The following is a 57,671-nucleotide window of genomic DNA, read 5'->3' as shown; positions in this document are numbered from 1 at the left end:
CTGGGATACCTCAAGCCTGATCTCGCGACTCAAGCCAATTAAGAACTCCTGAACGGTTTTGTTGCCTTAATATCGGGCGCCATGATCATGTTTACGGCGCCCGGTTATTCAACCCCTGACATTGATCAATAAGTGTTTCAGGCACTGCTAATTCTGCCCGTCAGTGGGTAAAATCGGCGATATGCTTTGATTATGCATTTTTTAGGGTTTACTGATCATGAAATGCCGTGCTGGCTGTGGCGCTTGCTGCATCTCACCTTCCATTAGTTCATCAATTCCAGGGATGCCCAATGGCAAGCCTGCAGGCGTGCGTTGCATTCAGTTGGATGCAGCCAATTTTTGCATGATCTTCGGCCAGCCTGATCGTCCGGCAGTGTGCTCTGCATTCAGCGCGGATATTGATGTTTGCGGTGATACTCAGGAAGACGCAATACGTATGCTTGCCTGGCTTGAGGGCTCTACAGCTGCGGCGTGCTAATTAATTACCAGCAGGCAAAAGCCTGGGAGAGATAATGGCTCGGTTTACACGGTTATTGGTGGCTGGCGTTGCCGTCCTGGCTGCAAGTTCCGCCTTTGGACAAGACTGGAGCCTGGTGAAGGATGAGGCCGGGATCAAGATTTACCTGAGCGATGTGAAGGGTTCGGAATACAAGGCCTATCGCGGTGTGACGACGGTCAAGTCCGACGTTCCGACGCTGCTCAAGTTGCAGGAAGATGCTGCTGGTTCGTGCGCATGGATCCATGAGTGCAAAATGCAAAAAATGCTCAAGCAGGACGGTGATAAAGCCTGGACCTACGCTCAATTCAACACGCCATGGCCGGTAACCCCGCGTGACTCGGTCATGGAAATCACCACCAAGCAGGATGCCAAGGGTAGTGCGACCCGTGTGATGCACGGCGTGCCAGATTACTTGCCGCAAGAGAAGGGCTTTGTCAGGGTCAGTCAGCTTGAAGGTCGCTGGGAGTTTATTCCGAAGGCCGCAGGTGAAGTCGAAGTGGTGTATGAAGTGCATACCGAGCCGGGCGGCAGCGTACCATCGTGGCTGGCCAACAAGTTTGTGGTAGATGCACCGTTCAATACCCTGAAAAACTACCGCGCGCTGGCCGAGAAAAAATAATTCAGCGGCAAGATACTGTGTCGATGTGGTCAGTGATGGATGAATAAGCAGCGCTTATCCAGTTGCTCACAAAAAAGGCTGCCAAATGGCAGCCTTTTTTGCGCGATAAAATTAGCCTTGATGGCTTATTTGTTGATGTCGCGCTGCTCTTTGCCGGTGTACAGCTGGCGTGGACGGCCGATTTTGTACGGGCTTTCGAGCATTTCTTTCCAGTGCGAGATCCAGCCAACAGTGCGTGCCAGTGCGAAAATCACAGTGAACATGCTGGTTGGGATGCCGATCGCTTTAAGAATGATGCCTGAGTAGAAGTCAACGTTCGGGTACAGCGAGCGCTCGATAAAGTATGGATCGGTCAGTGCGATCTCTTCGAGACGCATTGCCAGTTCCAGTTGTGGGTCATTGGTGATGCCCAGCTCTTTTAGAACTTCGTCGCACGTCTGCTTCATCACGGTGGCGCGCGGGTCGCGGTTTTTATAAACGCGGTGCCCGAAGCCCATCAGTTTGAATGGATCGTCTTTGTCTTTGGCTTTGGCAATGAAGGTGTCGATGTTTGAAACATCGCCAATTTCATCAAGCATGCTCAGTACGGCTTCGTTGGCGCCGCCGTGAGCAGGTCCCCATAGAGCAGCGATACCGGCAGCGATACAGGCAAACGGGTTGGCGCCAGAGGAGCCAGCCAGGCGAACAGTTGAGGTCGATGCGTTCTGTTCATGGTCGGCGTGCAGGATAAATATTTTATCCATCGCTTTGGCCAGAACCGGGCTGATCGGCTTAATTTCGCAAGGCGTGTTGAACATCATGTGCAGGAAGTTTTCAGCGTAATTAAGATCATTACGCGGGTACATCATGGGTTGGCCCATGGAGTACTTGTAAGTCATCGCTGCAAGGGTTGGCATCTTGGAAATCAGGCGCATGGCCGAAACTTCGCGGTGATGCGGGTTCTTGATGTCCAGTGAGTCGTGATAGAAGGCGGAGAGGGCGCCGACAACACCACACATAATTGCCATTGGGTGAGCGTCACGACGGAAGCCGTTGAAGAAGGTTTTCAACTGCTCGTGAACCATGGTGTGGTTCTTGATGGTGCTTACAAATTGAGCTTTTTGCGCTTCATCAGGCAATTCGCCGTTCAGCAGCAAGTAGCAGGTTTCCAGGTAGTCAGCTTGCTCGGCGAGCTGCTCAATTGGATAACCGCGATGCAGCAGAATGCCCTGTTCACCATCGATGAAGGTGATTTGCGACTCGCAAGACGCGGTGGACATAAAGCCTGGATCAAAAGTGAAGCGGCCCGTGGCTGTTAAGCCTCTTACATCAATTACATCGGGACCAACGGTGCCGGTTAAAATAGGCAGTTCGACGGGGGCAGCGCCCTCGATGATCAACTGCGCTTTTTTGTCAGCCATGTGTGGCCTCCTAGTTATGCTTGGTATCATCAGACAGCCCCCCACGCAGGGCCCGCACCACTATAGAGGGATAAATTCTAAAGTCAATTTGCGAAAACTCTATGCGCTAGAGCGTGTGGGTTGCTGTTTATTAAGGATAAGTTGCGCTTTTACGTGATTTAAATAATCAACGCAATCCGCACTAAGGTGTAAGGGGGTCCGTTGTCATTAGTAACCTAACTGTCTATACTCTGCGGCCAACCACTAAGGGCTTTTGACCCTGTATCTGGTGGTTTTCACTCCTTGGGTGATGGGTACCTGACCAGTGCACCTCCCGACAACTTTGCCCTGCAACTTCGGGGCTCTCAGTGTGATAAAAAAAGCCGTGAATAGCCAACGACCTGTAAACCTAGACCTTAGGACTATCAAGCTCCCAATCACCGCTTACACGTCCATTCTTCACCGTATTTCCGGTGTCATCCTCTTTGTCGGCATTGCCGTGCTGCTTTATGCGCTCGACAAGTCGCTTGCTTCAGAGGAAGGCTTCGCAGAGGTAAAAGAATGTTTGACTAGCCCTTTGGCTAAGTTCGTGATTTGGGCATTGTTGTCCGCCTTGCTGTACCACCTGGTGGCTGGCGTACGCCACATCATCATGGATATGGGTATCGGTGAATCGCTTGAGGGCGGTGCATTGGGCTCGAAAATCGTACTCGCTGTTGCAGCGGTCATGATCCTGTTGCTGGGGGTATGGATATGGTAACCAACGTCACTAACTTGTCGCGTTCTGGTCTGTATGACTGGATGGCGCAGCGTGTTTCAGCTGTCGTTCTCGCGGCTTATGTATTGTTTTTGCTGGGCTTCGTGATTGCCCATCCTGGTATGGGTTATGCCGATTGGCATGGTCTGTTCTCCAATCAAGCAATGCGCATCTTCAGCTTGCTGACTTTAGTTTCGCTTAGCGTTCATGCCTGGGTTGGTATGTGGACAATCTCCACTGACTACCTGACCAACATGGCTATCGGTAAGTGGGCTACGGCCGTGCGTTTTCTGTTCCAGGCTGCGTGTGGCATCGCCATGTTCGCGTTTTTCGTCTGGGGCGTGCAGATTCTTTGGGGTATCTGATCCATGACTAGCATTCGTACACTTTCCTATGACGCCATCATTATTGGTGGCGGCGGTGCAGGCATGCGTGCCGCGCTGCAACTGGCTCAAGGCGGTCATAAAACCGCAGTAGTCACCAAAGTTTTCCCTACGCGCTCGCATACTGTATCGGCTCAGGGCGGTATCACCTGTGCAATCGCTTCGGCTGATCCGAACGATGACTGGCGCTGGCACATGTACGATACCGTTAAAGGCTCCGACTATATCGGTGACCAGGACGCTATCGAATACATGTGTTCTGTAGGCCCTGAAGCTGTGTTCGAGCTTGAGCACATGGGCTTGCCTTTCTCGCGTACTGAAACTGGCCGCATCTATCAGCGTCCATTCGGTGGCCAATCGAAAGATTTCGGTAAAGGCGGCCAGGCTGCTCGTACTTGCGCAGCCGCTGACCGTACCGGTCACGCACTGTTGCACACTCTTTATCAGGGCAACCTCAAAGCGGGCACCTCGTTCCTTAACGAGTGGTACGCAGTTGATCTGGTTAAGAACCAGGACGGCGTTATCGTCGGCGTTATTGCTATCTGCCTGGAAGACGGTGAAACCGTTTATATCCGCGCCAAGGCTGTGGTTCTGGCAACTGGTGGGGCTGGTCGTATCTACTCGTCCACTACTAACGCCCTGATCAACACCGGTGACGGTATCGGCATGGCGCTGCGTGCAGGTGTTCCGGTTCAGGACATCGAAATGTGGCAGTTCCACCCGACCGGTATTGCCGGCGCTGGCGTACTGGTAACTGAAGGTTGCCGTGGTGAAGGTGGTTACCTGATCAACAAGCACGGCGAGCGTTTCATGGAGCGTTATGCTCCGAACGCCAAAGACCTTGCCGGTCGCGACGTTGTTGCACGCTCGATGGTTAAAGAGATTATTGCCGGTAACGGTTGTGGTCCTGATGGCGATCACGTAATGCTGAAGATGGATCACCTGGGCGAAGAAGTCCTGCTGAGCCGTCTGCCAGGCATCGTTGAGCTGTCGAAAACCTTCGCTCACGTTGACCCAGCGGTTACGCCGATTCCTGTTGTTCCGACTTGCCACTATATGATGGGCGGCGTTGCCACCAACATTCATGGTCAAGCGATTACTCAAGATGCCAACGGCAACGACAAGATCATTGAAGGTCTGTTTGCTGTTGGTGAAGTGGCATGCGTATCGGTTCACGGTGCTAACCGCCTGGGCGGCAACTCGCTGCTCGACTTGGTGGTATTCGGCCGTGCAGCTGGCCTGCATCTGGAAAAATCGCTTAAAGAAGGCGTTGAGCATCGCAACGCAAGCGCAACTGACATCGAGCAGTCGCTTGGTCGTCTGGCAGGTGTTAACGAGCGCACCACCGGCGAAGATGTAGCGCCGCTGCGTAAAGAACTGCAAAGCTGCATGCAGAACTACTTCGGTGTATTCCGTACTGGCGAATACATGCAGAAGGGTATTACCCAATTGGCTGACCTGCGTGAGCGGATCGCCAATGTTAAGATCGCGGACAAGAGTCAGGCTTTCAACACTGCGCGTATTGAAGCTTTGGAACTGCAAAACCTTCTTGAAGTTGCTGAAGCGACTGCGATTGCTGCCGAGACTCGTAAAGAATCTCGCGGTGCTCACGCTCGTGAAGACTTCGAAGATCGTGACGACGAAAACTGGCTGTGCCATTCCCTGTACTTCCCAGGTGATAAGCGCGTGACCAAGCGTGCCGTCAACTTCTCGCCGAAGACAGTTCCGACCTTTGAACCTAAGATCCGGACTTACTAAGGGTGGCTGATATGTTGCAAGTAAGTGTTTATCGCTATAACCCTGAGAGCGACTCTGCGCCGTTCATGCAGGACTTCCAGATCGATACAGGCGGCAAGGACATCATGGTTCTTGACGTTCTGGCTCTGGTCAAAGAACAGGACGAAGGCTTCTCTTATCGTCGTTCTTGCCGTGAGGGCGTGTGTGGCTCTGACGGTATGAACATCAATGGCAAGAATGGCCTGGCTTGCATCACGCCTTTGTCGGCTGTGGTGAAAAACAACAAGCTGGTGATTCGTCCGTTGCCTGGTTTGCCAGTCATTCGTGACCTCGTTGTCGATATGAGCATCTTCTATAAGCAGTACGAGAAGGTTCAGCCGTTTTTGCAGAACGACACGCCAACGCCAGCTATCGAACGCCTGCAGACGCCGGAAGAACGTGAGAAGCTGGATGGTTTGTATGAGTGCATTCTGTGCGCTTGCTGCTCGACCAGCTGCCCATCGTTCTGGTGGAACCCTGATAAGTTCCTCGGTCCTGCTGCGTTGCTGCAAGCCTATCGTTTCCTGGCTGATAGCCGTGACACGAAAACAGTTGAACGTTTGTCGGCTTTGGATGATCCATTCAGTGTGTTCCGCTGCCGTAGCATCATGAACTGCGTAAGCGTTTGCCCCAAGGGTCTGAACCCTACCAAGGCGATCGGCCACATTCGCGGTATGTTGTTGCAGAGCGGTACTTGATTCACCGAGTTTAGTTAGACCTGTAACGCCTGCGGTCTCTTGTGCTCAATACGAGACCGCAGTTATAGCCAGAATCGCAGCTCAAAAAGCCGCGGTTCTAATTTGAAATATTATGACGACCAGCAGGGGCATCTGGGCCGGAGCCCGGACTATCTGCGGGATCCGTGGTGGCTTTACCGAGGTCGCTGCATCAAGACTTCGAAAGCCCACACGGTTTCTACGCCGGTGGTGTCCCCTAACCGAGGGTGACCAAGCATGCAAGAAAGCGTGATGCAGCGCATGTGGGACAGTGCCCACCTATCCGGTGGAAACGCTGCCTATGTGGAAGAGCTCTATGAGCTTTACCTGCACGATCCCAACGCTGTGCCAGAAGAGTGGCGCACTTACTTTCAGAAGTTACCGGCCGATGGTGGCGCCACAACAGACGTATCGCATTCCACGATTCGCGACCATTTCGTGCTGCTCGCTAAAAACAAAGCACGTGCGCAACCGGTTTCCGCCGGTAGCGTCAGCAGCGAGCACGAAAAGAAGCAAGTCGAGGTTCTGCGTCTGATTCAGGCCTACCGCATGCGTGGTCATCAGGCTGCGCAGCTTGATCCGCTGGGTCTCTGGCAGCGCCCGCTGCCGGCTGACCTGTCGATCAATCACTACAGCCTGACTGACGCTGACATGGACACCACGTTCCGCACGGGTGGTCTTGTCATCGGCAAGGAAGAGGCGAGTTTGCGTGAAATTCTCGAAGCGTTGCAGCAGACATATTGCCGCACCATTGGCGCAGAATTCACCCATATCGTCGATTCTGAACAACGTAGCTGGTTCCAGCAGCGTCTGGAAAGCGTTCGTGGTCGTCCCCAATATTCAGCAGAAGTGCAGGGCCATGTGCTTGAGCGCCTGACTGCGGCTGAAGGTCTTGAAAAGTACCTCGGTACCAAATATCCGGGTACCAAGCGCTTTGGTCTGGAAGGTGGCGAGAGCCTGATCCCGCTGCTTGATGAAATCATCCAGCGCAGCGGCTCTTACGGTACCAAAGAAATTGTCATCGGCATGGCCCACCGTGGTCGCCTCAACGTATTGGTCAACACGTTCGGCAAGAACCCACGTGACCTGTTCGACGAGTTCGAAGGCAAGAAAACCGAAGGTCTGAGCTCGGGTGACGTTAAATATCACCAGGGTTTCTCCTCGAACGTGATGACTGCCGGTGGCGAAGTTCACCTGGCGCTGGCGTTCAACCCTTCACACCTTGAGATTGTCTCCCCGGTAGTTGAGGGTTCAGTACGCGCCCGTCAAGATCGCCGCAGCGACAATGTAGGTGACAAGGTTCTGCCAATTTCCATCCACGGCGACGCTGCATTTGCAGGTCAGGGCGTGGTCATGGAAACCTTCCAGATGTCGCAGACCCGCGGCTTCAAAACTGGCGGCACGATCCATATCGTCATCAACAACCAGGTTGGTTTTACCATCAGCCGTGTAGACGATGCTCGTTCCACCGAGTACTGCACTGATGTTGCGAAAATGATCCAGGCGCCGATCTTCCATGTAAATGGTGATGATCCGGAAGCTGTATTGTTTGTCACGCAAATGGCTGTTGATTACCGCATGCAGTACAAGCGCGACGTAGTTATTGATCTCGTTTGCTACCGTCGTCGCGGCCACAACGAAGCCGATGAGCCTAACGGCACTCAGCCACTGATGTATCAGCAAATCGCCAAGCAGCGGACTACACGTGAGCTGTACGCTGAAATGCTGGTCAATGCATCGCGTCAGACGGCTGAAGATGTTCAGGCCAAGAGCGATGAATATCGCGCGGCACTGGATAACGGTCAGCACGTTGTTAAGAGCTTGGTTAAAGAGCCTAACAAAGAGCTGTTCGTCGACTGGCGTCCGTATCTGGGCCACGCCTGGACTGCGCGTCACGACACCCGTTTTGATCTGAAAACCCTGCAAGAGCTTTCAGCCAAGCTGCTGGAAACTCCAGACGGCTTTGTAGTTCAGCGTCAGGTGTCGAAGATCTACGAAGACCGCCAGAAGATGACTGCTGGTGCGCTGCCGATCAACTGGGGTTACGCCGAGACCATGGCTTACGCAACCCTGTTGTTTGAAGGCCATCCAATTCGCATCACAGGTCAAGACGTCGGTCGCGGTACGTTCTCGCACCGCCATGCTGTTTTGCATAACCAAAAAGACGGCACTGCCTACATTCCACTGCAGAAGCTTTATGACGATCAGCCAGAATTTGATCTGTATGATTCGTTCCTGTCTGAAGAAGCAGTGCTGGCCTTCGAATACGGTTATTCCACCACCACGCCAAATGGCCTGGTTATCTGGGAAGCGCAATTCGGTGACTTCGCTAACGGTGCTCAGGTTGTATTCGACCAGTTCATCTCCAGCGGCGAAACCAAGTGGGGCCGTCTCTGTGGTCTGACCATACTTCTGCCGCATGGCTACGAAGGGCAGGGGCCTGAGCATTCCTCGGCGCGCTTGGAGCGTTATCTGCAACTTTGTGCCGAGCACAACATGCAGGTTTGCGTACCGACCACGCCAGCTCAGATCTACCATTTGCTGCGCCGTCAGGTGATTCGTCCGCTACGCAAGCCATTGGTCGTATTGACGCCTAAGTCGCTGTTGCGCCACAAATTGGCAATCTCGACATTGGAAGATCTGGCTGAAGGCTCGTTCCAGACGGTTATTCCAGAGATCGACGCGATCGATCCGAAGAAAGTTGACCGTGTGGTGATGTGCAGCGGCAAGGTCTATTACGACTTGCTCGAAAAGCGTCGCAATGAAGGCTTGAACAACATCGCAATCGTACGCCTCGAACAGCTCTATCCGTTCCCGGAAGATGACCTGACTGAGACTCTTGCTGCCTATAAGAATCTCAAGCACATCGTCTGGTGTCAGGAAGAGCCGATGAACCAAGGTGCTTGGTATTGCAGCCAGCATCACATGCGCCGTGTTGTTACTGCGCATAAGAAAACCCTGGTTCTTGAGTATGCCGGCCGTGAAGGTTCTGCATCTCCAGCATGCGGTTATGCATCGTTGCACGCCGAGCAGCAGGAAAAACTGCTGCAGGACGCTTTTACTGTTTAACGCCTGAGCGCAAGAGGCGGCCTGAGTAGGCCGCCTCGTTGAAAACCGAATTTAAGGACACACACAATGGCTATCGATATTAATGCCCCAACTTTCCCGGAATCGGTTGCTGACGGTACCGTTGCGACTTGGCATAAAAAGCCGGGCGACGCAGTCAAGCGTGACGAACTGATCGTTGACATCGAGACTGACAAAGTCGTTATCGAAGTATTGGCTGAAGCCGACGGCGTTATCGCTGAAATCGTTAAAAACGAAGGCGACACCGTACTTAGCAACGAACTGCTGGGTCGCCTGAATGAAGGCGCCGCCGCGGCTGCTCCTGCAGCTGCCTCGGCACCTGCTGCCAAGAAAGATGAAGCGCCTGCCGCAGCACCAGCTGCCGCGAGCGACGATGACCAGATTCTATCGCCTGCTGCACGCAAGTTGGCTGAAGAGAATGGCATCAACCCGAGCAGCATTTCTGGTACTGGCAAAGGCGGACGCGTCACTAAAGAAGACGTAGTTGCTGCTGTTGAAGCCAAGAAAAACGCGCCTGCCGCCAAGCCGGCAGCGGCCGCAGCTGCTAGCGCTCCAGTGACGACAGCTGCTGGTGATCGTGTTGAAAAACGCGTACCAATGACTCGCCTGCGTGCGAAGGTTGCTGAGCGTCTGGTTGAGGCACAGTCGAACATGGCTATGCTGACCACTTTCAACGAAGTCGACATGACTGAAGTCATGGCTCTGCGTTCGAAGTACAAAGATCTGTTCGAAAAATCGCACAACGGCGTACGCTTGGGCTTCATGTCGTTCTTCGTTAAAGCGGCCACCGAAGCACTCAAGCGCTTCCCGGCTGTAAACGCTTCGATCGACGGTTCTGACATCGTTTACCACGGCTACGCTGACGTTGGTGTTGCAGTTTCTAGCGATCGCGGCCTGGTTGTGCCGGTACTGCGTAACGCCGAATCGATGAGCCTGGCTGAAATCGAAAATGGCATCGCGACCTACGGTAAAAAAGCCCGCGACGGCAAGCTGTCGATTGACGAGATGACCGGCGGTACCTTCACCATCACTAACGGTGGTACTTTTGGTTCGATGATGTCGACGCCGATCGTTAACCCGCCGCAAGCTGCTATCTTGGGTATGCACAACATTCTGCAACGCCCGATGGCGATCAATGGTCAGGTTGTGATTCGTCCCATGATGTACCTGGCGCTGTCTTACGATCACCGCCTGATCGATGGTAAGGAAGCCGTGACCTTCCTGGTGACCATCAAGAACCTGCTGGAAGATCCTGCACGCCTGCTGCTGGATATCTAAACCCAGTTTCTCCCTCGGCGGTTCCCACAAGGAGCCGCCCGGTTTATTTGAGAAGGAATCAGTAATGTCTCAGAAATTCGACGTGGTAGTCATCGGTGCCGGCCCTGGCGGTTATGTAGCTGCAATCAAGGCGGCGCAATTGGGCTTGAAGACTGCCTGTATCGAGAAGTATCAGGATAAAGCTGGCAAGATCGCCCTGGGCGGTACCTGCCTGAACGTAGGTTGCATTCCTTCCAAAGCACTTCTCGACAGCTCGTGGAAATACCACGAAGCTCAGGAAGGCTTCGCCATCCACGGTATCACTGCCAAAGGCGTGACCATGGACGTGCCTGCAATGGTTGGCCGCAAGGACACCATCGTTAAGAACCTGACTGGCGGTGTTGCCACCCTGTTCAAGGCTAACGGCGTAACCCTGCTGGAAGGCCACGGCAAGCTGCTTTCGGGCAAGCAAGTTGAAGTCACCGCGCAAGATGGCACCACTCAGATTGTTGAAGCCGGTAATGTGATCATCGCTTCGGGCTCCAAGCCGATCGATATTCCACCAGCACCGGTTGACCAAGACGTTATCGTTGACTCGACTGGCGCTCTGGACTTCCAAGCTGTGCCTAAGACCCTTGGTGTTATCGGCGCTGGCGTTATCGGCCTGGAACTGGGTTCGGTATGGTCGCGTCTGGGTTCGCAAGTGACTGTTATCGAAGCTCAGGACAAGTTCCTGCCAGCGGCTGATGACCAGATCTCCAAAGAAGCGATGAAAACCCTGACCAAGCAAGGTCTGAAAATCCTGCTGGGTGCACGCCTGACTGCTTCTGAAGTCAAGAAGAAGCAAGTGACCGTGAGCTTCACCGACGCCGACGGCGAGCAGAAGATGACCTTCGACAAGCTGATCGTAGCGGTCGGTCGTCGTCCTGTGACTACTGATCTGCTGGCAGCTGACAGCGGCGTTGATATGGATGAGCGTGGCTTTATCTTCGTCAACGACCAGTGCGAAACCAGCGTTCCAGGCGTATACGCCATTGGTGACGTGGTTCGTGGCGCAATGCTCGCGCACAAAGCCTCGGAAGAGGGCGTGATGGTTGCCGAGCGTATCGCTGGCCATAAGGCGCAAATGAACTATGACTTGATCCCATCGGTTATCTACACTCACCCGGAAATCGCGTGGGTTGGTAAAACCGAACAGCAGCTCAAGGCTGACGGTATTGCTGTAAACGTTGGTACTTTCCCATTCGCGGCCAGTGGTCGTGCAATGGCTGCAAACGATACCGGCGGCATGGTTAAAGTTATTGCCGATGCCAAGACTGATCGCGTGTTGGGCGTTCATGTCATTGGCCCAAGCGCTGCTGAGTTGGTTCAGCAGGGCGCAATCGGCATGGAATTCGGCACCAGTGCCGAAGATTTAGGGATGATGGTGTTCTCGCACCCAACCCTTTCCGAAGCGTTGCACGAAGCAGCATTGGCGGTGAATGGCGGTGCTATTCACATTGCTAATCGCAAAAAACGCTAAGTGAACTGACTATTAACCCTTGGGTCTGCCTAACCGGCAGGCTCATCGGTTACTGGACAAAAAGAACCACGACTACTGCCCGTGTTTGACCTCGGTCAAGCGCGGAATGTACGTCGGACTGCTCAAGATGGCGGTCACAGGTGGTGCGGCACTAATATGCAGCACCGAATGCGCAATACCCAAACGAAGACGGTAGACAAGCATGAATCTCCACGAGTATCAGGGTAAGCAGCTTTTCGCTGAATACGGCCTGCCCGTATCCCAAGGCTTCGCAGTAGACACCCCAGAAGAAGCCGCAGAAGCTTGCGACAAAATCGGTGGCAGTGAGTGGGTTGTTAAAGCCCAAGTTCACGCTGGCGGCCGCGGTAAAGCGGGCGGCGTGAAGCTGGTCAAGAGCAAAGAAGATGCCAAGGCATTTGCAGCCAACTGGTTGGGCAAGCGTCTGGTAACTTACCAGACTGATGCCAACGGCCAGCCTGTCAGCAAGATTCTGGTTGAATCCTGCACTGACATCGCCAAGGAACTGTACCTGGGCGCTGTAGTTGATCGTTCCAGCCGTCGTATCGTGTTCATGGCGTCCACTGAAGGTGGCGTAGACATCGAGAAAGTGGCACACGACACCCCTGAGAAAATCCTCAAGGCAACTATCGATCCACTGGTCGGCGCTCAGCCATTCCAGGGTCGCGAGCTGGCTTTCCAGCTGGGTCTGGAAGGTAACCAAATCAAGCAATTCACCCAGATCTTCGTGGGTCTGGCCAAGCTGTTCCAGGACTACGACCTGGCACTGCTTGAAGTGAACCCGCTGGTCATCAAGGCTGACGGCAACCTGCACTGCCTGGACGCCAAGATCAACATCGACAGCAACGCCATGTACCGCCAGCCTAAGCTGCGCGCTATGCATGACCCGTCGCAGGACGATCCACGCGAAGCCCACGCTGCCAAGTTCGAACTGAACTATGTTGCCCTTGAAGGTAACATCGGCTGCATGGTCAACGGTGCTGGCCTGGCCATGGGTACCATGGACATCGTCAACCTGCACGGCGGTCAGCCAGCTAACTTCCTGGACGTTGGTGGCGGCGCGACCAAAGAGCGCGTGACCGAAGCGTTCAAGATCATCCTCTCGGATGACAATGTTAAAGCCGTTCTGGTTAACATTTTCGGCGGTATCGTTCGTTGCGACATGATTGCCGAAGGCATCATCGGCGCAGTGAAAGAAGTCGGCGTTAAAATTCCGGTTGTTGTTCGCCTTGAAGGTAACAACGCTGAGCTGGGCGCTAAAGTCCTGGCTGAAAGTGGCCTGAACATCATCGCGGCAACCAGCTTGACCGACGCTGCTCAGCAAGTCGTCAAAGCTGCGGAGGGCAAGTAATGAGCGTCCTGATCAATAAAGATACCAAAGTAATCTGCCAGGGCTTCACCGGCTCGCAGGGTACCTTCCACTCCGAACAAGCCATTGCCTACGGCACTAAAATGGTCGGCGGCGTGACTCCAGGCAAAGGTGGTTCAACTCACCTCGGTCTGCCAGTGTTCAACACTGTTAAAGAAGCTGTAGAAACCACTGGCGCTACTGCCAGCGTTATCTACGTACCAGCTCCATTCTGCAAGGACTCGATCCTGGAGGCAGCAATGGGCGGTATCAAGCTGATCGTTTGCATTACCGAAGGTATTGCAACCATCGACATGCTTGAAGCCAAAGTTAAGTGTGACGAGCTGGGCGTTGTCCTGATCGGCCCTAACTGCCCAGGTGTTATCACCCCGGGCGAGTGCAAGATCGGCATCATGCCAGGCCACATCCACTTGCCAGGCAAAGTAGGCATCGTGTCGCGTTCCGGCACCCTGACTTACGAAGCTGTTAAGCAGACCACTGACGCCGGTTTCGGTCAGTCGACTTGCGTTGGTATCGGTGGTGACCCGATCCCAGGTTCTAACTTCATCGACATCCTGAAGCTGTTCCAGGAAGATCCAAAGACCGAAGCGATCGTTATGATCGGTGAGATCGGCGGTTCGGCTGAAGAAGAAGCTGCTGCTTACATCAAAGCCAATGTGACCAAGCCTGTTGTTTCCTACATCGCTGGTGTTACCGCTCCTGCGGGCAAGCGTATGGGTCACGCTGGTGCAATCATCTCTGGCGGCAAGGGCACTGCAGACGAGAAGTTTGCTGCTCTGCAAGACGCAGGCGTTAAAACCGTGCGTTCCCTGGCTGACATCGGCAAAGCCCTGGCTGAGCTGACTGGTTGGGAAGTCAAAAAAGCCTAATTGCTTTTTTGCTTAGAAAGAGGCCACCTTCGGGTGGCCTTTTTTATTGGGACATAATTGTCGGCGATGCACCGCGATCACCGCCTGTCCACGGTGGACAAGCTTCGCGTTGTCACACCCTACGCGGGCGAAGTAGGGCGGACAGCGCTTTTCTGTCCGCCGTGTGCGGTGATGTATTGGATTTGCGTGTGGATTCTTTGGTGGACAAGCTTCGCGTTGTCACACCCTACGCGGACGAAGTAGGGCGGACAGCGCTTTTCTGTCCGCCATATACGGTCAATGGTGTGGCGTTTAAACAATAACGCCCTGGCTGCGCAGGTAATCATCGTAGGTGCCGCTGAAGTCGGTCACGCCACTGTCGCTCAGCTCGATGATACGGGTAGCCAGCGAGCCTACGAACTCACGGTCGTGGCTGACGAAAATCAGCGTGCCCGGGTAGTTTTCCAGCGCCAGGTTGAGGGCTTCGATGGATTCCATGTCCAAGTGGTTGGTCGGTTCATCCATGATCAGTACGTTAGGCTTGTTGAGGATCAGCTTGCCGAACAGCATGCGACCTTGTTCACCACCGGAGATCACCTTGACTGACTTGAGGATGTCATCGTTGGAGAACAGCATGCGGCCCAGCGTGCCGCGTACCAGTTGCTCGCCGCCTTGCGTCCACTGACCCATCCACTCAAACAGGGTGAGGTCATTTTCAAAGTCATGGGCATGATCCTGGGCGTAGTAGCCCAGCTCAGCGCTTTCAGTCCACTTGACCGTTCCTGCATCCGGAGTCAGTTCACCCATCAACGTACGCAGCAGAGTGGTCTTGCCGATACCGTTAGGGCCGATGATTGCTACGCGCTCGCCGGCTTCAACGGTAAAGCTGAAGTTCTTGAACAGCGGTTTGCCATCAAAGCCCTTGGCCATGTGTTCAACAGTCACTGCTTGGCGATGCAGCTTTTTGGTCTGCTCGAAGCGGATAAACGGACTGATACGGCTTGATGGTTTGACTTCAGCCAGCTGGATCTTGTCGATCTGCTTGGCGCGGGAAGTGGCTTGCTTGGCTTTCGAGGCGTTGGCCGAGAAGCGGCTGACAAAGCTTTGCAGCTCGCTGATCTGAGCTTTCTTCTTGGCGTTGTCCGAGAGCAGTTGCTCGCGCGACTGAGTGGCTGCCGTCATGTACTCATCATAGTTACCCGGGAACAGGCGCAACTCGCCGTAATCCAAGTCAGCCATGTGCGTGCACACGCTGTTGAGGAAGTGACGGTCGTGAGAAATGATGATCATGGTGCTGTTACGCGCCGTGAGAATATTTTCCAGCCAGCGGATGGTATTGATATCCAGGTGGTTGGTTGGCTCGTCGAGCAGCAGTACGTCCGGGTCGGAGAACAGCGCCTGGGCCAGCAATACGCGCAGCTTCCAGCCTGGAGCGACTTCGCTCATCGGGCCAAAGTGCTGGGCGAGGGGGATGCCGAGGCCAAGAAGTAATTCACCGGCACGGGATTCGGCAGTGTAGCCATCCATTTCAGCGAACTCGGTTTCCAGCTCGGCAACAGCCATGCCGTCTTCTTCGGTCATCTCTGCCAGCGAGTAAATGCGGTCGCGCTCAGCCTTGACCTGCCATAACTCAGCGTGGCCCATGATCACGGTATCGATCACGTTGAATTCTTCGTAGGCAAATTGATCCTGACGCAACTTACCCAGACGCACATTGGGCTCAAGCATCACCTGGCCACCTGACGGCTCAAGATCGTCACCGAGGATCTTCATAAAGGTCGACTTACCACAGCCGTTGGCACCGATCAGGCCATAACGGTTGCCGTTACCGAATTTTACGGAAACGTTCTCGAACAGTGGCTTGGCGCCGAACTGCATGGTGATGTTAGCGGTGGAGATCAAAGGGCTTACCTATCAATAACTTAGAAGTGTCTGGATTGGCCTGATACCCATTTGATACCAAAACCTGGCTTTTCCAGTTAGCTCCAATCGGAGCTTGAGTCGATCCAGCGTGCATACTAAAAGAGCAGCGTCTGCACAGGATGGCTGAGCTGCTGGGAAGTGAATGCGGGGGTTATGCCAGACATTGTGCCTATTGTCGCATAGGTAAGACTACAGTTGTACGGTGGCCGACAAGGGATTCTGGGCGTTTGGGGTTTTAGAAAAGACGATGTTTATAAACCTAGGTCTGTTTTAGGCCTGATCGCGCCTGATGAGCGAGAAACCCAAGGCTCGGTCGGTAAATTCTATTACTCAACAGCCATTAGGTGCGAGCTGAAATATAGCCGTTGGGTGAAGCAAGTAACGTATCTCCGCGAGCGACGTATTAGTTGCAAGTGAGAACCGTTCCGCAGAACTGGTTGTAATGTCTGCATCCGTACGGTTGATTGGTTGCCGTGCGTTTTGCAATTGGCTAGCTTGATGGTTCTGACAACCGTTTATCAAACGGTGTCTTTGCCAAGGATTGCTAATGACAGACGACCACCCGGGAATGGGTGCTGCTCCCCAAATCGACACTGGCCTTGCCTGCCTTGTGATGCTTGCGCGCTTTCATAATGTCGCTGCATCTCCTGAGCAACTCACTCACGAATACGCCGAAGATGGTCGGATGTTTGGTCGTGCCGAAATGTTGTTGGCAGCCAAGAAGCTTGGGCTCAAAGCCAAGTCCGCCCGCAGTTCTCTTTCTCGACTGAGTCATACACCGCTCCCAGCGATTGCCACCGACAATGATGGGTGCTTCTTTATCATTGCCCGGCTGGATGATGGCAAAGCACTGATCCACGATCCTCAATCGCAACGACCAGAAGTGCTTACTTTTGATGAGCTTGAGGCTCGATGGACCGGGGAATTGGTCTTGATCCGCTCTGAAGCTTCGCTTGCTGGTGATCTGGCGCGCTTTGACTTCAGCTGGTTTATCCCGGCTATCGTCAAGTACCGCAAGCTGTTGAGTGAAGTGTTGCTGGTGTCATTTGTTCTGCAGATTTTTGCGCTGCTGACGCCACTGTTCTTTCAGGTGGTGATGGACAAGGTTTTAGTGCATCGCGGTCTGTCTACACTAGATGTGATCGCGATTGGTCTACTCGGCATCATGATCTTCGAAACACTGCTGTCGGGTCTGCGCAGTTATGTGTTTGCCCATACAGCCAGTCGAATCGATGTTGAGCTTGGTTCGCGTTTATTCCGGCATTTAGTGACTTTGCCGTTGGCTTACTTTCAGGCCCGCCGCGTGGGGGACTCAGTGGCTCGCGTTCGTGAGCTGGAGAATATCCGTAACTTTCTAACCGGTAACGCTATTACCCTGCTGTTGGATGTTCTCTTTTCGGTGGTGTTTATCGCCGTGATGTTTATGTACAGCGGCTGGTTAACGCTTATCGTGATTTTGTCGCTACCGCTGTATTTCATTGTGTCTCTGTTGATCACTCCGGTATTGCGCGCTCGTCTGAATGAAAGCTTCACCCGTGGTGCCGAGAACCAGGCATTTTTGGTTGAAACGGTTAACGGCATCGACACCCTTAAATCGATGGCGGTTGAGCCGCAAATCAATCGCAAGTGGGACAACCAGCTAGCGGGATACGTCGCGGCCAGCTTCAAGACCCAAACCCTTTCCACTATCGCCAATGAAAGTGTCGGCTTTATCGGCAAACTGGTAACCGTTGCCACGCTGTGGATGGGCGCGCGTTTGGTTATTGAGGGCGATCTCAGTGTGGGTCAGTTAATCGCATTCAACATGCTTGCCGGTCGGGTTTCACAGCCAATCATGCGCTTGGCTCAGCTGTGGACCAACTTCCAGCAGACAGGTGTTTCCGTACAGCGCTTGGGCGATATCCTCAATACGCGCACTGAGCTTTCGCAGGATTCGCGCAGCGCTCTGCCGCCACTGCGGGGGCATGTTGAATTCGATCAAGTGCAATTTCGTTATCGCCCTGATGGCTCTGAAGTGCTTCGCGGCATCAGCCTAACCATCAATGCCGGTGAAGTTATCGGCGTAGTGGGGCGTTCGGGCTCGGGTAAAAGTACCCTGACCAGGCTGTTGCAGCGCCTTTACACGCCTGAACGCGGTCGCGTGCTGGTGGATGGTATGGATCTAGCGCTGGCTGATGTGTCCTCGCTGCGCCGACAGATTGGTGTGGTGCTGCAGGACAATATGCTGTTCGCCCGCAGCATTCGCGAGAACATTGCCCTTGTTGACCCGGGCACACCTATTGAAGCGGTGATGCAAGCCGCCAAAATGGCAGGTGCTCATGAATTCATTCTTGAGTTGCCGGAAGGCTACGACACAGTTGTTGGTGAGCACGGTGCGTCGTTGTCCGGTGGTCAGCGTCAGCGTATTGCCATCGCCCGTGCGTTGATTGGTAATCCGCGCATTCTGATATTCGATGAGGCCACCAGTGCCTTGGATTACGAGTCCGAACGCGTCATCCAACAGAATATGCAAACCATTTGCAAAGGCCGTACGGTAATCATCATTGCCCACCGCTTGTCTGCGGTGCGCGATGCCAACCGTATCCTAGTTATGGATCGTGGGCAGATCGTTGAGCAGGGCAGCCACAGCGAACTATTGACTCATCAAGCGGGGCATTACTCGCGCCTGCACCGCATGCAACAAGGTGGTGCGGCATGAGCGCCAAACGCGACTTAATTAACCGCTACCGACAAGCATGGCGGCACTCGTGGACAAATCGCAAAGCCATGGACGCGCCGGCACGGCTTAACCATGAAGTGCAGTTTATGCCCGCTGCATTGGCTTTGCAGGAACAGCCGGTTCATCCCGCGCCCCGGTATATCCAATGGACCATCATGGCTTTTGCCGTACTGACGCTTGTGTGGACCTGCGTTGGAGAAATCGATGTGGTCGCGACCGCCAGCGGCAAGATCGTTCCCAGCGGCAAAAGCAAAGTCATCCAACCCAGCGAAGTAGCCGTTGTTAAAGCTATTTACGTGTATGACGGGCAGCACGTTAAAGCCGGGGACCTATTGATTGAACTGGACACCAGCATGACCGGCGCTGATATCGAACGCTTGAACAGTGATCTACTCGCTGCTCAAGTGGACACTGCTCGTGCCCAGTCCTTGCTTGAAGCCATTGAGCACAACCGGGCCCCCTCTGGACTTGCAAAGCTTATTCCCCATGCCAGTTTGGAGCAACAGCAAGCCGCGCAACGTTGGGTGCAGGGTCAATACCTGGAACTACAAAGCACGTTGGCGCAAAGTGCTGCAGCCATTGAACAACGTAGTGCAGAGATTGAATCCGCTAAAAGCACAGTCGCTTCACTGCAACAAAGTTTGCCGATCACACGAGAACTCGCTGCGGACTACAAGCGGCTACTCAAAAAGAACTTTATTGCCAAACACGCTTACTTGGAAAAAGAACAGATACGCCTTGATCAAGAGCGTGAGTTAAGTATTCAGAAATCACGGGTACTTGAACTCAGCGCAGCTAAAAAGGCTGCGCAAAGCCAACTGAACAGTGTGATCGCTCAAACCCGCCGCGCCATGCTCGACCTAGAACATGAGTCTGAGCAGCGTAGCGCCGCGCTGAGCCAGGAGCTGAAAAAAGCCCAACAACGCGACAGCTTGATGCGCCTCACCGCACCGGTGGCTGGCACCGTGCAGCAACTGGCGATCCACACCAACGGTGGGGTGGTTACCGAAGCCCAGCCGCTTATGGTCATCGTACCCAGTGACCAGCCAGTGGAGGTCGAGGCCATGCTGGAAAATAAAGACATTGGCTTTGTCCGCCCTGGTCAAACCGTAGAAATCAAAGTTGAGACCTTCTCCTTTACCAAGTACGGCGTAGTCGACGGCACCGTGGTCAGCATTTCCAACGATGCGATCGAGGATGAACGTTTGGGCTTGGTGTACAGCGCGCGGATACAACTTAAGCAGAACAGTATTCAGGTAGGGGCAAACAACATTGCGTTATCGCCGGGTATGGCAGTAAGAGCAGAAGTTAAGACGGATAAGAGGAAGGTGATTGATTACTTCTTAAGTCCGCTTAAGCAGTATGCGAGTGAGAGTTTGGGGGAGAGGTGAATGGTTATATGATTTGTGGTGTATCTTTTGTACGCGGCGTATGAGTGAAAGGTTGCTTGTTGTTATTTACCTAATGCAGGTGGTGGTTGGGTTTTTATTGTGGTTCTTTTGCATTCTTTTTTGTGTGAGGTGTTTTTTGTTAAATATAAAAAAATACATTTTAAATAAATGGTTTTGTGGTTTTGTGGTTTTTGTGTTGGGTGTTGGCTATTACTCTTGTTTTATATATGAGTCTGACCCGTTATTGAGTGATGTGAAAAATTCAGCTTGGCGAAATGAAAAGGATTTTTCTCATGTTTTACTAGATCATATTTCTGTAGGTGCTTCGATTTCAGAGGTTGTGAGACATCTTGAGTTGAAAGGTTTTGTTGTTCACAAAACAGATTCAAGTCAATGGAATAAAACTGTTTTTCCGACGGGTGAGAGGTATGTAGCTCGATTGGAGTGGAGACCCAATCCAATTGTTCTGGTTAAGGCAATAGTTGTACTAGTTGTTGTAAATGAAAAGATCGTAAGTGTTTCAGGGAAAAATTATTTTACTAGCATTTAATAAATGGAGTTATTTATGGCTGAAAGTATTAAGGTGTATTATGGACCTCATGCGCTAAGTGGTACTGGTGCGCCTGGATACCACAAGTACATAATCTATACGAATAGTAATGGGGATAGATTTTATGCTCGTGGCGGTCCAGGTAATATTGGTCCAGGTGCGGAGGATGGCGCAGATCCGAGTACCTCTCCTTTCGGTCCATTACAAGGAGATTATGGCACAGACGGTCCTGACTCTCCTGATTATGATCCTGATGGTGATAATCCTAGTGAAACAATAGTTGACGGAGATGACTTATCCACTGAGTGGAATGATATAAAGGATGCTATTGATAAGTTGAATGAGCTTAAGCTCCCTTATCAACCTCTTGACAGAAATTCTAATTCATTAGTTGATTATGCCTTACGTCAAGCCGCTCTACCTGAGCCGCAAATGGATGGTGAACTTGATTACTGGTCGCCGGGGTCTGGTGAAATGTTGCCGCCTACTTTTCATGAGATTATAGGTAGGCTACTACTTATGATTTCCCCTTCGACTAGTGACTTATGGATTGATGCTCTAAATTTCATTCAGCGACGCGACCCTCTTTCACTTGATCTAGACGGGGATGGTATCGAGACTATCTCTGCCAACTCCGGAATCACCTTCGACTTCAATGGCGATGGCCTGAAAACCGGTACCGGTTGGGTCAAAAGAGATGACGGGTTCCTAGTACTGGATCGTAATGCAAATGGCATTGTTGAAAGTGGTAATGAGCTTTTCGGTGTTGATACAGTTAAGTCCAATGGACAGAAAGCCACCGATGGTTTCGATGCCCTGCGTGATTTAGATAGCAATGCCGACGGTGTATTCGATTCGCAGGATGCTGAATTTAATAATGTACGCGTCTGGCAAGACCTTAATCAGGATGGTGTATCGCAAGCCAGCGAACTAAAAAGTCTAGCCGAACATAGCATTGTCGCCATCAATCTTGAGTCGACCAGCACTAATGAGAATTCAAATGGCAACCTGATCAGCGCTGTAGGCACCTATGTGCGTGATGATGGTCGCGAGAGTTCAGTTAATGGCAACTTAAGCCAAGCCGCTAACCTTGATTTGGCATCGAACCCTTTCTATCGCGAGTTTACCGATGACATAACGCTGGATTCGGTCGCAGAAGCTCTGCCAGACATGCAAGGTTCTGGTGCAGTGCGCGACCTTCGCGAAGCCAGCATGCTTAACCCTGAGCTTAAAGGTGTTCTTGCAGATTACGCCTCAGCGCAGACTCGTGAGGAGCAGTTGGGATTATTGGATCGTGTACTTGCCGAGTGGGCTGAAAGCTCCGGCTACCAAACCTTTGATCAGCGTGTTTCGGCGTTGGATGGTGACGCGGGGAGCTTTGCTTTTTCCTATTCTTGGGAAAAAAACCAAGAAAATGATGTTGCCGCTGTACCGACGACTGCTCAGCTTGAGCAGAAATCGTTACTTGAGAAAATTAAAATTCTTGAAGTGTTCAACAGCCAGAACTTTTTCAGCTTCAGTGCGACTCAGCGAACTGACTCTAGCGGCAAAACAATTATAGATGCACTAATTGGCGCTGGCTCGATGCGTGGCGGCAGCGCTAGCTTCAACGGAGGTAGCGCTCAAGGATCGACCAATCACTACATCACTGAGGCTCATCTGGGGGTAAATGCGACTCAAGCCCAGTTTCTGAACAGCGCCTATGAGGTGTTGCGTGAGTCGGTGTACCAAGGGCTTCTGCTGCAAACGCGTTTACAGCCTTATATTGCTGAAATTGGCTTGAACCTATCAACTGACGGAATAGCGCTGGATTACAGTGGAGCCACGTTGTTGCTTGAGCAGACTCATCAGAATAACCCGGTCAAAGCAAGTGTGGATCTGTTTGAGCTTAGCAAGGCAGTCAAAGGTCCTTTAGACCAGTGGACAACTACTTTAGGTTCTTGGGTATCACAACTAGATGCGTCTGAGCAGCAAACATTCAAGCAGCAGTTAGGAGGCGGAAGTAGCATTGTCTCAGGTGGTATAACTGCAGACACGCTCTCTACAGGTAGTAGTTCGGATTTTGTTTTTGGCAAAGAAGGCAACGATAACCTCCAAAGTAACAAAGGAAGTGACTACCTAGATGGCGGTGCAGGGGATGACAACCTGCACGGTGGTGACGGTGCGGATATTTTACTTGGAGGGGCGGAGAAGGATAGCCTATACGGGGGAAACGGCTTTGACATCCTCGATGGCGGTGCAGGAAACGACTATTTAAACGGCGGTGACGGCTCAGATACTTATTTATTTGGTATCGGCTCTGGCAATGACACTATCAGCAATTATGACCGTTCTACAGATCGCTTCGATATCGTTCTCCTTGGAGAAGGGCTAGGTAAGCAAGACGTAAAGCTCGCGCGCGATGGTAGCGATCTGCTGATCAAACTGAAGGACCATAGCGATACGTTACGAGTAAGTAATTTCTTCAATCAGGATGCGGTTGGTGGATATCAGATAGATCAGATTCAGTTTGCTGGAGGACAGACTTGGTCGCTTGATGAGATCAAGCAAATTGTTCAACAGCCAAGCGAAGGGTTGACCCAGCTCCATGGTTATGAAGCCGCCGATGCTATTCAGGGCGTAGAGCACGGTGAGTCTATTTACGGGAATGGTGGAAACGACACGCTGGGTGGCGGTGGAGGCGATGATCGTCTGAATGGCGGTGATGGTGACGATATTCTCGATGGTGGTGCGGGTAATGACTATCTTGTCGGCGGTGCAGGTTCTGATACATATCTGTTTGGTCTAGGTGCAGGGCATGATGTAGTCAGTAATGATGATACTTCTACAGGAAGGCTCGACCGCATTCTGTTTACTACAGGTGTGGCGCCTCAAGATGTGATGTTACAGCGCTCAGGTAATGACCTCTTGATTCGTCTGAATAATGACGCAGATTCAATACGCATGCAGTCATTCTTTTATCAGGATGGTGCGAGCAGCTATGTGATCAATCGCATCGATTTTGCCGACGGTACCCAATGGGATGTGGGAACTATCAAACAGAAGATATTACAAGCTACTGACGGCGCCGATCAATTTATTGGATACGCCACGGGTGATGTGATTGACGGTGGAATCGGGGATGACAATATCGACGGCCAGGATGGCGACGATACCCTTATTGGAGGAATTGGTGACGATAGGCTTAGCGGTGGTACTGGTAACGACGTACTACAAGGTGGTAATGGCAATGATTACCTGAACGGTAATGCAGGCTCTGACACCTATCGCTTTGGCCGTGGTGACGGCCATGATCGTATTTCCAATTACGATCTTACCGAAGGTCGAATGGACGTTCTTCAATTAGGCGAAGGTATCGCTCAAACAGATATCCGTTTGAGTCGAAGCAGCAACCACGATCTGGTGTTAACCATAGTTGATACAGGTGATACGGTTTCTGTAGACAGTTTCTTTGTCAAGGACGCGACGATTGGCTACACAATTGATCGTATTGTATTTGCCGATGGCAGCTTCTGGGATATTGAGCAAATCAAGTTGCAAGTTTTGCAGCCATCTGAGGCAGCGGACACCTTATATGGCTATGCGACGGATGACTTGATTGATGGTGGTGCTGGTAATGATTCTCTGACGGGCAACCAAGGGAATGATCAATTAATTGGTGGTGAGGGTAATGACCGTCTGGAAGGTGGCGAAGGCAATGACACCTTAGATAGTGGTACTGGCAATGACTACCTGACAGGTGGAGAGGGTTCGGATACTTATTTGTTTGGTCGTGGGGACGGCCAAGATGTGATCAATAACTTTGATCGTTCTGCTGGTTCAGAGGACGTTATTCAACTCGCTGCCGATATCTTCCCATCTGATATTCGTCTGACTCGTTTGCAGAACAAACTTATTATTAGTATCCAAGGCAGTGACGACACACTGACTGTTGAGCATTACTTTGAAAGTGACGCAACAGATGGCTATCAGGTTGATCGGATCGTTTTTGCCGACGGTACAGCTTGGAATGTTGAGGCAGTCAAGCAGTTTGTACAGGTTGGCACAGAGGGAACGGATAGCCTGTACGGCTATGCTACAGACGATGCTCTAGAAGGTTTTGCCGGCGATGATTCGCTCTACGGCAATGCAGGAAATGATCATTTGTCTGGGGGTGACGGCAACGATTACCTTTCAGGAGGCGCTGGAAACGATACCTTGCTGGGTGGTAATGGTGATGATTGGTTGTCCGGTGGTGCCGGTGAAAACCTGCTAGATGGTGGAGCCGGGAATGATCGTTACTCTAGCGGTGAATATAATACCTACATCTTCCGGCAAGGCAGTGATCAAGACCGAGTAAGCGTGTTACCAGAACAAGCCACTATTCAGATTGAAGGTTACAACCTCGATCAGCTTATATTACGGCGAAGTGGCACCGATCTAGTCGCATCTTTTTTGTCAAATAGTGAAGACGTTTTAACGTTTGAGCGTTACTTCGAAGGTAATACACCGCGCCGTGGTCTGACCTTAAAGGATGCGTTAGGTAATGTAGAAGTGCTGGATCCGCACGGCGTCAATGCAAGAACGTTGGTTGGTTCCTCAGGGGATGATCATATCCAAGCTAATGATTTGGATAACACAATCTCTGCTGGTGACGGCGCTGATTATCTTAACGGTTTAGCTGGAAATGACCTGTTTGATGGTGGCGCTGGTGAAGATTTACTTCTGGGCGGTGAGGGTAATGACACCCTGATTGGAGGTGCTGGTGATGATCAGTTACAGGGAGGTAAGGGTGACGACTTGTATCAGTTCGCAGCTGGTAGCGGCATTGATCTTATTCAGGATGAAAGTGGAAATGACAGCCTTCAATTTATAGATTCAGTTCCTGCCGATATTGTCTTGCGTCGTGATGAGTACGACTTGGTAATTAGCCGAGTTGCAACTGGAGAGCAGATTCGTATCGAAGGGCAGTTCACCTATCAAGCAGGTGTACATGGCAAAACACCAATTGAGTCAATGCTCTTCGTTGATGGCACCGTTTGGGATATTGCTCAGATAAAACAGATGGCGTTGGCCGGCACCGATGCTGCCGATGAGATTTTCGGACACTCCGATGATGATCTAATCCATGCCGGTGCAGGTGACGATATTGTTTACGGCCAAGAGGGTGATGACACTATTCATGGCGGTGACGGCAATGACACGCTAGATGGTGGACGTGGACGAAGCGTTCTATATGGTGAAGGTGGCGATGATCAGTTAAATGCAACTTGGGGTGGCCAATCATATGGTGGGGATGGTAACGATACTCTGAACGGAGCAGGAGAGCTCTACGGTGAGTCGGGTGAGGATCATCTCTACGGTGGAGGCTTGCTTGACGGTGGCGCGGGTAACGATTACTTGGAAGGCGGCGGCCTGTTAATCGGTGGCGATGGCAACGACATTCTCAAAGGAGAGGGCTTCGACACTCTGCAAGGCGGCGCCGGTGATGATTTGATCGAGGCTTACAGTAACGCTTGGGATCAGGGTGAAAATGTCATCGAGGGCGGTACTGGGAACGATACTGTCTACGGCTCGTTCGGTGAAGATACCTACCTTTTCAACCTCGGTGATGGCCATGACCTTTTGATCGAACGCCGCGCTAATGAGGCCTATAGCAATATTGAGCCGACTGCTGACACGCTTAGCTTTGGACAAGGCATTGCTGCCAGCGACTTGAGTTATAACCGTCGTGGCTTGGACATGATTATTGAGCATGCCAATGGGACTGACTCAATCACTGTTCAGAATTGGTTCAAGGAACCTAGCGATCACTTCAAACTAGAGCATTTTGTGTTCGCTGATGGCAGTGAACTGAGCCTGTCAGATGTTGAAGGGCAAGTGATTTGGCACGGTACAAGTGGTGTGGATAGCTTTATCGGTTACCGCGAACTCAACGAAATCATACGCCTTGGTGCAGATGACGATAAAACGTGGGGCCGTGCAGGCGATGATGTGATGCACGGTGAAGGCGGTAACGACTATCTGGACGGAGAAGCTGGTGACGACACAGTCTATGGTGGGGATGGAAACGACCAGTTAATGGGCGGCGTTGGCCATGACCAACTATTCGGTGGCGCTGGCGACGATAAGTACGTCTACGCGCTGGGTGATGGCAACGATACTATTGATAACACCGGTGGCGGTAATGATGGTGTGTTCTTCAGTGGCGGTATCGACGAGGAGCGTCTGACCTTCACTCGCGATGGAGATGACCTTTTGATCCTAGTGGACGGTGATGCAGAGCAGTCAGTGCGTGTACTAGGTCACTTCTTGGGTGGTGACAAGGCCATTAGCTATGTTCAGCCGGATGGCGGCTTCTTGATCAATGCCACACGTATTGCCCAGATCGTTGCAGCCGGCAATGTCCCTGGCGGTTTCGATACCCTTGTAGAAGGTACTGCTGCAGGTGAACAGCTGGCTGGCGGGCAAGAGCGTGACTTACTGCGTGGCTTGGCCGGTAATGACACTTTGTTTGGTATGAGTGGTGATGACCAGATCGAAGGTGGCGAAGGTAACGATTATCTCTCCGGCGGCAATGGTTCGCAGAGCGGCTCGGGGAACGACATACTAATTGGCGGCATTGGCAACGACGTACTCGATGGTGAGGACGGAGATGACCAGCTAACTGGTGGTACAGGTGATGATCAGTACTATTATCGTGCCAACGGTGGCGTTGATGTTATTGACAACACTGGCGGCGGTTTCGACGGTGCCTTCTTTATAGGTATCGCACGCACTCGGATTAGCTTCCACCGCGATGGTGATGATCTGCTGATTTTGGTGGATGGCGATCTTGAGCAGCAGGTAAAAGTGACTAATCACTTTCTTGGCGGGGATTTCTCCATTGATTATATTCAGCCCGATGGTGGTAGCTATATCACTACCGCTCAGATTGCCGGCCTGCTGACAGCGCTACCTGGTGATCCGGGTGATGGCGGTAATCCTGGAGATGGTGAAGATCCGGGTGACGGTGGCACCAATCCAGGTGGAGGCGAGCAGCCTCCCGTCGCAGGCGTTGGTGGTGATGATGTGCTTACCGGAACACTCGCTAATGATGTGTTGATTGGTGGTGCTGGAAACGACACGTTGAGAGGCGGAGCAGGTAATGACCGGTTGTTGGGTGGTGTCGAGGACGATACCTATATTTACACTGCTGGACAGGACGTTCTTGAAGAGTTGGGTGGCATCGATACCCTGCAATTTGCTAATGGTATTACCTTCAATCAAGTGGCTTCTGGCTTGGGCAAGTCAGGTAATGATCTCATCCTCAAAGTCGACGGCAGCACCGCCAACCAGATTACCCTGAAAGACTTCTTTTTAGGGGGTGATAACTTGGTTGAAACCATGAGCTTCGAAACTGGTGGGCAGTTAACGGCAGCTCAAATTTTCGGGGCATTTGGTCTAGCTATGCCGGCAGCACCAGTTGCGTTTGACAATGTTGCGCAGGGTACAAGTGGCGATGATGCTGGATTAAATGGCGCGGCTCTGCATGATTTGCTGCAAGGATTCAATGGCAATGACCAGCTTTCTGGCGCCGCCGGTAATGATCGTTTAGAAGGCGGCAACGGCAGCGATACCCTCAACGGAGGTATAGGTAATGACACACTGGTTGGCGGTCGTGGCGATGACACCTATGTGTTCGCAGTTGGTGGCGGTCAGGACGTAATCGATAACATCGGTGGAGGTTTTGACACTCTGCACTTTGACGGTATTGCCTTCAATCAAGTCTCAAGCGGCCTGATGAAAAGCGGGAATGATCTTGTCCTAAAGGTCAGTGGTGGCAGTGATCAGGTAACTCTGAAAAACTGGTTCTTGGGTGGCGATCATGTCGTTGATGTCATCAGTTTCTCATCAGGGGGCCAACTTACTGCTGCGCAGTTGTTCGGTGCGTTTGGTCTCAATAACCCTGATACCAACGGTTCGCCTGACTACCAGAACCTACCTGATGAGCGTGCCTTCGGCACCATTCTGGCGGGGCAGGCTGCTGATCAGAACATCATTGGCTCATCCGATGCTGATCTGATTGATGGTGGTGCCGGTAACGACGATCTACGTGGTAGCACGGGTAATGACTATCTGCTCGGCGGTGATGGTAACGACACTTACCATTTTGCTGCAGGTGATGGTCAAGACAGCATCAACAACTTGTCTAACAATCCGGCAGACAACGACATGCTTAGCATCGAAGGTATCGTTCGTGATGAACTGTGGTTATCGCGTCAGGGCGATAGTCTGGTGATCGATGTCGTCGGCTCGGAAGACAGCGTTACAGTGCAGGACTGGTATGCAAGTTCGGCTCAGCGTTTGGATGCCGTCCAAGCAGGTGACTCGACTTTGTACGCCAACCAAGTCGATAACCTTGTTAGTGCTATGGCGGCCTTTGGGGCACCGGCTGGTGGGGAAATCAACCTAAGTCAGGTGCAGCGTGACCAGCTTAATGCGGTCATCGCAGCAAACTGGCAGTAGGTTAAAGTGATATCAAACAGCCCGCCTTGATGGCGGGCTGTTTGTTTATGTGTTGACCTAGGTCAACAGCCGAAAATATAAACAAACATGCTGCCAGGCTGATGCCCCTCAACTAACCTGAGCCTGTTAGCATTGTCCTTATCGGCAATGCGCACCATCCAGTTGCCGCATCGAACCTATTGTTATCGTAGATGGATTTTTTATGAAATTTCTTACTCCCTTCGCTATGTTGAGTCTTTGCAGTCTGTTGGCCGCGCCTTTGATTGCTGCCGAAAAGGCTCCTGAAACCCTCAAGGGCTGTGCCGCCAAGAAACAAAGCATCATCGAGCAGATTGAGTTTGCAAAATCCCACGGCAATACCAGTCAGCAAGCGGGCCTGGAAAAGGCGCTCAGTGAAGTGAATGAGCATTGCACCGATGAGTCGCTTAAGAAAAGTCGTGAACAAGACGTGCTTGATGCCAAGCATGAAGTCAGCGAGCGCAAAGCTGATCTTGAACAAGCCATGAAGAAAGGCGACGTTGAGAAAATCAACAAGCGCAAAGAGAAGCTGGCCGAAGCTCATGAGGAGCTCGATGAGGCGTTGCAAGAGCTGGAGAAGTAATCCAACCGCTCTACGCTTTGATTAGGCTAAAACCGAAACGCCTGCATTTGCAGGCGTTTGTCAGGATCAATCGCGGTAAAACACCTGGACCAAGTGATAACCAAACTGGCTTTTGATCGGGCCATGCACTTCGCGCAGCGGCTTCTTGAAGATCACTTGATCTATCGCGCGGACCATTTGCCCAGGGCGCACTTCACCCAAGTCACCGCCACGCTTGCCCGAAGGGCAAGTCGAATACTTGCGCGCCAGTACGTCGAACGCTTCGCCCGCAGCCAGACGTTTCTTCAACTGAGCCGCTTCGGCTTCAGTTTTCACCAAAATATGTTTCGCCATTGCTTTAGCCATGGGCGGTTCCTCACAAGTTCTTGCGCCGCATTGTGCCAGTATTTAGCACATCGCTGAAATTATCCTGGCGACATACAAAGAGCGGTGAATCTGGGCGTAGGCTCATCGGGGATACCTTAGGTTTATCCGCTCAAAACTCGCCTACTGTTATAGAACCTGTCTTGCGGACGTGCACATGGACATTCAATCGCTACTCAAAACCCTTGCCAGCCAAGACGGCTCTGATCTGTACCTTTCGACGGGGGCGCCACCTTGCGCCAAGTTCAACGGCATGCTCAAGGCCTTGAGCGCCGAGCCATTGAAGCCTGGCGACATTGCGGCGGTGGCTGATGCCATCATGGATGTTGCCCAACGTGAAGAGTTCGAGCGTGAGCTGGAAATGAACCTGGCAATGTCTGTACCGGGCGTGGGGCGTTTTCGGATCAATATCTTCAAACAGCGCAATGAAGTCTCGATCGTGGCGCGGAACATCAAGCTGGATATTCCCAAGTTTGAAGACCTGAAACTGCCGGAAGTGCTGCTCAGCACAGTGATGGAAAAGCGTGGCCTGGTGTTGTTTGTCGGCGGCACCGGCTCGGGTAAATCGACCTCGCTGGCGGCCTTGATTGATTACCGCAATCGCAACAGTGGCGGGCACATCATCACCATTGAAGACCCAGTCGAATACGTACACCGACACAAGAAGTCGATCATCAACCAGCGTGAAGTCGGCGTTGATACTCGCAGCTTCCATGCGGCGCTGAAAAACACCCTGCGCCAGGCGCCAGATGTGATTCTTATCGGCGAGATTCGTGACCGCGAAACCATGGAACATGCACTGGCCTTTGCCGATACCGGTCACTTGGCGATTTCCACCCTGCACGCCAACAACGCCAATCAGGCGCTCGACCGGATTATCAACTTCTTCCCCGAAGACCGCCGGCCGCAACTGTTGAATGATTTGGGCAACAACCTCAAGGCATTCGTGTCCCAGCGCTTGGTCAAGACCACGGACGGCAAGCGTCGCGCTGCGGTCGAGGTGCTGTTGGGCACGCCGACGGTGCGCGATCTGATCAAGCGCAACGAGTTCTCCGAGATCAAGGAAATCATGGAGAAATCGAAAAATCTGGGCATGCAGACCTTTGATCAAGCCTTGATCGATTTGGTTAATCAAGGTGCGATTGACGAGGAAGAGGCGGTTAAAAACGCCGATTCTGCAAATAACGTCCGGCTCAAGCTAAAACTCTATCGCGAAACACCCGCTGCGCCTGCTGCCAGCCCGGTAGCCACGCCGGTTGCGCAGGCGAAACCGGCCCCAGCTGCTGATGCCGCTGATTGGGGGCTTGAGTTGAAGCTTGAAGACATCGAAGTTGATACCCCGCCGGAAGATCCGGGTAGGCAGGGTATTTAATGCCCGAAAACCGCGAGTCTACTTAAAGAAAGCCAGTTTTAAGCAGCGCAACAAAAAGCCCGGTCATGCCGGGCTTTTTGCTATCAGGATGAGGCTGTTCAGTCGCGCAACAAGGTGCAGCCGGTCGCAGCTTGGAGCTCTTCAAAGCTGACGCCATCGGCCAGTTCAACGACGCGCATGCCTTGTTCGGTAACATCAAGCACCGCAAGGTCGGTAATAATCCGGTCAACCACAGCAACGCCAGTTAGTGGCAAGTCGCAGCTGGGCAGAATCTTGTGAGCGCCGCCTTTGGCGGTGTGCTCCATCAGTACCACCACACGCTTGACCCCGGCGACTAAATCCATGGCGCCGCCCATGCCCTTGACCATCTTGCCGGGAATCATCCAGTTGGCCAGATCACCTTTTTCCGAGACCTGCATCGCGCCCAGAATCGACAGGTTGATGTGACCGCCGCGAATCATCGCAAAGCTTGCTGCGCTGTCAAAAAAAGCGCTGCCGGGCAGGGTGGTGATGGTTTGTTTGCCTGCGTTGATCAGATCCGGATCAACTTCAGCTTCGGTAGGGAAAGGGCCGATGCCCATCAGGCCGTTTTCGCTTTGCAGCCACACATCCATGCCTTGCGGGATGTAGTTGGCGACCAGTGTCGGCAGACCGATGCCGAGGTTTACGTAGAAACCATCGTTGAGTTCTTGTGCGGCGCGCTGCGCCATTTGTTCGCGTGTCCAGGCCATGATTAAGCGCTCCGCAGTGTGCGTTGTTCGATGCGTTTTTCTGGTGACTTGTTCAGCACCAGACGCTGTACGTAGATACCGGGCAGATGGATATGGTCTGCCTCAAGCTCGCCGGTTTCGACGATTTCCTCTACCTCGACAATGCAAATCTTGCCTGCGGCTGCGGCCAGTGGGTTGAAGTTACGCGCCGTCTTGTTGAATACCAGGTTCCCTGACTTGTCGGCTTTCCAGGCTTTGACCAGGGCGATATCGGCTGTCAGTGAGCGCTCCATCACGTACCACTCGCCATCAAACTCGCGGGTTTCCTTGCCTTCGGCGACCAGCGTGCCGTAGCCCGTCTTGGTGTAGAACGCAGGAATTCCGGCACCGCCAGCCCGCAACTTTTCAGCCAATGTGCCTTGCGGGGTGAATTCGAGCTCAAGCTCGCCAGCGAGGTATTGACGCTCGAACTCTTTATTTTCGCCAACGTAGGAGGAAATCATCTTGCTGATTTGTCGGCTTTCAAGCAAAAGGCCCAGGCCAAAGCCGTCAACCCCGGCGTTGTTGCTGATCACCGTCAGTTTGCGTTTGCCGGTCTCGCGCAGGGCTGCAATCAGCGCCTCGGGAATTCCACACAAGCCAAAACCGCCGACCGCCAAGGTCATGCCGTCTTCAACCAATCCGGTGAGAGCCTCTTGGGCGCTGGGGTAGATTTTATTCATTTGATTGACTCCTTGATGAGTGCCCGGCTAAGTCTATGAGTAGACGTTAACCGGGCTACGGCGACTTGACCAACAGCGACATTTACTAGTAATCCGCCGACTTTTGGTGCAGTTGTCTAAAAGGGCTTTATCAGCCGAAGAAGTACAAGCAACCTGATATAACGATGCCCGAGTAGACCAGCATCAGCAGGCAATAGCCCATAATGTCGCGAGCGCCCAAGCCGGCAATGCCGAGCAACGGCAAGGCCCAGAAGGGTTGGATCATGTTGGTCCAGGCGTCGCCCCAGGCAATGGCCATCGCCGTTACCGCCGGTGCAACACCAAGTGCCTGGCCAGCAGGCAACATGATTGGGCCTTGGACAGCCCATTGACCGCCACCGGATGGTACGAACACGTTGACGAAGCCTGCACTGAGGAATGCCAGTACCGGGAAGGTGTCGGCGTTTGACCAGACAACAAAAGCGTCAGTCACCTGCTTGCCGAGTGAGATGCCATCAGCGTTTGCGCCGACCATCATGCCCATGATCCCGGCATAGAACGGAAACTGAATAACAATGCCGCTAATGCCACCAATGCCTTCCTGTACCGCACGCATGTAACGCTCTGGCGAGCCATGCAGGAACAAGCCAATAAACAGGAACAGGCCGATAACGATATTGAGGCTGAGGGCAAAGCCATTGCTGGCGAAGTAGTAGGAGAAGTAGATAGCTGCTAGCGCGACGATGATCAGGTTGAGAATGCGGCTGTCATCCAAGCGTTGCGCTGGCGTTTCACGTGGCATGGCCGGGCTTTCAGCATCGACCAAAAGGCTTGGGTCTGCGACTTTCGGCTCGGCTGGATGCATCGCTCGGTTGAGCAAAGGCAGGCCGATAACCAGCAGGCCAATAATGGTCAGGTTCATTGGCGTGAACAGGGTTTCGCCCACACCAATCGCCGAGGTCACCACGCCGCCGGTCATGCGCGACAGGTCAGCGCCACCCGTGGCCAGCGACAGCGGAATCGAGCCGGACAGGCCGCCGTGCCAGATCAGGAAGCCCGAATAAGCCGATGCGACCAGCAATGGATAATCAACGCCTTTGACTTCACGCGCCAAGGCACGGGCGAAAACCGCACCAATGACCAAGCCAAAGCCCCAGTTGATCCAGGCGCCCGCCAAGGCGACCAAGGTCACCAGGACGATGGCTTGACCGGGCGATTTGGCTATGCGAGCCAGGGCGCCAAGCAAACGGTGGATCAGTGGCGCGCTGGCCAGAGCATGGCCGGTGACCAGGATAAGGGCCATCTGCATGGCAAACGTCAGCAGGTTCCAGAAACCAGCGCCCCAGTGCTGGGCCATCTGCGGCAAGCTCTGGCCGGTGCTGAGCATGCTGGTGATCAGTACGATCAGGCTCAGCAGGATAGCGAAGACAAAAGGCGAGGGCAGGTAACGCTGGACAAGCTTTACGCTCAAGGCAGTAATTGATGAAAGCATGGTCGGTCCTATGTTGTTGTTATGACTGCAATCAAGATAGCGCTCTTTGTTGCAGCGGGTTTGACAGCAAGTGCTCAGTGTTACTGAATCAAGCTTGCAAGACTATAAGCACAAGGTCTAAGTCGGGCTTCTTAGCGCAGCTTAAGCATACTTTTATGGTTACTGAATTAGTGCGAGTGGCTGTAATCGTAATCGGATTTTGATTAACGTAATTTGTGTATAATTTTGCGTCAAGCCATAAAGCCATCATCGTTACCTACCGAGCATTGAATGGAAAAGCCCCAGAGTCGTGAAGTCTCGAGTAAACAAAAGGTGCGTTCGGCCGAGGTTGGCACCGACATCCTCAAAGCACTGGCTGAGCTGAGTCCATCGACCTCTTTGTCGAATCTTGCAGAGCATGTACAGATGCCTGCAAGCAAGGTGCATCGCTATCTTCAGGCACTTATTGCCAGCGGTTTTGCCCAGCAAGATCAAGTGACCAACCATTACGCCCTTGGCCGTGAAGCCTTGATGGTGGGGTTGGCGGCGTTGGCCAGCATGGATGTACTCAAAGTCGCTGCAGTGCCTTTGGCTGAGTTGCGTGACGCACTGAATGAAAGCTGTTTTCTGGCTGTCTGGGCTAACAAAGGCGCAACCGTTGTCCAGTTGCAGCAGGCCACCCGGGCTGTGACCTTGGTGACCAAGGTAGGCTCGGTCTTGCCGCTGTTGAGTTCGGCGACCGGTCTGACCTTTGCCGCCTACCTGCCGGAAGCCGAGACGGCGCAGTTGCGTGAAGACGAACTGCAGGCTAACCGCTATCATCCGTTTGCCGACGCCAGCAAATACCAGCAGCATCTACAGCAGGTTCGCGATCAGAGGTTGCATGCGGTACACGGCTTGCTGATGCCGGGTGTTGATGCGCTGTCGGCGCCGGTGTTCGATGCTTATGGGCGCGTCGCTGCAGTGCTTACCGTCGTGGGCTCGGCCAGGGTGTTTGATGCCGACGAGGCGGGCATGGCGGCTGAGCGTCTGAAACAGACCGCAGAAGCCATCAGCTGGCGGATGGGTTACGTCAAACCCTAACAGCTTCATTTAGTGTGTGGCTGCCAGCAAGGCGCTGGCCGCCCGTGAGCCATTGGCTTTACCGAGAATGGTGCAGATACGCTGACCGGCTGCGGCTAACTTGTGGATGTCGATTCCGGTTTCGATCCCCAGTCCGTTAAGCAGATAGACCACATCTTCAGTGGCAATATTGCCGGTCGCGCCCTTGGCGTAGGGGCAACCGCCCAGACCTGCAACCGAGCTGTCGAACACGCTTATACCTTCGAGCAGGCTTGCATAGATGTTGCTCAAGCCCTGTCCGTAAGTATCGTGAAAGTGTCCGGCCAGTTTGTCCCGTGGAATCTCCCGCGCCACTGTGTCGAGCAAGTGCCGGGTTGCGCCCGCGGTGCCTTTGCCGATGGTGTCGCCAAGGGATATTTCATAGCAACCCATATCAAACAAAGCCTTGCTGACCCAGGCAACCTGTTCAGGCGCGATTTCGCCTTCATAGGGGCAGCCGAGCACGCAGGATACATAACCGCGTACGCGAATGCCGTGCTGTTTGGCGGCCTGCATCACAGGCTCAAAGCGTTCGAGGCTGTCTTTGATCGAGCAATTGATGTTCTTCTGCGAGAACGACTCAGACGCCGCTGCGAATACGGCGACTTCCTTGACTCCAGCCGCTGACGCGCCCTCCAAGCCGCGTAGGTTCGGTGTCAGGGCCGCATAGGTCACGCCCGTGCGTTGTTTGATTTGCGCGAATACCTCTTCGCTGCCAGCCATTTGCGGCACCCATTTGGCCGAGACAAAACTGCCGACTTCAATGTAGCCAAGGCCCGCATCAGTCAGGTCGTCTACCAGCCAAACCTTGTCGGCAACATTGATCGGTTGCTTCTCATTCTGCAAGCCATCGCGTGGGCCAACTTCAACCAGTCGAACAGAGTGCGGCAGGATCATGCTCTAGCTCCATTGCATTCATTAAAGTCAATTTAATCAGGTTATTATGATTAAAAGTTAATCTTGATTGATAGGTTAGGTGATTGCGCTGTCGTCATTATCCAAAGCAATTTCTACCAACACAGTGCCTTCGCTGACCATTTCACCTTCGGTGCAAAACAAAGCATTGACTGTGCCTGCGTGAGGGGCGCGAATGCTGTGCTCCATCTTCATTGCTTCGAGCACCACCAGCGCGGCACCTGCTTCAACCCTGGCGCCCGGTTCAGCCAGTATGCGCACAATGCTGCCATTCATTGGCGCCGTCAGGCCGCCTTGATGGTCGTGGCTATGTTGGGCGGCTGCGATGGGGTCCAGCTTGTCGACCTTGTGCAGTTCGCCGTCCCATTCAATAAACAGGCTAGCGTCTCGGCGGATAAGCAGGTGCGAGGTGCGTACCCCGTTGCGCTCAATCCGCATCTGTTCGCCGCACAACTTCAGCTGCGAAGGCGCGCTATTGCGCAGCTGTACCTGCTGTTGTTCATCGCCAGAGACAAGGTGTATATCCACCTCGCCGGGCAGCCCTGCGCGCCAGCCCGTGAGCTGGGCCCAGGGCGAGTGTGGGTCTTCGGCGGATATACGCGGCGCTTGGCTTTGAACAAAGCCCTCGGCGGCGACTTGCCAGAACTCATCGGGCAGCGCGCTCGGCGCTGGCAAGAGCACGTCCTGGTAGCGCGGAATAAACCCGGTATCCAGTTCGGCAGCAGCAAATGCCGGATGACTGAGCACGCGCTTCAAGAACGCCAGATTGGTGCGAACGCCGGCAATTTGGGTATCACTGAGCATGGCAAGCAAGCGCAGCCGAGCTTCTTCGCGATTGGCGCCCCAGGCGATCAGCTTGCCGAGCATCGGGTCATAAAACGGCGAGACTTCATCGCCCTCGGCAACACCCGAATCAATGCGCCGCCCTTCACCAGCGCTGGCTTCACGGTAAATGTCGAGCTTGCCAGTAGAAGGCAGAAAGTCATTTACAGGGTCTTCGGCGTAAAGGCGCACTTCAATCGCGTGGCCGCTGAGCGGGACTTGTTGCTGGGTGATTGGCAGCGGCTCACCTCGGGCCACATGGATCTGCCAGGCGACCAGGTCAAGCCCGGTGATAGCTTCCGTGACCGGGTGTTCGACCTGTAGCCGGGTATTCATCTCCATAAAGAAGAATTCCCCCCGGGCATCGAGCAGGAACTCAACGGTGCCCGCACCTACATAACCAATGGCTTGTGCGGCTTTTACCGCCGCTTCGCCCATGGCTTGGCGCAGAGCGGGCGACAGGCCGGGGGCGGGAGCCTCTTCGACGACTTTTTGGTGGCGGCGTTGAATCGAACAGTCGCGTTCATTGAGATACAGGCAGTTGCCGTGCAGATCGGCGAATACCTGAATCTCGACATGACGCGGCTTGAGCACATATTTCTCGATCAGCATGCGCGAGTCGCCAAAGGATGACTGTGCCTCACGCTGCGCCGATGCTAGCGCCTCAGCCATTTCCGAGGCTTGCTCAACCACTTTCATGCCCTTGCCACCGCCGCCAGCCGTGGCCTTGAGCAGCACCGGGTAGCCGATAACTTCGGCGGTGTTGAGGAAGGTTTCGACATCCTGCGCGGCGCCGTGATAACCGGGCACCAGCGGCACCCCAGCTTGCTCCATCAGCGCTTTAGCGGCTGACTTACTGCCCATGGCGTCAATTGCAGAGGCGGGCGGGCCGAGGAATATCAAACCAGCCTTGTCGATAGCGCGGGCAAAGTCAGCTTTTTCCGAAAGAAAACCATAGCCAGGGTGAATGGCTTGGGCGCCGCTGGCTTTAGCCGCATCGATAATCGCGTCGATACGCAAATAGCTGTCGGCAGGCTTGGCACCGCCTAAATCGACTGCCACATCGGCTTCGCGCACGTGGCGCGCATTACGATCAATGGAGCTGTGCACTGCAACCGTTCGCAAGCCGAGTTGCTTGGCGGTTTGCATCACTCGGCAGGCAATTTCACCACGGTTGGCGACTAGAATGGTGTCGATGGTTTTCAAGTTCTGGCTCATGCTTGCGGCTCCTGCCAAGCGGGTGTGCGCTTTTCCAGAAACGCATTAAGGCCTTCTTGTCCTTCGGTGCTGACTCTGATGCGCGCAATCGTATTTTCGGTATAGCGACGCAGAGCTGGAGTCAGCACGCCGCTGCCGACTTCCTTGAGCAAATCTTTACTGGCGCGCATGGCCTGCGGGCTATTGAGCAGCAAGTTGGTGCTCCAGGCATCGGCTTGCGCATCAAGCTCGCTGGCGGGGTAGCATTCGGCGAACAGGCCCAGTTGCTGTGCTTTGAGGCCACTAAAACGCTCCGCAGTCAGGGCAAAACGGCGTGCCGCGCGTTCGCCTATGGCTTGCACCACAAAGGGGCTGATTACTGCTGGCGCAAGGCCAATACGTACTTCACTAAGGCTGAGCACAGCATCTTCTGCACCGATTGCCATGTCACAGCAACTGATTAGGCCGACCGCACCGCCAAATGCCGCGCCTTGTACCACCGCAAGTGTTGGGATCTTTAACTGATAGAGGTTGTGCATCAACTCAGCCAGCACCCGGGCGTCGTTTAAGTTGGCGTTGTAATCGAGGGATGCACTGGCTTGCATCCAGGCTAAATCCGCACCGGCGCTGAAATGTTTGCCGCGGCCCCGAACGATTAGAAAGCGCAGGGTTTTATCCGCCTGAATATCATCCAGGGCCAGAATCAGTTCGCTGATCATTTCAGCATTGAAGGCGTTGTTCTTTTCCGGCCGGTTAAGCCAGAGCGTGGCAGCGCCATTGGCAGCTTTTGTCAGTTCGATGGTGGTGAAGTCAGTCATGCCATTAACTCTTTTGATATTCAGGGGCAGGGCGTTTGCGCGAGCGGGGCGCTGTTACATGCGAAATACGCCAAATGTGCTTGGCTCAATGGCTGCGTTGAGGCTGGCAGACAGGGCCAGGCTAAGCACTTCACGGGTTTGCGCTGGGTCGATTACGCCGTCATCCCACAGCCGTGCGCTGGAATAATACGGATGGCCTTGGGTTTCATATTGGTCAAGAATCGGCTGTTTCAGCTGTTGTTCCTGCTCTGCGCTGAATGCTTCGCCTGCGCGCTGGGCTTGCTCGCGCTTGACCTGCACCAATACCCCAGCAGCCTGTTCGGCGCCCATCACGCCGATGCGGGCGTTGGGCCACATCCACAAAAAACGCGGGTCATAGGCGCGGCCACACATGCCGTAGTTACCCGCACCAAAGCTGCCACCGATAATGACGGTGAACTTGGGCACCTTGGCGCAGGCGACCGCGTTGACCAGCTTGGCGCCATGCTTGGCAATGCCGCCGGCTTCGTATTTCTGCCCGACCATAAAGCCGGTGATGTTCTGCAGGAATACCAAGGGGATTTTGCGCTGGCAGGCCAGCTCGATAAAGTTGGCGCCTTTTTGTGCGGATTCTGCAAACAAGATCCCGTTATTGGCGAGGATCGCGACCGGATAGCCGTTGATGTGCGCAAAGCCGCATACAAGCGTGCTGCCAAACAGTGCCTTGTATTCATCGAATACCGAGCCATCGACCAGGCGTGAAATCACTTCACGCACATCGAAAGGCTGTTTGGCATCCATTGGAATCACGCCATACAGCTCTTGGCTATCGTACAGCGGCAGAATGGGTTCGCGGGTATTGACCTGCCCGAGCTTGCGCCAGTTGAGATTGGCTATGCTGCGTCGGCACATGGCGAGGGCGTGAGCATCGTCTTCGGCATAGTGATCAGCGACGCCGGAGGTTTTGCAGTGCACGTCGGCACCGCCAAGGTCTTCGGCGCTGACGACTTCACCGGTTGCAGCTTTGACCAGCGGCGGACCGGCGAGGAAGATCGTGGCCTGATTGCGCACCATGATCGCTTCGTCGGCCATGGCTGGCACATAGGCACCACCGGCTGTGCACGAACCCATCACCACGGCGATCTGGGGGATGCCCATGGCGCTCATATTGGCCTGATTGAAGAAGATCCGGCCGAAGTGTTCGCGGTCCGGAAATACTTCATCCTGACGGGGCAGGTTGGCGCCGCCCGAATCAACCAGATAGATGCACGGCAAGCGGTTCTGTTGGGCGATGGTTTGGGCGCGCAGGTGTTTTTTCACCGTCAGCGGGTAATAGCTGCCGCCTTTGACTGTGGCGTCATTGGCAACAATCATGCACTCAATGCCCTCAACGCGGCCAATACCCGCCACTACGCCAGCAGCGGGGACGTTTTCACCGTAAACCTCATGCGCGGCCAACTGGCTGATCTCCAGGAATGGCGAGCCGAGATCGAGCAACTGATTGATCCGTTCGCGGGGCAGTAGCTTGCCCCTTGAGGTGTGACGTTCTTGCGCTTTGGCTCCGCCGCCTTGATGAATTTGCGCGAGCAGCGTGTGCAGGGCATCGACTTGCTCAGCCATTGCGCGGGAATTAGCAGCGAACTCCGGTGAACGAGTATTGATCTGAGTATGCAGTACAGCCATCAGGCGAACTCCGAATAAATAGTGCAGAGCTGAACGATGTTCAGGCTTACTTGGTCTCGTTAAACAGTTCGCGGCCAATCAACATGCGCCGGATCTCGCTGGTGCCAGCACCAATTTCATAGAGTTTGGCGTCGCGCAGCAGGCGTCCAACCGGAAACTCGTTGATGTAACCGTTACCGCCAAGAATCTGAATGGCGTCGAGGGCCATTTGTGTTGCGCGCTCGGCGCTGTAGAGGATCACTCCGGCGGCATCCTTGCGCGTGGTTTCGCCGCGATCGCAAGCCTGGGCAACCGCGTAAAGATAAGCGCGGCTGGCATTGAGCTGGGTGTACATGTCCGCCACTTTGCCCTGAATCAGTTGGAACTCGCCGATGCTCTGGCCGAACTGTTTGCGGTCATGAATGTAGGGCACAACCACGTCCATGCACGCTTGCATGATGCCAATCGGTCCGCCTGCAAGCACCACGCGTTCGTAGTCGAGGCCGCTCATCAGTACCTTGACCCCGCCGTTTTCCACACCCAGGATGTTTTCGGCAGGCACTTCAACATCATCAAAGAACAGCTCGCAGGTGTTTGAGCCGCGCATGCCGAGCTTGTCGAACTTGTTGCCGCGGCTGAAACCTTTCCAGTCACGCTCGACGATAAAAGCGGTGATGCCGTGCGCACCTTTTTCAATGTCGGTTTTGGCGTAGATCACATAGGTATTGGCGTCGGGACCGTTGGTGATCCAGGTTTTACTGCCGTTGAGTACATAGTGGTCGCCACGCTTGTCGGCACGAAGCTTCATCGAGACAACATCCGAGCCTGCGTTGGGTTCACTCATGGCCAGTGCGCCGACGTGCTCGCCCGAGATCAATTTTGGCAGGTATTTGGCTTTTTGTTCGGCCGTGCCGTTGCGGTTGATCTGGTTGACACAGAGGTTTGAGTGGGCGCCATAGGACAGGCCAACCGAGGCTGAGCCACGGCTGATTTCTTCAATCGCGATGACATGCGCCAGGTAACCAAGGCCCGCGCCGCCGTATTCTTCGCTGACGGTGACGCCGAGCAAGCCCATGTCACCGAACTTCTTCCACATGTCGGCAGGGAACAGGTTTTCGCTGTCGATAGCCGCCGCGCGCGGGGCCAGTTCTGCTGCGACAAAGGCTCGGGTTTGGTCGCGCAGCATGTCGATGGTTTCGCCAAGCGCGAAGTTCAGTGATGGATAGCTCATGGTTTCACCTGTAATTATTGTCTTTAAGTTTTGATGCTAAATATCTGTTTTTAGTCAATATCTGCTAGTGCGCTCAGGCAGCGTTCTTCAGCTGTATCGAGTTCAAGCTGCATCTGTTGAATATCCAATAGCTGCTGTTGAAGCTGATTGCGCCGTTCAGAAATCTTTTGCATAAAGCTTTCAAGTTGCTTGCGATTGCCCTGAACGGGATCGTAAAGCTCGATCAGTTCTTTGCACTCAGCCAGCGAAAAGCCAATGCGCTTGCCGCGCAGGATCAGCTTGAGGGTGACTTTGTCTTTAGCGCTGTAGATGCGTTCCTGACCACGGCGTTCGGGGCTGAGCATTGATTGCTCTTCATAGAAGCGAATGGCGCGGGTGGTGATATCCAGTTCGCGGGCCAGTTCTGAAATTGAATAGGTAGGCATTGCCGGTTGCTCGTATTAACCTTTACGTAAACGTAAAGCTGCGCTACAAGGCTGTCAAGCTGTTGGGCTATAAATGATCGGTCTATATTTTGTCGCAGGGTGCGAAATACTCAACGGGCTAAAATGTGCGCCACAACAGAATCTAACAAGGGACCTATGCAGTCAGACAAGGGCACCATTTCCATACGGCTGGTAACCGAGGCAGTCCTGGAGCTGCAAGGCAGGGGCGTCGACCCTGGCCCTTTGCTTGCGCGTGCGGGTATTGCCCCTGCGTTATTGGCAAAACCCTATGCACGAGTTACTTGCGAGCAATATGCGCAGCTGTGGCTGGATCTGGCGCGGCAAATGGATGACGAGTTCTTTGGCCTCAATGCAAGGCGCATGAAGGCTGGCAGTTTTGCATTTATGGCGCGCACCGCAAGCAAGGAAGCCAGCCTGGAGCCCGCCTTGCATGGCACCTTGCGCTTTCTGGGGCTGATTTTTGAGGATTTTTCCCCGCGCTTGCTGCGCACTGGAGGCATGGCGGAGATTGCAATTGAGCAGTCGCCCGGTTCCCAGGCCACGCGGCCACGGGCATTCGCTGACTTCACCTTATGGATGATGGTCCATGGCCTGGCGTGTTGGCTGGTGGGGCGGCGTATCCCGATCATTGCGATTGATGTGCAGCGCCCCCAGCCTGACTACGTCGAAGATTATCGGGTGATGTTCAGTGATAACCTGCGGTTCAGTCGTCCGCACTCAAGGCTGCTGTTCAATGCGCAATGGCTGGATCTGCCAGTCAGGCGCAGCGCCGATGAACTCAAGCAGTTTTTGCGAGCCGCGCCGCAAGGCATTCTGGTCAGGTACCGCGACCCCCAAAGCCACGCCGCCCGCATCAAGGCTTACCTGCGCGGCATCAAGCCCGAGCGTTGGCCGGACATCGAGGCAATCTCCGCGCACTTCTTCATGGCGCCCTCAACACTGCGGCGCAAGTTGTCGCAAGAAGGGCAGTCCTACCAAAGTCTCAAGGATCACGTACGCCGCGACCTGGCGCTTAACCGGCTGAACCAGAGTGAAGTTAATTTCAATGAGCTGGCGTTCGAGCTGGGCTTCGCTGACGCCAGTGCGTTCTACAAGGCTTTCAAGAAATGGACAGGTTCAACTCCGGGCCAATACCAAGCCATGATGCAGCCGCAAACTGGTGTCACTGTCAAAACTGCTCAGACAGGTTGACCCCTTAAGACATTGCCCGGACCGCCTCCGGGCGCGACTATCGGTTACCACTCCTCAAACAACAAAAGCTCGGAGTTGACTGATGCGTGATTACTTTGCTGCTGCCCGCGAGTTCGATTTTGCCCACGCCATGAGCACCACATTGTCGGGCTCGGTGGATGCGATCAACGCCTGTGTCGAGTGTTGCGACCGGCATGCTCTGCCCGGGCGTGTCGCCTTGTTTTATGAAGGTGCCGACGGTTCCAGTGCGACCTACACCTTCGCCGAGCTCAAGCAACAGTCTGCACGCTTTGCCAATTTCTTGCGTAGTCAGGGCGTTAAACCCGGCGATTGTGTATCCGGCATGCTGGGACGCAAGGTTGAGCTGCTAATCACTATTCTGGGAACTTGGCGTGCTGGCGCGGTTTACCAGCCGCTATTTACTGCTTTTGGTCCCAAGGCCATTGAGCACCGGGTCAATACCGCAGGCTCTAAAGTCATAGTTACCGACGCCGGCAATCGAGCAAAGCTTGATGAGGTTGCCAACGACGCGCTGCGCGTTACGGTATCCGGTCCCAAGGGACAGGGTATCGAGCGGGGTGACTTTAGCTTCTGGGCTGAGCTTGAACGCCATGACGATCAGTTCGAGCCAGTCATGCGCCGCGCTGAAGACCCCTTTCTGATGATGTTCACCTCCGGCACCACAGGCGCTGCCAAGCCAGTGCCTGTGCCGTTGAAGGCGATTCTGGCGTTTGTCAGCTATATGCGTGACGCGGTGGATTTACGCCCGGAAGATGCATTCTGGAATGTCGCGGACCCCGGTTGGGCCTATGGCCTTTACTACGCAGTCACCGGGCCATTGGCGCTGGGCCACCCGACGACTTTTTACGAAGGTGCGTTCAGTGTTGAAAGTACCTGCAAGGTAATCCGTAAGTACGGCATCACTAATCTGGCTGGTTCACCGACAGCTTATCGATTACTGCTCGCCGCCAAACAACAGGTCGAGCCGCTGCTAAAAGGCCGGTTGCGCGCCGTAAGCAGCGCCGGTGAGCCGTTGACGCCGGAGGTCATCCGCTGGTTTGCCGAGGGCTTGAGCACCACTATTCATGATCATTACGGCCAAACAGAGCTGGGTATGGTGCTGTGTAATCACCACGCTTATGAACATCCGGTTCGCGTCGGCGCAGCTGGCTATGCGGTGCCGGGGCATCGTGTAGTGGTGGTTGATGACGCCTGTAATGAGCTTGCAGTTGGCCAGCCCGGCAATCTGGCGCTGGATATGAGCCAGTCGCCGCTGTTCTGGTTTCCCGGTTATCAAGGTATGCCGACTAAATCATTCAGCGGTCGTTATTACCTGAGCGGTGACACGGTTGAGCTTAACGATGACGGCAGCATCAGTTTTGTCGGCCGCGCCGATGATGTAATCACCACGTCGGGGTATCGCATTGGGCCGTTTGATGTTGAAAGCGCCTTGATCGAACACGATGCCGTGATTGAAGCCGCCGTGATTGGCAAGCCTGACGCCGAACGCACCGAGTTGGTTAAGGCCTTTGTCGTGCTGCAACCACAGTTTGCAGCCAATCAAACCCTTGCTGAAGAGCTGCAGCAATATGTGCGCAAGCGCCTTTCGGCACATGCTTATCCGCGTGAAATCGAGTTTGTCGATGAGTTGCCAAAGACTCCAAGCGGCAAGATCCAGCGGTTTTTACTACGCAATCAGGAAATCGCCAAGCAGAGCTTGCTTGGTGCGACCGCCTGACTGTGCAGCGACTAAACAGGACTCATCAATATGCAGCTTGAACAACGCGTTTTTTTAATCACCGGCGGCAGTTCCGGGCTGGGCTTGGCCACCGCGCGCAAACTGGTGGAGGCGGGCGCCAAGGTGGTGTTGGCGGATATCAATGAGGAGGCGGGCCAAGCCCGTGCGGCCGAATTGGGCGAAAACGCCTTGTTTGTTGCGGTCGATATTACTCAGGAGGCAGATGCCAGCATGGCAATTGCCCATACGCTTGAACACTTCGGTGGTCTGCACGGTTTGGTCAACTGTGCGGGTATTGCTCCAGCGGAAAAGCTGTTGGGGCGTAACGGCGTGCATTCGCTGGAGAGTTTTCGCAAGGTGGTCGATGTCAACTTGATCGGTACCTTCAATATGCTGCGTCTGGCGGCAGAGGCAATTGCGCGAAATGAGCCGCAGGACGATGGCGAACGCGGAGTGATGATCAACACGGCCTCGGTCGCCGCATTTGATGGGCAAATTGGCCAAGCGGCCTATGCGGCCTCAAAGAGCGCGGTGGTCGGTCTGACCCTGCCACTGGCCCGTGAACTGGCGCGCTCGGGTATCCGCGTTATGTGTATTGCGCCGGGCATTTTTGAAACACCGATGATGGCTGGAATGCCCCAGGAAGTGCGTGATGGTCTGGCGGCTAACGTGCCGTTCCCACCGCGTCTGGGTAAACCCGAGGAGTACGCCTCGCTGGTATTGCACATCATCCAGAACAGCATGCTCAACGGCGAGGTTATCCGCCTGGACGGCGCCTTGCGTATGGCTGCCAAGTAGCAGTCTTTTTGTCACTCCAACCAGGAGCCCGCATATGAACAGTAATAACGATCCGGTCGTCATTGTCAGTGCCGCACGCACGCCAATGGGCGGCTTTATGGGCGACTTGAGCGGCGTCAGTTGCTCTGAACTCGGTGCCACGGCCATTCGCGCGGCAGTAAACCGTGCGGGTTTAGCTGATGATGCCGTTGATGAAGTGATCATGGGCTGTGTGCTGCAGGCCGGTCAGGGCCAGGCCCCGGCGCGCCAGGCTGCACTGGGTGCAGGGCTGGATCAAGGCACGGTGTGCTCGACGCTGAACAAGATGTGTGGCTCCGGTATGAAGTCAGTGATGCTCGGCCATGATTCATTGTTGGCCGGCAGCGCCGAGGTGTTGGTGGCTGGCGGCATGGAAAGCATGTCCAACGCACCGTACTTGCTGGACAAGGCACGGGCGGGCTATCGCATGGGTCACGGCCGGGTGCTTGATCATATGTTCCTTGACGGCCTTGAAGATGCCTACGATAAAGGCCGCTTGATGGGCACGTTCGCCGAAGATTGCGCACAAAGCTACGGTTTCAGCCGTGAGCAGCAGGACGATTATGCAGTTACCTCGCTCAATCGTGCGCAAGCCGCGATGGATCAGGGCCATTTCGAGGCAGAGATTGCTGACGTTGAAACAAAAATAAAGCACGAAAAGCTGATCGTCTCCCACGATGAGCAGCCGCCAAAAGCCAAGTTGGAAAAAATCCCGACCTTGAAACCTGCCTTTCGTGAAGGCGGCACGGTAACGGCGGCTAACGCCAGTTCCATTTCAGATGGCGCAGCTGCTTTGGTGTTGATGCGTCGCTCCCAGGCTGAGAAACGCGGGTTGAAACCCTTGGCAACACTGGTCGGGCATAGCTCGCATGCTCAAGCACCGGGCTTGTTTGCCACCGCGCCGGTTGGCGCGATCAAGGCCTTGATGACGCGCACCGGTTGGACGCTGGATGAAGTTGATCTGTTCGAGATCAATGAAGCCTTCGCCGTGGTGCCGATGGCGGCCATGCGTGACCTGGCAATTTCCCATGACAAGGTCAACGTGCATGGCGGCGCTTGTGCCTTGGGCCATCCGATTGGCGCATCCGGTGCGCGGGTAATAGTGACCTTGCTCTATGCCCTGCAACAACGGGGGCTTAAGCGCGGCGTCGCCTCGGTGTGCATTGGTGGCGGCGAGGCGACTGCGGTTGCTATTGAGTTGGTGAGCAAAGGAGCGAATTAATGATTCCCTCAGATGAAGAGTTGCAGATTCGCGACGTTGCCCGCCAGTTTGCTCAAGAACGGCTGAAACCCTTTGCTGCGGACTGGGACCGTGAGCATCGCTTTCCGGCCGAAGCCCTGCGCGAAATGGCTGAACTGGGATTTCTCGGCATGCTGGTGCCAGAACAGTGGGGCGGCGCCGATACTGGCCATGTGGCTTATGCCATGGCGCTGGAGGAAATTGCCGCCGGTGATGGTGCCTGCTCGACCATCATGAGCGTGCACAACTCAGTGGGTTGCATGCCGATTCTGAAATACGGCAACGAGCAACAAAAGCGCGATTACCTGCAGCCATTGGCGCAAGGCACGATGATTGGTGCATTTGCCCTGACGGAACCGCAAGCAGGCTCCGATGCAAGCTTTCTGCGCACCAAGGCGCAGCGTGATGGCGACTATTACGTGCTCAATGGCAGCAAGCAATTTATCACCTCTGGCAGCCATGCTGGCGTGGTGATTGTGTTTGCTGTGACCGATGCAAGCCTTGGCAAACGCGGTATTTCCGCGTTTATCGTGCCGACCGACACGCCCGGCTTTAGCGTCAGCCGGGTCGAAGAAAAGCTTGGTCAGCACGCCTCGGACACTTGCCAACTGCAATTTGATGACATGCGCATCCCGGCCAGCCTGCGTTTGGGTGAGGAGGGCGAAGGCTACAAAATTGCCCTGAGCAACCTCGAAGGCGGGCGCATTGGTATCGCCTCCCAAGCAGTCGGTATGGCCCGTGCGGCATTCGAGGCAGCGCGCGATTACGCCCATGAGCGCGAAACCTTCGGCAAGCCAATTATCGAGCATCAGGCCATTGCCTTTCGCTTGGCGGACATGGCCACCGAGATCGCCGTTGCCCGGCAAATGGTCTTGCATGCTGCAGCCTTGCGCCAAGCAGGCTTGCCTTGCCTGAGCGAAGCCTCGATGGCCAAGCTGTTTGCCTCGGAAATGGCTGAGCGAGTCTGCTCGGCGGCGATTCAAATCCATGGCGGTTATGGCTATTTGAAAGACTTTCCGGTGGAGCGGATCTACCGCGATGTGCGGGTTTGTCAGATATACGAAGGCACCAGCGATATTCAGCGAATGGTCATTGCACGCGGTTTTTGATATCGCGTATTTGCCTACAAATTTTCTGGCTGCTAGTTGCGGCAGAGCCTCGCCAATTACCTGAATAATCATAAAAAAGGTATCCAATGACAGCGCCAAGTTACTCCCAAGGCCCCCAAGACAAAGCATTGCTGACCCTGACCATTGGCGATGCGTTTGATAGCACCGTAGAACGCTTCGCTGAACGCGATGCCTTGATCGTGCTGCATCAGCAATTGCGCTACAGCTGGAGGCAACTGGCGGCTGAGGTTAACCGGGCGGCGCAGGGGTTTATGGCGCTGGGTATTGAGGCGGGCGAGCGGATTGGTGTGTGGGCGCCCAATTGCGCGCAGTGGTGCATCAGCCAGTTCGCCAGCGCCAAGGTCGGCGCTGTGCTGGTCAATATCAATCCAGCTTATCGTTGCAGCGAGCTGGAGTACGCGCTCAAGCAATCGGGCTGCAAGTGGCTGGTCTGCGCTGATGCGTTCAAGACATCTGATTACCACGCCATGTTGACCGAGTTGTTGCCGGAGTTGGCATCCAGCCGTCCGGGCCAGCTGGTCAGTAGTCGTTTGCCAGAGTTGCGCGGCGTGATCAGTCTGGCGGATCAAGCGCCTGCCGGTTTTCTGCATTGGCGTGAGTTGGCCGAGCTTGCCGAAACAGTGAGCGCTGAACAGTTGGTTGCACGCCAAGCTGCATTGAGCTGTGATCAGGCCATCAATATTCAGTACACCTCGGGCACTACTGGCGCGCCAAAAGGTGCGACCCTGAGCCATTACAACATCCTCAACAACGGTTATATGGTCGGTGAAAGCCTTGGGTTGACTGAGCATGACCGGCTGGTGATCCCGGTGCCGCTGTATCACTGTTTTGGCATGGTCATGGGCAACCTCGGTTGCGTGACGCATGGTGCGACCATGATTTATCCCTGCGCTGGCTTCGAGCCTGAGGCGACCCTGCAGGCTGTGGCTCAAGAGCGAGCCACAGCGTTATACGGTGTGCCGACCATGTTTATCGCCGAACTGGATCACCCGCGGCTCAATGAGTTTGACCTGAGCTCACTGCGCACCGGGATCATGGCCGGGGCAACCTGTCCGATTGAGGTGATGCGCCGGGTCATCAAAGAGCTGCACATGAGCGAGGTGCAGATTGCCTATGGCATGACCGAGACCAGTCCGGTGTCGCTGCAAACCGCTGCGGATGATGAGCTTGAGGTGCGGGTTACCAGTGTGGGGCGAACGCAGCCACAGCTTGAGAGCAAAATCATTGATGAGCAGGGCGCAACTGTCCGGCGCGGGCAGACTGGCGAGCTTTGTACTCGGGGCTACAGCGTGATGATTGGCTATTGGAATAATCCGCAAGCCAGCGCCGAGGCTATCGATGCCGAAGGCTGGATGCACACGGGTGACCTGGCGGTGATGGACGAGCAGGGCTATGTGCGTATCGTCGGGCGCAGCAAGGACATGATCATTCGTGGCGGCGAGAACATCTATCCGCGTGAGATCGAGGAGTTTCTGTTTACCCATGCCGCCGTTGCCGATGTGCAAATAATTGGTGTGCCCGACAGCAAATACGGTGAGGAAATCGCGGCATGGATCAAGCTGCATCCAGACAGTGGTTGCGATGAAAACCAACTGCGTGATTACTGCAAAGCCAATATCGCTCACTTCAAAGTGCCGCGTTACTACAAGTTCGTGGATGAGTTTCCGATGACGGTGACCGGCAAAATCCAGAAGTTCCGCATGCGCGAACTGACGATCCTTGAACTGGATTTGTAGACTAAAGGTGTAGGCCAGCGGTTGAGTACAGCTGACGTTTGCATGGGTTTTCAAGCAGGCGTCGGCTTGGCTGTCCGAGTCAATACTCGAAACGACATTAACTTAATTTAACCTATACAAAACAAATACATATACAGTTATTTTAATCTTGTTTATTAGACTATAAGTCAGTGATTAACCTCCGCAGTTTTGCCCCATGCCGTCGCTGTCCAGTGTATTTCTGCACCCAGACCAATCAAACCAGAATCAATATTTTTACTTGCTTGATAAATTTGGTAGCGCTAACATCGGCCCAAACAAAATAGCGCTGCAGCGACAGCGTGCCGGAGACATTAATGAAAACCAGCCTTCCTGCCCAAGGTGCTGAACCTGCTATGCGCGCACTCGTGGTCATGGGTGTCAGCGGTTCAGGCAAAAGTGATATCAGTCGCGCCGTGGCCAGCGCGCTTGGCCTGCAGCACATCGAAGCCGACCTGTTTCACCCCGATGAAAATGTTCAGCGCATGAGCGCCGGTATCCCACTCAGCGATGACAATCGACGCGTGTGGCTGGATGCCTTGATTGCTGAAATGCACGCTGTAGAGGCGGCTGGTAATGGTTTTGTTTTGGCGTGTTCAGCGCTCAAGCACAGTTACCGCGAACAATTGCGCGCGGCCATCAGTGACCTGCACTTTGCCCACTTGGAAATTGATCACGCAACTGCGCTTGAACGTGTGGGGTCTCGCCCCGGTCATTTTATGCCGACCTCGCTGGTCGACAGCCAATTTGCCACCCTTGAAGCACCTGCTGGCGAACCTGGTGTGCTGACGGTAGATGCCAGTCAAAGCCGTGAGTTGGTGGTTGCCGAGATTGTGAGCTGGGCCAAAAGCGCTGTGCAGGCGCCTGTGTTGCTGGCTGACGCCGTTGATAGCAGTGCTGAGTTTGATAGCGCTAACAGCGCCGAGACTGAAACCGTACACAGCGCAAAAACAGACCAAGAGGGCGCACGTCTGACTGGCGAGCCGATCTATACCGGCGGCGTGGCACTGATGTTCGACAAAGTCACCGACATGATGATGGCCGCACTGATGGCGTTTATGGTTGTCGTGGTGTTCAGCAACGTGGTGCTGCGTTATGCATTCGGCACCGGTTGGGGCGGCGCCGAAGAGTTGTCCCGGTTGGCATTTGTCTGGCTGGTGTTCGTCGGCGTGGCGTCAAGCATGCGCCGGGGCGAGCTGATGAGCTTCACCCTGATTCGTGATCGCTTCCCACAGGTGATGCGCAAAGTCGTCGATTCCTTGAGTTGGATACTGGTTGCAGTTGCCAGCGCACTTTCAGTCAAGGGCGCGTGGGAGCAGATGCAATACGGCTGGAGCAATACAAGCCCGGTTGTGGGTTATCCGCTGGCGATCGCCATGCTGCCGGTGTTGGCAAGCATGGCGGTGCTGGTGCTGTTGGCAATGGTGCAACTGGTCAATGTCTGGCGTAGAGACCAGTCGCTGGCCAATGCAACAGCCAATGTCACCATTGATTAACCGCCATATCCACCCATAAGAACAACGGGCAACGCCCACCGAGGACACGCACATGACGGTTGCCGTTTTCCTTTCTTCACTGCTTGGTTTCATGGCATTTGGCATGCCAATCGCCTTTGCGCTGATGCTCACCGGCGCAGTGCTGATGTGGTACCTGGATTTCTGGGATGTTCAATTGCTGGCGCAAAATCTGCTGGCAGGGGCTGACAGCTTTCCGCTGCTGGCTGTTCCGTTCTTCATTCTCGCGGGCGAGTTGATGAATGCTGGCGGTATTTCGCGGCGGATTATCACCATGGCCCAAGCCTTTGTCGGCCACAAGCGTGGCGGCCTGGGGTTTGTGGCCATTGCCGCAGCCGTGCTGTTGGCCAGTATGTCCGGCTCTGCGCTGGCCGATACTGCCGCATTGGCGACCTTGCTACTGCCGATGATGCGTCAACGTGGTTATCCCTTGCATTCATCAGCTGGCTTGGTGGCGGCAGGCGGCATCATTGCGCCGATCATCCCGCCTTCAATGCCGTTCGTTATCTACGGCGTGGTCACTAATACTTCAATCAGCCAGCTGTTTATGGCGGGTCTGGTGCCAGGTTTGATCATGGGCGCCGGTCTGATTTTCGCCTGGACCCTGATCGCTCGTGGCTTTACTGAGCCATCGCCACCTAAAGCCAGTAAAGAGGTGCGCCGCGCCGCGTTGATCGACGGTGCCTCGGCGTTGATGTTACCGGTGATCATCGTCGGTGGCTTGCGCTTTGGTATCTTCACTCCAACCGAGGCGGCTGTCGTTGCGGCAACTTATGCCTTGGCGGTTTCGACCCTGCTTTATCGTGAGCTGGATTGGAAAACCCTGATTGAGGCCATGACTCGCGCCAGCCGCACCACTGCTTCGGTGATGTTCCTCTGCGCCGCTGCAACTGTATCTGCCTACATGGTGACACTGGCCCAATTGCCGGCCGAGCTTACAGCGATGCTTGGCCCATTGGCTGATCATCCGCGTGTGCTGGTCGCAGCAATCATGGTGTTGATGATTGCCGTCGGCATGGTGCTTGACCTGACGCCGACCATTTTGATTTTGGCTCCCGTTTTGGCGCCAATTGCCGCCAAGGCTGGGGTTGACCCTGTGTATTTTGGGGTGATGTTTGTACTGATTGGCTCCATCGGCCTGATTACCCCGCCGGTGGGCACTGTACTCAACGTGGTTGGCGGTATCGGTAAGCTGCGCATGGAAGTACTGGTGCGTGGTGTGATGCCATTCTTCCTGATCTACCTGGCAATCGTACTGTTGCTGATCGTATTCCCGGCGATCGTCACAGTCCCACTGGCATGGTTGCGCTGATCTTGGCTGCCATGCACTGCAAGCGTCTGGTAACAGGCGCGCAACACACGGCTTTATTACTGTTGTCCCGACTCATTCAACAACAACAAAGGTGCAAACCATGAGACGTACACTGATCGTCGGCTTAACCGCCGCAGTCCTGCTTAGCCCATTGGCGACGTTTGCTGCCCATGCAGACGAAATTCGTTCACGCATGATCCGTTTTGGTTATGGCCTCAACGAAGACAGCAACCAAGGCCGTGCAGCCAAGTTGCTTGCCGAAGAAGTGGCCAAGGCTTCAGATGGCAAACTCAAAGTGCGTACATTCGGCGCTGCCAGCCTCGGCCCGGATAACCAAATGCAGAACGCGCTGATCGGTGGCGCTCAGGAAATGATGGTCGGTTCGACTGCCACATTGGTCGGCATCAGCAAAGAGATGGCCGTTTGGGATACACCGTTTCTGTTCAGCAGTGCCGAGCAAGCTGACAAAGTCCTTGATGGCCCAGTTGGCCGCGAAGTGATGGACAAGCTGGCAGAGAAGGGCTTGGTAGGCTTGGTCTATTGGGAGAATGGCTTCCGCAACATGACCAACAACGTGCGCCCAATTGAAAAAATGGAAGATTTCGACGGTATCAAGCTGCGTGTGATGCCAAACCCGGTGTTCCTTGAAACCTTCAAGTTGATGGGCGCCAACGCGGTGCCGCTGCCGTTCTCGGAGTTGTTTACTGCACTGGAAACCAAGGCTGTAGATGGTCAGGAAAACCCATTCAATACCATCCTGTCGTCGAAGTTCTTTGAAGTGCAGAAGTACCTGACGATCACCAACCACGTTTACAGCCCGTGGATTGTCACTGCATCCAAGCGCTGGTGGGACGGTTTGTCCAAGACCGAGCAAGACATCATCATGCAAGCGGCTGTTAAGGCCCGTGACTTTGAGCGTCAGGACACCCGTGAAGAAGCCGCCAAGGCTTTGGCTCAGTTGAAAGAGAATGGCATGCAAATCAACGAAATCAGCCCTGCTGAAGTTGAGCGTATGCGTGAAAAAGCGCAGCCAGCCATCCAGCAAGTGACCGATACCGTTGGCCAGCAGCTGTTTGACCAAGTGCAGGCTGAAGTCAAAAAAGCAGCTCAGTAAGCATTCTGGGCAAAGCGTTGCATGCTGAATTATCTAGCGTGCAGCGTTTTGCCCGGATGTCTTGTTAGTATTGCCAACCGTTTGAATATGAGCCCATCCATATGAGTCAACGTCGTCGCCGCACTGCGGAGCGCGTCACTTTGAATGATGTAGCCAAGGCTGCTGGTTGTTCATTGATGTCTGCATCGCGGGCATTGTCACAACCCGAACGGGTTTCTGATGCCTTACGTGAAAACGTTATGCAAGCCGTGAAAAAACTCGGCTACGTGCCGCATTCAGCTGCGCGGGCTTTGGCCAGTTCGCGTTCAAACCTGGTTGCGGCAATTCTGCCTTCATTGTCCAACTCGGTATTTGTCGATACCGCTGAAGCGATCCAGCGGGTGCTGATGCCCGCCGGTTTCGAGATGATGATTGGCGTCAGCCATTACAGCGATGATGAGGATGAGCGGCTTTTGCGTTCGTTCCTGGCCCATCAGCCTGCGGGTTTATTGTTGACGGGTTTTGAGCGTAGCGACATCGCCCGAGAGGTGCTGGCCAACTACCGCGGGCCCATTGTAACGATGATGGAACTAAGCGAGTCCGCAGACGATTACTGCGTTGGTTTTTCGCAGTTTGACGCGGGCGCGGCGATGACTCGCGCATTGATTGAGCGCGGTTATCAGCAGATCGCCTTTGCTGCGGCGCAGCTTGACCCGCGCACCCTGCAGCGAGCCGAAGGTTACCGCCATGCCATGCGCGAAGCAGGGCGCTACAACCCCGCTTTGGAAATGCTCACTGCGCAGGCTTCATCCATTGGCTTAGGCGCTAACTTGCTTGATCGTTTGCTTGAGCAACACCCGCAAACCGATGCGGTGTTCTTCAACAATGATGACCTGGCATTCGGTGCGCTGTTCCGTGCCCGGCAACTGGAGCTTGCTGTACCACAACGCTTGGCTATCGCCGGTTTCAACGATTTACCCGCGGCTGCATGGGTGCATCCGGCGTTGAGCACCGTGCGCACAACGCGCGGCAAGGTGGGTGAACTGGCTGCCGACATGCTCTTGAACCTGATGCGTGGCGAGCAACCCAAGCAGCCTCGTATCGATGTCGGTTTTGAAATCGTTATGCGCGACAGTGCATAAACACTGGGAGTTTTTATCAAAACAAACCAGGGAGCGTCCTGATCCCTGGACACAACAAGTAGCCGTTGACTTCAGCATGGGCGAGGTTGGCAGTCATGCGTACTGGTGCGTGGAGGTTTTAGCGATTTTGGCAAGTCTTTCCGCCTCTCTGTTTGCGTCCAGAGCACGCCATTGCGCAACCAGTTCGGGTAAATCCTCCCTTTCGATCAAGTCGCCAAACACGTCCTCTGCGGTCAACACCCTCTCTGCTTCGTTGAACAGGCGCTGTTTTGCACGCTCCAGGGCTTCACGCTGTTGCCTGCCTAATGTCCGGGCGAGAGTGATGCCTTCGTCGTACATCTGCCTTAACTCCAGTTCGGATTTGTTGTAGAACCGTGTGTCGTGACGCGTTCTGATCGCGTGGCGGAATTCGATGAAACTGCGCGGCTGCCAACTGGCCAACTGTTCTTCGGCCCGCTGTATCAGACTATGGATATCCTGAATCTCGGCAGGCGTGAACAATGCACCTTGGCGGTCTTGCACGCTGGCATGCCAGCGCAGTAGGGTGGTGAGCATGGCGCGGCTGTAACCGCCGTCGCTGGAGTGTTCTGCTGCGGAGAAAGCCTGGTCTATCAACTTCATACGTTCGGGCATATCACCCTGCAGGTCGACGGCACCGGCGTAACTTGCGCAGGCCCGCTCATCAATGAGCGCGCAGCCAGGTTGCCAAAGAACTGCAGTTTCGCTTCCGCCACCAGGTTTGCGCGGCACGAAGTGGCGTTGTTCTCCGTGGTGCTCATAGGGATCGCCACGGAGATTGAGTAACCCGCCGAGCAGCAACACAATTCCCAGCAGTGGGGAACTGAACAGGGCCACGGTGCCAGCGCTCGCCAGCTTCCATTCGGCATCCATCCAAGTGAAAGGCGCGGCGGGCACCGGGTCGTTGTGGTTGACCAGCCGATGATGAGGCAGGGCCGCGGCGGCTTGGACGAAGGCATGATCTGCTGCACGAGGTGCGCCGAAGGTGTAGAGCTGAATGTCCTGAGACCAGTTTGTCCTTAGCCACTCAGCCAGCAACAGGGCGATGGCTCCTCCCAGGCTATGGCCACAGACGATCAAGGTTTGTTCGCCGGTATAAAATGCTTCCATATAGCGTTCGGCAAACACCTTGCCCGCTTGGAATGCACCGTAGAAGCCACGGTGAGCCTGGCCTGCACCCTCCTCGTAGGGCACCTGACGGGCGTCCAGGTCACGCAGGATATCCGGGGTTTCTTGGGTGCCGCGTACCGAAATCAGCACTACTTTGTCGTTGTGGGTAATAAAGGCTTGGGTTTCGGTTTTCTCGTCGTAGAGAAAATGTACGTCCTCTGGGTTACGCCAACCCTTTAATGCCTCCTCTTGATAGCGTTCCGGGTCGTGGGGCATGACCTCCAGACGCTTGGAATACGGCACTTCTTCGTACAGCAGGTTGTAGCGTGCACTGTTGAATGCATTGGCCTTGTCTAGGCTGGCCAATTGCTCGCGCAGCACATGGCCGATGGTGCCCGCACGGGCATAGGGCGGTGGGCTGGAGGCATAGGGTGTGTCCGGCTGCATTGGATCGCCGAAGGGGGCGTATACAAAGGTGCTCATCACCGCAAGATGGTATGCGTTCAACGCGCAGAACGTCTTGTCGCGCGACAGCAGCGGGCTGTAGGCGCGTAGCGCCTTGACCTCCAGCACATGGTGCAGGTTGGGCGTCAGGGCCACTCCCGTGCGCTCGGAGGCTAGCCCAGCATCCTGCTTGAGCACGGCAGAAGGTCGTGGCCACCAGGCCGTATCGGCATCCGGCAGGTGACCTGTAGCCTCGGCGAAATCCCTGACCTCCACGCGTAGAAAGCGGGCGCTCTCCGCTGTGGCCCGTTCCTCTGCTAAATAAGTCTTGCCATCGGGATTGCGCGGGCCAGATGGGGATTGTTCGGCGGCGACCTGAAGAGATGTTAGAGGAATTTTGAAAGCATCTCTAATAATGAGTTCTTCATGCCAAGGATCGAGACCACCATTATCCAACTTCGATAGTTCTAGAACTACAGG

The 57,671-nt window shown here is 54.2% G+C and carries 42 protein-coding genes (2 of these 42 cut by a window edge); 29 read left to right on the top strand and 13 right to left on the bottom strand.

Features of this window, described 5'->3' with window-relative positions; all coding sequences use genetic code 11:
* The 3 genes from ACN0UH_RS15155 to ACN0UH_RS15145 form a co-directional block, all read left to right on the top strand.
* Positions 1 to 52, top strand: partial view of an NAD(P)-dependent oxidoreductase gene (locus ACN0UH_RS15155; RefSeq protein WP_417662864.1) — the final stretch only. Its footprint begins 842 nt before the window's first position; 52 of the gene's 894 nt are visible here — the last part of the coding sequence; its start codon lies off the left edge, out of view; its stop codon occupies positions 50 to 52.
* 165 nt (positions 53 to 217) lie between these two features.
* Complete coding sequence (locus ACN0UH_RS15150; RefSeq protein WP_417662838.1) at positions 218 to 478, top strand: YkgJ family cysteine cluster protein; 261 nt, start codon at positions 218 to 220, stop codon at positions 476 to 478.
* A gap of 34 nt (positions 479 to 512) precedes the next feature.
* Entirely contained in the window at positions 513 to 1,118 is a 606-nt protein-coding gene (locus tag ACN0UH_RS15145) for an START domain-containing protein (RefSeq protein WP_417662837.1), read from the top strand.
* Positions 1,119 to 1,243: 125 nt separating this feature from the next.
* On the opposite strand, the gene gltA is transcribed toward ACN0UH_RS15145, so the two are convergent.
* Positions 1,244 to 2,518, bottom strand: a complete 1,275-nt coding sequence (gene gltA, locus ACN0UH_RS15140; RefSeq protein ID WP_417662836.1) for a citrate synthase — start codon at positions 2,516 to 2,518, stop codon at positions 1,244 to 1,246.
* Positions 2,519 to 2,870: 352 nt separating this feature from the next.
* Between gltA and sdhC the strand changes: the two genes are divergently transcribed.
* The 9 genes from sdhC (at position 2,871) to sucD (ending at position 14,251) form a co-directional block, all read left to right on the top strand.
* The gene (gene sdhC / locus ACN0UH_RS15135; protein ID WP_176443230.1) at positions 2,871 to 3,257 is read left to right on the top strand and encodes a succinate dehydrogenase, cytochrome b556 subunit; all 387 of its coding nucleotides are present in this window, start codon (positions 2,871 to 2,873) and stop codon (positions 3,255 to 3,257) included.
* The gene (gene sdhD / locus ACN0UH_RS15130; RefSeq protein WP_417662863.1) at positions 3,251 to 3,619 is read left to right on the top strand and encodes a succinate dehydrogenase, hydrophobic membrane anchor protein; all 369 of its coding nucleotides are present in this window, start codon (positions 3,251 to 3,253) and stop codon (positions 3,617 to 3,619) included. Before sdhC ends, sdhD begins: the two co-directional genes overlap by 7 nt.
* 3 nt (positions 3,620 to 3,622) lie before the next feature.
* Positions 3,623 to 5,395, top strand: coding sequence for a succinate dehydrogenase flavoprotein subunit (gene sdhA, locus ACN0UH_RS15125; protein WP_417662835.1), 1,773 nt, complete (start codon positions 3,623 to 3,625; stop codon positions 5,393 to 5,395).
* Between the two features lie 11 nt (positions 5,396 to 5,406).
* On the top strand, positions 5,407 to 6,111 hold the full coding sequence (locus tag ACN0UH_RS15120) for a succinate dehydrogenase iron-sulfur subunit (RefSeq protein ID WP_417662834.1): 705 nt from the start codon (positions 5,407 to 5,409) through the stop codon (positions 6,109 to 6,111).
* Between the two features lie 255 nt (positions 6,112 to 6,366).
* Positions 6,367 to 9,198 carry a 2-oxoglutarate dehydrogenase E1 component gene (locus ACN0UH_RS15115; RefSeq protein ID WP_417662833.1) on the top strand — a complete coding sequence of 944 codons (2,832 nt, stop codon included), beginning with the start codon at positions 6,367 to 6,369 and terminating at the stop codon, positions 9,196 to 9,198.
* A gap of 66 nt (positions 9,199 to 9,264) precedes the next feature.
* Positions 9,265 to 10,494, top strand: a complete 1,230-nt coding sequence (gene odhB, locus ACN0UH_RS15110) for a 2-oxoglutarate dehydrogenase complex dihydrolipoyllysine-residue succinyltransferase (protein WP_417662832.1) — start codon at positions 9,265 to 9,267, stop codon at positions 10,492 to 10,494.
* Positions 10,495 to 10,558: 64 nt separating this feature from the next.
* Entirely contained in the window at positions 10,559 to 11,995 is a 1,437-nt protein-coding gene (lpdA, locus tag ACN0UH_RS15105; RefSeq protein WP_417662831.1) for a dihydrolipoyl dehydrogenase, read from the top strand.
* Positions 11,996 to 12,197: 202 nt separating this feature from the next.
* The gene (gene sucC, locus ACN0UH_RS15100; protein WP_087517018.1) at positions 12,198 to 13,364 is read left to right on the top strand and encodes an ADP-forming succinate--CoA ligase subunit beta; all 1,167 of its coding nucleotides are present in this window, start codon (positions 12,198 to 12,200) and stop codon (positions 13,362 to 13,364) included.
* Entirely contained in the window at positions 13,364 to 14,251 is an 888-nt protein-coding gene (gene sucD / locus ACN0UH_RS15095; protein WP_087517017.1) for a succinate--CoA ligase subunit alpha, read from the top strand. Before sucC ends, sucD begins: the two co-directional genes overlap by 1 nt.
* A 291-nt stretch (positions 14,252 to 14,542) precedes the next feature.
* On the opposite strand, the gene ACN0UH_RS15090 is transcribed toward sucD, so the two are convergent.
* A complete protein-coding gene (locus ACN0UH_RS15090) occupies positions 14,543 to 16,132 on the bottom strand; it encodes an ABC-F family ATPase (RefSeq protein ID WP_417662830.1) in 1,590 nt (529 codons plus the stop codon).
* A 568-nt stretch (positions 16,133 to 16,700) separates the two neighbouring features.
* Between ACN0UH_RS15090 and ACN0UH_RS15085 the strand changes: the two genes are divergently transcribed.
* From ACN0UH_RS15085 to ACN0UH_RS15065, 5 genes are all read left to right on the top strand, one after another.
* Positions 16,701 to 18,851: a type I secretion system permease/ATPase gene (locus tag ACN0UH_RS15085; RefSeq protein WP_417662829.1), complete on the top strand. Its 2,151-nt coding sequence runs from the start codon at positions 16,701 to 16,703 to the stop codon at positions 18,849 to 18,851.
* Positions 18,848 to 20,263 (top strand): HlyD family type I secretion periplasmic adaptor subunit, encoded by a 1,416-nt coding sequence (locus tag ACN0UH_RS15080; RefSeq protein WP_417662828.1) that lies wholly within the window; start codon positions 18,848 to 18,850, stop codon positions 20,261 to 20,263. The genes ACN0UH_RS15085 and ACN0UH_RS15080 overlap by 4 nt, the downstream gene beginning before the upstream one ends.
* 40 nt (positions 20,264 to 20,303) lie before the next feature.
* A complete protein-coding gene (locus tag ACN0UH_RS15075; protein ID WP_417662827.1) occupies positions 20,304 to 20,813 on the top strand; it encodes a hypothetical protein in 510 nt (169 codons plus the stop codon).
* A 15-nt stretch (positions 20,814 to 20,828) separates the two neighbouring features.
* On the top strand, positions 20,829 to 29,300 hold the full coding sequence (locus tag ACN0UH_RS15070; RefSeq protein WP_417662826.1) for a calcium-binding protein: 8,472 nt from the start codon (positions 20,829 to 20,831) through the stop codon (positions 29,298 to 29,300).
* A 202-nt stretch (positions 29,301 to 29,502) separates the two neighbouring features.
* Positions 29,503 to 29,901 (top strand): DUF1090 domain-containing protein, encoded by a 399-nt coding sequence (locus tag ACN0UH_RS15065; RefSeq protein ID WP_417662825.1) that lies wholly within the window; start codon positions 29,503 to 29,505, stop codon positions 29,899 to 29,901.
* Between the two features lie 66 nt (positions 29,902 to 29,967).
* Here the strand turns inward: ACN0UH_RS15065 and ACN0UH_RS15060 are convergent, their stop codons facing one another.
* Positions 29,968 to 30,246 carry a peptidylprolyl isomerase gene (locus tag ACN0UH_RS15060; RefSeq protein ID WP_087517008.1) on the bottom strand — a complete coding sequence of 93 codons (279 nt, stop codon included), beginning with the start codon at positions 30,244 to 30,246 and terminating at the stop codon, positions 29,968 to 29,970.
* 175 nt (positions 30,247 to 30,421) lie between these two features.
* Between ACN0UH_RS15060 and ACN0UH_RS15055 the strand changes: the two genes are divergently transcribed.
* Positions 30,422 to 31,636 carry a PilT/PilU family type 4a pilus ATPase gene (locus ACN0UH_RS15055; protein ID WP_417662824.1) on the top strand — a complete coding sequence of 405 codons (1,215 nt, stop codon included), beginning with the start codon at positions 30,422 to 30,424 and terminating at the stop codon, positions 31,634 to 31,636.
* Positions 31,637 to 31,734: 98 nt separating this feature from the next.
* Here ACN0UH_RS15055 and ACN0UH_RS15050 read toward each other — a convergent pair whose 3' ends face one another.
* The 3 genes from ACN0UH_RS15050 to ACN0UH_RS15040 form a co-directional block, all read right to left on the bottom strand.
* Positions 31,735 to 32,367 (bottom strand): CoA transferase subunit B, encoded by a 633-nt coding sequence (locus ACN0UH_RS15050; protein ID WP_417662823.1) that lies wholly within the window; start codon positions 32,365 to 32,367, stop codon positions 31,735 to 31,737.
* A gap of 2 nt (positions 32,368 to 32,369) precedes the next feature.
* A complete protein-coding gene (locus ACN0UH_RS15045) occupies positions 32,370 to 33,068 on the bottom strand; it encodes a CoA transferase subunit A (RefSeq protein ID WP_417662822.1) in 699 nt (232 codons plus the stop codon).
* Positions 33,069 to 33,198: 130 nt separating this feature from the next.
* Positions 33,199 to 34,539 (bottom strand): short-chain fatty acid transporter, encoded by a 1,341-nt coding sequence (locus ACN0UH_RS15040; RefSeq protein WP_417662821.1) that lies wholly within the window; start codon positions 34,537 to 34,539, stop codon positions 33,199 to 33,201.
* 270 nt (positions 34,540 to 34,809) lie between these two features.
* On the opposite strand from ACN0UH_RS15040, the gene ACN0UH_RS15035 reads away from it, so the two are divergent.
* A complete protein-coding gene (locus tag ACN0UH_RS15035) occupies positions 34,810 to 35,601 on the top strand; it encodes an IclR family transcriptional regulator (protein WP_417662820.1) in 792 nt (263 codons plus the stop codon).
* 9 nt (positions 35,602 to 35,610) lie between these two features.
* Here the strand turns inward: ACN0UH_RS15035 and ACN0UH_RS15030 are convergent, their stop codons facing one another.
* The 6 genes from ACN0UH_RS15030 to ACN0UH_RS15005 all read right to left on the bottom strand — a co-directional run bounded on the left by ACN0UH_RS15030 (position 35,611) and on the right by ACN0UH_RS15005 (position 42,668).
* Positions 35,611 to 36,516 (bottom strand): hydroxymethylglutaryl-CoA lyase, encoded by a 906-nt coding sequence (locus ACN0UH_RS15030; RefSeq protein ID WP_417662819.1) that lies wholly within the window; start codon positions 36,514 to 36,516, stop codon positions 35,611 to 35,613.
* Between the two features lie 75 nt (positions 36,517 to 36,591).
* A complete protein-coding gene (locus ACN0UH_RS15025; protein WP_417662818.1) occupies positions 36,592 to 38,574 on the bottom strand; it encodes an acetyl/propionyl/methylcrotonyl-CoA carboxylase subunit alpha in 1,983 nt (660 codons plus the stop codon).
* The gene (locus ACN0UH_RS15020) at positions 38,571 to 39,371 is read right to left on the bottom strand and encodes a gamma-carboxygeranoyl-CoA hydratase (protein ID WP_417662817.1); all 801 of its coding nucleotides are present in this window, start codon (positions 39,369 to 39,371) and stop codon (positions 38,571 to 38,573) included. Before ACN0UH_RS15020 ends, ACN0UH_RS15025 begins: the two co-directional genes overlap by 4 nt.
* 54 nt (positions 39,372 to 39,425) lie before the next feature.
* Positions 39,426 to 41,033, bottom strand: coding sequence for a carboxyl transferase domain-containing protein (locus ACN0UH_RS15015; RefSeq protein ID WP_417662816.1), 1,608 nt, complete (start codon positions 41,031 to 41,033; stop codon positions 39,426 to 39,428).
* Between the two features lie 46 nt (positions 41,034 to 41,079).
* Complete coding sequence (locus ACN0UH_RS15010) at positions 41,080 to 42,243, bottom strand: isovaleryl-CoA dehydrogenase (protein WP_417662815.1); 1,164 nt, start codon at positions 42,241 to 42,243, stop codon at positions 41,080 to 41,082.
* A gap of 50 nt (positions 42,244 to 42,293) precedes the next feature.
* Positions 42,294 to 42,668, bottom strand: a complete 375-nt coding sequence (locus ACN0UH_RS15005) for a MerR family transcriptional regulator (protein ID WP_417662814.1) — start codon at positions 42,666 to 42,668, stop codon at positions 42,294 to 42,296.
* A gap of 156 nt (positions 42,669 to 42,824) precedes the next feature.
* Between ACN0UH_RS15005 and ACN0UH_RS15000 the strand changes: the two genes are divergently transcribed.
* From ACN0UH_RS15000 to ACN0UH_RS14955, 10 genes are all read left to right on the top strand, one after another.
* Positions 42,825 to 43,880: an AraC family transcriptional regulator gene (locus ACN0UH_RS15000; RefSeq protein ID WP_417662813.1), complete on the top strand. Its 1,056-nt coding sequence runs from the start codon at positions 42,825 to 42,827 to the stop codon at positions 43,878 to 43,880.
* 82 nt (positions 43,881 to 43,962) lie between these two features.
* Positions 43,963 to 45,618, top strand: coding sequence for an acyl-CoA synthetase (locus ACN0UH_RS14995; RefSeq protein WP_417662812.1), 1,656 nt, complete (start codon positions 43,963 to 43,965; stop codon positions 45,616 to 45,618).
* A gap of 30 nt (positions 45,619 to 45,648) precedes the next feature.
* Positions 45,649 to 46,416, top strand: coding sequence for a 3-hydroxyacyl-CoA dehydrogenase (locus ACN0UH_RS14990; protein WP_417662811.1), 768 nt, complete (start codon positions 45,649 to 45,651; stop codon positions 46,414 to 46,416).
* A gap of 34 nt (positions 46,417 to 46,450) precedes the next feature.
* Positions 46,451 to 47,656 carry an acetyl-CoA C-acyltransferase gene (locus tag ACN0UH_RS14985; protein WP_417662810.1) on the top strand — a complete coding sequence of 402 codons (1,206 nt, stop codon included), beginning with the start codon at positions 46,451 to 46,453 and terminating at the stop codon, positions 47,654 to 47,656.
* A complete protein-coding gene (locus tag ACN0UH_RS14980; RefSeq protein WP_417662809.1) occupies positions 47,656 to 48,783 on the top strand; it encodes an acyl-CoA dehydrogenase in 1,128 nt (375 codons plus the stop codon). The genes ACN0UH_RS14985 and ACN0UH_RS14980 overlap by 1 nt, the downstream gene beginning before the upstream one ends.
* 86 nt (positions 48,784 to 48,869) lie before the next feature.
* Entirely contained in the window at positions 48,870 to 50,540 is a 1,671-nt protein-coding gene (locus ACN0UH_RS14975) for an AMP-binding protein (protein ID WP_417662808.1), read from the top strand.
* Positions 50,541 to 50,875: 335 nt separating this feature from the next.
* Positions 50,876 to 52,054, top strand: a complete 1,179-nt coding sequence (locus ACN0UH_RS14970) for a gluconokinase, GntK/IdnK-type (RefSeq protein WP_417662807.1) — start codon at positions 50,876 to 50,878, stop codon at positions 52,052 to 52,054.
* A gap of 52 nt (positions 52,055 to 52,106) precedes the next feature.
* Positions 52,107 to 53,384 (top strand): TRAP transporter large permease, encoded by a 1,278-nt coding sequence (locus ACN0UH_RS14965; RefSeq protein WP_417662806.1) that lies wholly within the window; start codon positions 52,107 to 52,109, stop codon positions 53,382 to 53,384.
* A gap of 100 nt (positions 53,385 to 53,484) precedes the next feature.
* The gene (locus tag ACN0UH_RS14960) at positions 53,485 to 54,498 is read left to right on the top strand and encodes a TRAP transporter substrate-binding protein (protein ID WP_417662805.1); all 1,014 of its coding nucleotides are present in this window, start codon (positions 53,485 to 53,487) and stop codon (positions 54,496 to 54,498) included.
* A 101-nt stretch (positions 54,499 to 54,599) separates the two neighbouring features.
* Entirely contained in the window at positions 54,600 to 55,619 is a 1,020-nt protein-coding gene (locus tag ACN0UH_RS14955; RefSeq protein ID WP_417662804.1) for a LacI family DNA-binding transcriptional regulator, read from the top strand.
* A 93-nt stretch (positions 55,620 to 55,712) separates the two neighbouring features.
* On the opposite strand, the gene ACN0UH_RS14950 is transcribed toward ACN0UH_RS14955, so the two are convergent.
* Positions 55,713 to 57,671 carry the 3' portion of a lipase family protein gene (locus tag ACN0UH_RS14950; protein WP_417662803.1) on the bottom strand. Its footprint extends 207 nt past the window's final position, so only the last 1,959 of its 2,166 coding nucleotides appear in the window; its start codon lies beyond the right edge, outside the window; the stop codon is at positions 55,713 to 55,715.

The sequence above is a fragment of the Pseudomonas sp. genome (assembly GCF_048265905.1).
Taxonomy (GTDB): Bacteria; Pseudomonadota; Gammaproteobacteria; order Pseudomonadales; family Pseudomonadaceae; genus Aquipseudomonas.
This window is presented reverse-complemented; position numbering and strand designations above follow the sequence as displayed.

Excerpts from the sequence above, each read along its gene's own strand:
- ACN0UH_RS14960 (WP_417662805.1), top strand. The coding sequence starts at position 53,485 with ATGAGACGTACACTGATCGTCGGCTTAACCGCCGCAGTCCTGCTTAGC.
- ACN0UH_RS15080 (WP_417662828.1), top strand. The coding sequence starts at position 18,848 with ATGAGCGCCAAACGCGACTTAATTAACCGCTACCGACAAGCATGGCGG.
- sdhD (WP_417662863.1), top strand. The coding sequence starts at position 3,251 with ATGGTAACCAACGTCACTAACTTGTCGCGTTCTGGTCTGTATGACTGG.
- ACN0UH_RS15025 (WP_417662818.1), bottom strand. The coding sequence starts at position 38,574 with ATGAGCCAGAACTTGAAAACCATCGACACCATTCTAGTCGCCAACCGT.
- ACN0UH_RS14955 (WP_417662804.1), top strand. The coding sequence starts at position 54,600 with ATGAGTCAACGTCGTCGCCGCACTGCGGAGCGCGTCACTTTGAATGAT.
- ACN0UH_RS15085 (WP_417662829.1), top strand. The coding sequence starts at position 16,701 with ATGACAGACGACCACCCGGGAATGGGTGCTGCTCCCCAAATCGACACT.
- ACN0UH_RS15030 (WP_417662819.1), bottom strand. The coding sequence starts at position 36,516 with ATGATCCTGCCGCACTCTGTTCGACTGGTTGAAGTTGGCCCACGCGAT.
- ACN0UH_RS14980 (WP_417662809.1), top strand. The coding sequence starts at position 47,656 with ATGATTCCCTCAGATGAAGAGTTGCAGATTCGCGACGTTGCCCGCCAG.
- ACN0UH_RS15035 (WP_417662820.1), top strand. The coding sequence starts at position 34,810 with ATGGAAAAGCCCCAGAGTCGTGAAGTCTCGAGTAAACAAAAGGTGCGT.
- ACN0UH_RS15005 (WP_417662814.1), bottom strand. The coding sequence starts at position 42,668 with ATGCCTACCTATTCAATTTCAGAACTGGCCCGCGAACTGGATATCACC.
- sucC (WP_087517018.1), top strand. The coding sequence starts at position 12,198 with ATGAATCTCCACGAGTATCAGGGTAAGCAGCTTTTCGCTGAATACGGC.
- ACN0UH_RS14970 (WP_417662807.1), top strand. The coding sequence starts at position 50,876 with ATGAAAACCAGCCTTCCTGCCCAAGGTGCTGAACCTGCTATGCGCGCA.
- ACN0UH_RS14985 (WP_417662810.1), top strand. The coding sequence starts at position 46,451 with ATGAACAGTAATAACGATCCGGTCGTCATTGTCAGTGCCGCACGCACG.
- ACN0UH_RS15050 (WP_417662823.1), bottom strand. The coding sequence starts at position 32,367 with ATGGCCTGGACACGCGAACAAATGGCGCAGCGCGCCGCACAAGAACTC.
- ACN0UH_RS15040 (WP_417662821.1), bottom strand. The coding sequence starts at position 34,539 with ATGCTTTCATCAATTACTGCCTTGAGCGTAAAGCTTGTCCAGCGTTAC.
- ACN0UH_RS14995 (WP_417662812.1), top strand. The coding sequence starts at position 43,963 with ATGCGTGATTACTTTGCTGCTGCCCGCGAGTTCGATTTTGCCCACGCC.
- ACN0UH_RS15070 (WP_417662826.1), top strand. The coding sequence starts at position 20,829 with ATGGCTGAAAGTATTAAGGTGTATTATGGACCTCATGCGCTAAGTGGT.
- ACN0UH_RS14990 (WP_417662811.1), top strand. The coding sequence starts at position 45,649 with ATGCAGCTTGAACAACGCGTTTTTTTAATCACCGGCGGCAGTTCCGGG.
- sdhA (WP_417662835.1), top strand. The coding sequence starts at position 3,623 with ATGACTAGCATTCGTACACTTTCCTATGACGCCATCATTATTGGTGGC.
- ACN0UH_RS14975 (WP_417662808.1), top strand. The coding sequence starts at position 48,870 with ATGACAGCGCCAAGTTACTCCCAAGGCCCCCAAGACAAAGCATTGCTG.
- sucD (WP_087517017.1), top strand. The coding sequence starts at position 13,364 with ATGAGCGTCCTGATCAATAAAGATACCAAAGTAATCTGCCAGGGCTTC.
- ACN0UH_RS15065 (WP_417662825.1), top strand. The coding sequence starts at position 29,503 with ATGAAATTTCTTACTCCCTTCGCTATGTTGAGTCTTTGCAGTCTGTTG.
- ACN0UH_RS15015 (WP_417662816.1), bottom strand. The coding sequence starts at position 41,033 with ATGGCTGTACTGCATACTCAGATCAATACTCGTTCACCGGAGTTCGCT.
- ACN0UH_RS15150 (WP_417662838.1), top strand. The coding sequence starts at position 218 with ATGAAATGCCGTGCTGGCTGTGGCGCTTGCTGCATCTCACCTTCCATT.
- ACN0UH_RS15045 (WP_417662822.1), bottom strand. The coding sequence starts at position 33,068 with ATGAATAAAATCTACCCCAGCGCCCAAGAGGCTCTCACCGGATTGGTT.
- odhB (WP_417662832.1), top strand. The coding sequence starts at position 9,265 with ATGGCTATCGATATTAATGCCCCAACTTTCCCGGAATCGGTTGCTGAC.
- ACN0UH_RS15000 (WP_417662813.1), top strand. The coding sequence starts at position 42,825 with ATGCAGTCAGACAAGGGCACCATTTCCATACGGCTGGTAACCGAGGCA.
- ACN0UH_RS15075 (WP_417662827.1), top strand. The coding sequence starts at position 20,304 with ATGAGTGAAAGGTTGCTTGTTGTTATTTACCTAATGCAGGTGGTGGTT.
- gltA (WP_417662836.1), bottom strand. The coding sequence starts at position 2,518 with ATGGCTGACAAAAAAGCGCAGTTGATCATCGAGGGCGCTGCCCCCGTC.
- ACN0UH_RS14965 (WP_417662806.1), top strand. The coding sequence starts at position 52,107 with ATGACGGTTGCCGTTTTCCTTTCTTCACTGCTTGGTTTCATGGCATTT.
- ACN0UH_RS15055 (WP_417662824.1), top strand. The coding sequence starts at position 30,422 with ATGGACATTCAATCGCTACTCAAAACCCTTGCCAGCCAAGACGGCTCT.
- ACN0UH_RS15120 (WP_417662834.1), top strand. The coding sequence starts at position 5,407 with ATGTTGCAAGTAAGTGTTTATCGCTATAACCCTGAGAGCGACTCTGCG.
- lpdA (WP_417662831.1), top strand. The coding sequence starts at position 10,559 with ATGTCTCAGAAATTCGACGTGGTAGTCATCGGTGCCGGCCCTGGCGGT.
- ACN0UH_RS15115 (WP_417662833.1), top strand. The coding sequence starts at position 6,367 with ATGCAAGAAAGCGTGATGCAGCGCATGTGGGACAGTGCCCACCTATCC.
- ACN0UH_RS15060 (WP_087517008.1), bottom strand. The coding sequence starts at position 30,246 with ATGGCTAAAGCAATGGCGAAACATATTTTGGTGAAAACTGAAGCCGAA.
- ACN0UH_RS15020 (WP_417662817.1), bottom strand. The coding sequence starts at position 39,371 with ATGACTGACTTCACCACCATCGAACTGACAAAAGCTGCCAATGGCGCT.
- ACN0UH_RS15145 (WP_417662837.1), top strand. The coding sequence starts at position 513 with ATGGCTCGGTTTACACGGTTATTGGTGGCTGGCGTTGCCGTCCTGGCT.
- ACN0UH_RS15010 (WP_417662815.1), bottom strand. The coding sequence starts at position 42,243 with ATGAGCTATCCATCACTGAACTTCGCGCTTGGCGAAACCATCGACATG.